This is a genomic window from Paenalcaligenes niemegkensis, assembly GCF_022230885.1.
In the GTDB taxonomy this organism is placed as follows: domain Bacteria; phylum Pseudomonadota; class Gammaproteobacteria; order Burkholderiales; family Burkholderiaceae_B; genus Paenalcaligenes; species Paenalcaligenes niemegkensis.
Genome location: NZ_JAKGCT010000004.1, coordinates 515762 through 571021, shown reverse-complemented (window position 1 = coordinate 571021; position 55260 = coordinate 515762). Strand labels below are relative to the sequence as shown.

The window sequence follows — 55260 nt, the reverse complement described above, 5'->3', positions numbered from 1 at the left end:
GTGCTTTCGGGGGTAAGAGAATTCCCGGCGCGCGTAAAATGTGCATCACTGGCTTGGCACACATTGCACAATGCAATCAACCAAGCTCAAGAAGTGGCTAAAACCGAATAGAGGCATTAAAGTGAGTTATCACGATCGTGAAGATGTGGTCGTCAGTCGAGACTGTCCAGCTGTGACAATCCCTTACGGATCACCCGTAACCATTGAAGCCGGTTGCATGGCAACTATCACCCAGCGGCTGGGCGGCAGTTTTACTGTGTTGGTCGAAGGTAATCTTTATCGCATCGAAGGCACTGATGCAGATGCCTTGGGCCAGGAAGCAGCCGAGGAAGAAATATTTGTACCCGAGTTGCCGCTCAGTGAGAAAACCATAGAAGAGGCTGCCTGGACGGTTCTGGCTGACGTCTTCGACCCTGAGATACCGGTTGATATTGTTAATCTGGGGCTGGTTTATAAATGTGCCGTGTCCCAAAAAGACAAGGAAAGCTATCATATCCGCATGGACATGACGCTGACGGCGCCCGGCTGCGGTATGGGCACGATGATTGCCGACGAAGCCAGACTGAAGCTACTTTCTATTCAGGGAGTCGATGAGGTCGAGGTAGATCTGGTCTGGGATCCACCCTGGAGCCGTGAAATGATGAGCGAGTCGGCACGTCTGCAATTAGGCATGCTCTAATACCAGGCAGACTGACCGCGAAAAAGCAGCGATGTTAACCAGCCCTAAACTGAGCAGTTAACAGTTCGAGCTTGCAGGCCTGAGTGCGGTGCAATACCGGACTCAGGCCTTTTGTTTTAATCATCTTCCTGGCCCGGATCCATGCCTAGCTGGGCCCCACGCGATAAGGCCGCAAATACTGCCTCGTTTCGATTGTGCACATCAAGACGCTGGTAAAGGGTTTCGGTATGAGCTTTGGCTGTTGCCGCTGATATTTTTAATTCTTTACCAATAGCCTTCAAGGGCAGGCCTCGTGCCAAAAGAACCAGGACTTCATACTGCCGTGGAGTCAGGCCCAGCATTAAGGCTTCGTTTTGAGGCTCCTCTTTGGCTAATCGATGGGTCAGTGTTGTCGCGACGCGAGCAACACTAGCTGCCGATCGGCCGGGGACACTATCGAAGACGCCATAGCTGCGTTGTGGTTGGGACAGCGTAGGCGAACGTAAAGGAAAACAGCTGCCACCTGCAAGCACGAGTCTAAATGAGGCTTGCAGAATATCCAGGGAAGCGTCCTTACTGAGATGCCCGACTACATTGCCCGGTAACGACGTAGAGCCCAGGTTCATAGGAGGGTGATCGGACAGCAGCAATATCGCGGCTGGGGCGTAGCGGGCTATTGCTGCTTCAACGACTGCGGAAGCTTCTGGCGAGTCGGGTACGGCGAGCAATAATAGATCGCATTGTTGCAATTGAGCTTCGGTACCCCGAAAATCACTGTAATCCGAACTGCGTAATCGTATACCCGGGCCGATTTCGGCAAGGACTTGTAGCAATCCTAGACGTAACAAAGGATGGGGTTCAACGACAAGAATGGTCGTCATAGAGTTTCCTGTCTAACGTTCTGTTTTACCCTTGGTTTAATTATGTTACTAGTTAGGGCAACTAAAGGTGTAGAGCATTTCTTTGCCTTCGGTATTTTCAAAAACCAACTGAATGTTGCAAGATGCATCATCAGTTGAATGTATAGTCATTTCTGTAATGGCCCGCGGCTCGTTAGCGTGCAGCTGTATATCGCCACCTTGTCTAATCGTGGAAGTTCCTGCTGCTGACGATTGTGTCGTGGTCAATTCATATCGCAACTTTGTGTTGGTAGGACTTTGAACATAAGGGATGACAATACCGGGCTTTAGAGTGCCTGCAGCGGCCAGCCACACCTGCAAATCTACGTCTGTATTCATTGTTATCCGGCTCCATTTGGCAGAAGGGAGGGGAATTTCCCCTCTTTTGTCAACGGCGATTGAATTACGTTAGTGAGTAATTCATGAGATTTAGCTTAGTGCTGAGTGACTGAGGCCACGTTGCGCACGCCACTTTGCATGACTTGTGCTGATTGGCCATTGTTTCGCTGTACAACAGTAGCGACGTTTTTATTGCCGTATTGGGTCACGCTTGCTTGCTGATTGTTACCCAATTGGTTGATAGAAGCATAGTGGTTTTTGCCAGCTTGCAAAATGGTGGCGTCCAGGTTTTTACCTTTTTGGGTTGTGTGGCCACGTTGCTCATTACCATATTGCGTGATGTCTGCATTCACGTTTGAGCCTTCTTGCGTGGCGGTGGCTTTATTGTTCCAGTTATGTTGCTTGATAGCCGCTACCAGCAAGTCAGAGCCACCACGTTTGCCGCTGCTACCGGTTTGCTCGATAGTGGCGTCATTGGAGGAGCCGAACTGCTCGATTTGTGCGTTGGAGTTTGCGGTGTTGTCCTGAGTGATGACCGAGGTTTGTCGGTAACCGGCCACTTGAATGGATGCGGTGGTGTTTGACACATTGTTTTGAGCAATGCTGGCGTCAGCGTGTGAAGAGCCTCCAAACAGGGCAATATTCGCTTTCGAATTGTTAGCGCGATTTTGCTCGACTACCGATTCATTTTTCCAGCCGCCATCGGTGATGCTGGCGACAGCGTTTTTGGAATTGCTTTGCTCGATAGTCGCATCAGATTTGCCACTGTCACCCCATTGCTGAATGGTTGCCTGTGAGTTCTGATTCTTGCTTTGGGTGATGACAGACTGATTATTATTGCCGTAGTCATGAAGCACGGCTGTGGTGTTCGAGTTGCCTGACTGACGGGCAAAGGCATCGCCAGAACGTCCGTGCTGCTGTATTTCGACCGATCCTCCGCGGTTGTTGAGTTGCTCTGAAACGGCTTCGTTATTGGCGTTGCTGGCATTGATTGAGCTTTGGGTTCCCGAGGAGTTCCGGCTCTGGTAAATATAGCCGTCGTTGTGTTTACCGCTCTGGATGATTTCGGCAGAGGCGTTACCATTGTAATATTGGCCCACCATGGCTTTATTGAAAGAGCCCGACTGATCCACTGTCGCTGTATCTGCCGAAGCAATGGCAGGAACAGCAGCAAATGCGACCGATAAGGCGGCGGTAACGAAAGATAGCTTAAGTTTCATGATTCAGTTCCTAGTACAAAGAAGAGACCATTGTTAAATGTTGCCCGATGGTCTCCAGCGTCGGGCAATTCGTAGGCGTTACTGCACGACAGCTGAGGTTGTTGCGCTGTCGCTGACAAACCCGGCTTCTGCAAACAATGCATTTTGTGTGGCGGCGTAGCTTTCATAGCTCATCAGGTTGCGGGCCAGGTTTCTATAGCGTTCCAGCACGGGATTATTAAGATCTGCCGCATTCTGTAGCTGCCAGTTGCCGTCTTCCAGCCCCTGCACAATAAGGTGAACGAGGGCCGATTCAATGGCCTCCTTCACACTGATCTGTGCCGGTTCGTTGCTGGTGACACCCGCCTCAATTTCCAGCAAGTCTTTGAAATTCACGAATTTGTAGACGCTGGGGTGCACCTCGTATGAATAAATGGTCTTGGTGGTGGATACACTTTGCAGAATATGACCGGTACGTATATCAATACTGCGCAGATTGACCGTCACCTGATCCATCCGATATTGCGACGAGGCACCAATGCCCAGATAACGGGCAGCGGCACCCCTGTACGTACGTTGCTTTCGTAGGAGATAATGCCGCCATCCATCATGATTTCAGCGGGTACCAGCGCAGGTATTTCAATGCTGGAAGTCTGATTGTCGCTAGAGCCGTCCAGCGCCCTGACGATGCGTCGTTCGGTTAACAGCTCTTGCAGGCTTTCACGTTCTACAGGGGTATACCATCGCGAATCCTTCAGAGCCTTGACCAGCATAGAAGTGGCCCCCTGCGTGACAGAGGTGGAGAATGAACTCTCCGGGTAGGGCTTGTATTGGCCGGTCTGATCCCTGAATCCGTATACCGCCACCGCCAGCCGGGCTTTAGGCAAAGGCAGTTGCATCAAGTCCTGGGTGGAAGGCGTCGCCGGCGTCAGCACGGCCGCAGCATTCACATTGGCAGGAGGGTGAGGGATCTGGGCGCAGGCAGTCAATCCCAGCATCATGGCGATGGAAATCAGCGATTTCACAGGGCGAACACGACCGCTGCTGGCTGCTGTGCTTGCAGGTGCTTGATTGAGGATCATGGCTGGTTAACTCTAAAAGTAGTTGTTGCACCGGTGACCTTGTCGCGTGTGGTGATGGATAGCATTCCGCCCCCAGATCCAGGACATCCACGACAAAGTTTCCGGTTTCAAACGAGCCGGGCACAAACCGGCCATTGGCATCAATGAATTGAGAGCTTGCTGCTGATGCCAGTCGGCTAAGCACGGCCCGCTCCAGCTGGTCATTAAAATCCTCGAAGGGGAGCGTTCCTGATAGCCGAAACGGTCATCCAGATCGGGATCTTTGTGTTTGTTCGTCAACTGCGCTGAATTCAATAACCAGTTTCCATTGAGTGGATCGCCACCAAAGGAGGGGTTAACGGGGGTGTAGACGAGTGGACTTGCCATGGCGGTGGCCGAGGCTAATGCCAGGCTCAGCGTAAGTGCGGTGACGGCGCATCGGGTGGTCTGAACGTTCAAGTTATTCTCCTTGCTGGCTTAGAATTCTTCGGGGGCTAAATCGGGGTTATGGGTAAGTAATCGCTCTTGCTCACTGTCCATAAGATTTTCAAACACTAAGTTGACGGCGTATTCACTGATTGGCCGGGTTTGCGAGCGGGCCGGCGGCAAGAAGGTGTGAAACATTTCCTGTCGGCGGTACTCCACCCAGATCTCGCTTCCCCACCGGGCAGAGGGGCGTTCATAAATAGCAATGGTGTAATGGGTATCCAGGCCCTTTGCCCGCCATGAAGTGGCAAAAAGCGGTAGAAGTCATTTCCCTGAACAGTGACAGTCCTGTTGATGACAATGCCGGCCAAGGGATCAGTGAACAATTGCTTTTGCTGCGTTTCAATAACCGCCCGAGTGCCTTCTATCTGGTTTTGGAGACTGGGCTGGTCTTTCACTTCGCTTTGAGGCTGCGTGGCTCCTGGTAACGCATACAAGGCGGCGATCAGGCAAACATAACGTGTACGATTCCTCAAATAACGCATTGCATGCTCCGGTCATCGGCCTTGATTAAGTCGTTTGCGTCGTCGGGGTGGGTCAGACATTCACCTATGGATACAAACGTTGACATAACGAATCTTAGGAGTCGCAGGGAGTAAACATATGGGCTTGCTGGCCTAGGCCTTTCCGGCGCGAAGGCCTAGGCTGTTTAACCGGCCCGAAAGAGGGTGCTAAAGGGGCTCTGCAGAATGCTGGCGAGGCCTTGTCGGACGCATAAGAGACGAAAAAACCACCCGGAGCATTCAGGATGGTTCTGCAATGAAACTGGATTGAGCTTAGCTTGCTGTTTCTACACGGGTGATTTGGCCGGTGGCATTATGATGAATCACGCTATAGCGGTTTTGACGTAGTTCATTCTGCCGGAGAGGATCAATGCCGTAGAGAGACACGCATGGGTGTGGACTGGGAAGCGAAGGTCGGTAGGCTGATTTTTGAGGGCTGCTAAAAAGTTTGCCGAAGCGGCGATGACTTTGAGCCCAGAGTGCGAGCAGTCCGGTATTGATAGCGGCGACCATTGCGTAAGCACTCAGTGTGCTGAGAGCAGGCAAGACGGGATTAATATTTAAGAAGGAAGTGGTGGGTGAGTCAATAAGCAGCGAGACGATTCCGTTGGTGATCAGCCAGGCAAAGGCTATCCAGCCCAAGCTCGTCAGTACGAGATCGATAGAATGAAAGACAGGGTGCCTGCGCGTTCTGATGATCATGATTTTTCCTCTATGCCACGGTCAGGAGAAACCCAACGTGCTCGGCCGCGGCTCCTGAGCATCGCGATGGGAAAGCTTCGTAAGCAGGTCAGGCAGTTAATTAGCCAAAACACAAACGGATACCAGATGATCCAGTAGAGTGCGCGGCTTATCGACGGTTCATAGCGTCTGTCAATGAGCAGACTGGTTAAAAATTGAAATAGGCAAACGCAGCCCAGAAGCAGGCCGGTGAACGCTGGAGGCAATGATGCCGTCGTCTCGGAAAAACTCAGGCGCGAACTAGATTCCAGCAGCCAGAACAGGCTGGTGATGGCCAGTGAAAAACTCCATAGTACCGACAGGTAATAATCAGTCAATAAGCCCCATAGCTTATGATGTTTAAGGGCTCCTACCTTTGGCAGGTACTTAAGAAAAGTTTCGGCTCCGCCTTGAGCCCAGCGTTGGCGCTGTTTCCACAGGCCATTAAGCGTTTCAGGCATTAACACCCAGCAAAGCGCTCGTGGCTCATAAAAGATATTCCAGCCACGTAACTGAAGTTTCCAGGTGATATCGATGTCTTCGGTGGCCATGTTCAGGCTCCAGTAGCCGCATTCTTCCAAGGCTTCACGTCGAAAAGCACAAATAACACCTGATACGGTAAAAAGACGTCCAAATACGCGTTGTGTCCGTTTAATCAGCCCGATAATGGATGAGAACTCGCCTACCTGAATTCGGCCAATTAGCGTAGAACGCGTGCGAATACGTGGATTACCGGTAATCGCACCCACTTGAGGATGGTGAATCATCGGCGCTACAAGGTAGTTCACCGCATCCGGATCCAACAGGGCATCTCCGTCTATGCACACTAGATAAGGACTTCGGGCGGCCATGGCGCCCATGGTCAGGGCCATGGCCTTGCCCTGATTGGCAGCAAGATGAACAATGCGCAAACGCGGGTCGGCCTGGCTTAGATCGTCGAGAATAAGACGGGTCAGGTCGCTGGAGCCGTCGTTGATGGCAATAACTTCGATGTTGCTGTGTATCTGTCCCAGCGCCGCTGCAATCGTCTCAGTACAGTGTGCAGCTTCGTTATAGCAGGGGATCAGAATGCTCACCAGGGGATTGCCCGGCAGAGCCGGAGGCTTAGCCGGACGCCAGCTCCATTGACGCTCCCACTGAAACCAGAAGTACAAGCCGCCGCTTATCCAGATGCAACCCATGAACAAGGGATAGAAGAAGATAAAGAGCATCAATACAAACTGATGCCCGCTGGTATACAAGTAAAGGGGCAGCGCGATGACGCTGATTAAGGCGAGAAGGCCAACGATGCGCTCAGTCATTTTTTGAAAGGAAACCATTCGTTAGAGATTGCAGGGCGAATTTGCTCTAAATTCGGTTTGTCTTGCAAGAAGTCGTCGGGGTAGTAGCCGAAGTGCCTTGCCCCAGCCCGTTGTAAGACTTGTATCCAATGAACGATCTGTTTAGCGTCGATGTGGTTGTCCGGGGAGTCCAGACTCCAGTCACGTGATTGCAGCTCGAACAGGGTTTTCTTCAAACCGTCGGGGCGCTTGGCCACCTCGGCGACAATGTCCCGTATCCACTGATCTTCATCCCTGGCTGAAACGCCTTCCATCCTTGGCATGACCATCGGAACTGCGTAGTCGTAAATTGCCAGAAAGTCGTCAAGGTTTTGCGCGAACCAGGCTTCACTTTCCGGGTTCGTAATAAGAGGGGCGAACATATTGCGTGCAGTGTGGATCTGGGGGCCGGCGATGCCCTTAACGACATCCGCCAGTTCAAGCGTGAAGTCATTGAGAACTTTGCTTTTGTAGCGCGTCCATTCTTCCTGAGCGGCTTTGTCATCATGAAGGCTCTGTACATCGGTCTTAAGCCCCAGCGCCTCATATTGACGTATGGCATCGGGGCTGAAATCCTCGAAGTCCGAGAGCAGGGCGTCGTCATGAAAAATCAAGCCGCCAAACAGGGTGTAGCTGGCCAGATCAGCATAGATCTCTTTGATGCGCTCGCGGCCTTGCTGATCAAAGGGCGAGATACGAACGTACTGGCTCTCACTTAGTGCGATCTGGCCGCTGAGCGGATCCATCGCTTTGACACGTGCGATATTGGCATCCAGATCAAATCCCAATACCGGCATCCATGCATAAACCCGCACACCTGCCCGACTGCTTAACTGCCATGCCGCACGATTGAATAAATCGGCACGCATGGGAAGTACCCGGTTAGGGAAATACAGCGATTTAACCAAACCGTCACCGGCCGGGTCCGCAAAAGCTTGTAGGGCGACCGTATTGACCTTCAAGTCCGCAATACGCTGAACCAGGCGGTTCAGGTTGAGCTCGGTCTGCACCGGGTCAGGATCGTACACATAGTCGAGGTCGACGTGGACCAGATGCCGGCTTTGCGTAGACTCCATCGATATCAGGTAGCTGGCGAACTCGTCGGTAGAGGGATCCATATCAATGAGCAGCCGTGGCGTATTGAGTAAGGTGTCGGTGGTGGCAACACCATCTTCAAGAGTCATGGCTATTTGATAGCCTGCCTTTTCTATTTCCTTTAAGGTCAGGCCATTGGCACGGCCGTATGGCCATACCCAGACCCGTGGTGACTTGCCTGTAACCTGGGTGATTTTTTGAGTGATTTTTTCACATCGTCAGCCACTCTCGCCGTGAAGGATTCCTGACTTTCGTACTGTTTTGTTTTGGGGTCGTAGCGCCTTGAGGCAGCCGCAGGCTGGACATTTCCCTGGGGGTTGGCCGGTAGGCCATAGTGCAGGTTATAGGTATGGGCGCCGATCTCCACCAGACCGGACGCAGCCATTTCCTCAATTTGATCCCAGTGAAGAAAGCGTTCACGAGCGACCGGCTCGCCGCCAAAGTCTACGGTGCCGCCATCAGGAGCATCAACCCAGGTGCCGACCGGGGCCAATATGGCAGGCCACTGATAAGCCATCAGCAAGGGGTAGACGCGGTCGTAAAAACTGGAGTAGCCGTCGTCAAAGGTTAATACCACGGCGCGATCCGGCAATGGAGGTCCACCCGCTCTGGCCTCCAGGATCTGGTCTACCGATACAGGCGTATAGCCAGATGTTTTGAGCCAGCTGAATTGCTGTTGCAGGTGTGCCGTACTGACGCTTAGGTACTTTTGGCTCGGATCGCTGTCTTCTACGTCGTGCCAAGCCAGAACCAGAAACGAGTTCTGTACCCAAGGGCGCTGGTTTGCATGCCGTTCCCGGTTTTCGGGGGCAACAAAAGGCTCGGCGTAATGTGAGCAGGCTAGCATTAGCAACACGAAAGAGGTCACTAGCAGCTTAAAGAAAGAGTGCAAGAACGTGAACATTAAAACCGCCAATTAAGTTCGAGGAATAGGTTCAGGTTGTTTTCTTTTTTGCCGTCATAAGGGCGGCGAGTGGCCTCTACGCCCAGACCTGCACTGAGACGGTCAGAGAAAGAGATGTCATTTCTATACCGTGCTGAAATAACGAGATCAGAGCCGTAGCTTTTTTGATAATAGGTACCTGCACCGACTTCCAGACGATGAGACCAGCGTTGGTCATAGCGTTGGTACAAGAGTTGTTCGACCCCGACCTTGGGCAGCAGTAAATAGTCACGCTTGGGATTGAAGTAAGCGGTGCGGTCCTGGGTGCTTGTATTGCCCAGACTATTACTGGAGAACGAAGCTTCGAGCATGCCGTCTATCAGAACGTGATCCCTGGTCATCAGGCGGGTTTGCCCGCCCAGCACCACTTCTCGCCGGTTATTCCCGTCGCTGAAGCGGGAGGGAGAGAAAGTGACCCTCCATTGATTCTGATTGGTGGATTGCCACTGCAGATAGAGGTCAGCGCGTTTGCCATGCACGCCGGTATTAAGTCCTCGAAGCGGGGTAAGCAGGCTGTGAGTGGCTAGTTGTACGCCCGTCAGCCAATGGTCTCCGATATTGTGCTCCCACCAGAAACGAGTGCCTATCTTGTCTTTGCCCCGATAATGCTGGTTATTCACTTCAACTTCAGCGAGGTTATCGCGACTTTGCCATTGCACCCCGGCCAGCACAGTGTTCACGTTGATGCTTTGCTCATCAAACTTGCCGCTATTCAGTTGGTAGCCAACAAATGGCCGCCACGAATCGGCGATGGGCGGAGAATACAGCTTGGTGTTGATCCAGGTTCCATGGTCACCACCCACTGTGCTCGTAGGGCCAAAGCCACGGCCGCCACTGACCTGAAGCTCTCTGAGTTGGTAAGTTTCCCAACGCCTGTTCAACTGCTGCACGGAGATATCTTCAGGGTGTTCCTGATTCAGGTAGGTAACGAGGCTGCGGGCCTGTCGCCACTCGCTCAGATCCAGCGCCGTGTGGCCTTGGGTAAGCAGCAGCGACTTCTCTAAAGGCTCTGTGGTCTCGATTATCTTTAACTGTCCTTCCGCCTCACGGCTTAGTCCTTGTGCTCGCAGCGCATCGGCGTAATTCACGCGCAAGGTAGAGTTGGCAGGCGCCTGGTCCAGCATTTCTTTAAGCTGCAGGCTGGCCAGTTCGGCGTTGCCGCTGTAGAGATTACGCAAGGCAATCGCCACCTGGGTATCCGTAAAGCGCATATTAGGCTGGGCATCGACTTTACCCTTGATATGCAGCCATGTGGGCGTCTCGCTACTGGCCTCCGCCAGCACCTGATCGGCTTTCTTGTACTGGTCGCTTTCCTGATAGATATAGTTTTGGTTAAGCTGACGTAGCCACTTGGCTTCGGGCGTCAATCTGGCCGCAGCAGTGCTGCTTTCATACAGTTGCGCTGCACGTTCGGGCTTACGTTCGCTTAAATACGAGGACGCTACTATATCCAGCACATAATCCGGAGCGGTTGCTCCCTCGGCGATCAGCGTTTCATAGCCGGACACCACCTGCCTGGATTCACCCGCGGCGTGCAAGGCGAGCAAGCGGTCGAAGGCGAGCCGATGCCGGGCCGGACGGTCTGCTGATAGCTGTGAACTCCACTTGGAGTCAAGCTGCTCATACTCACGCAGCGCTTCCAATGCGGCCAGATGGCGCTCAGTGTCATTTCGTGCCCTAAAGACCGACTGCCGGGTCAGTTCAGCAGTAGCATCGATCTCCAGGCCCAGCTGCTCTTCTGTTGACAAATGCACCCCATGCCGCTGAACATAGTCCAGCGTGAGACGAGGAGAGCCACTACGGTGCAGGATTTCCGCATAGTTTATTTTCCATGCGGGTTCAGAAGGTTCCAATTGCACTGCCCGGCTGGCTGCCTTCAGTGCATCGTGAGGCAAATTAGTCCGCATAAAAAGGTGACTTAGCTGCACATATTCGTTTGCCGTGGTGGCCGCGCCCATGGCTCGATTACGGGTCCTTCTTAACGCGTCCATCTGGTTCATCTGCGTCAGGGCCAGCAATTCAATTACTAACCACTCCGTCGAAGGTTCTTGGGCAGGCTGTTTCTTGGTGGCGAGTACCAATGCCTTTGGGGCCTGCTGATTTGCCAGGTAGGCGTTTGCTGCGGCCAGCCTGACGTACAAGGGGTCATTTTCCAGCGCAGTCAGCGTGCGATTTTCGTATGATTGAATGGCTTTCTGGTATTGGCCTGCCCACTGTTGCACGACAATAAGGTCACGATGAACCTGATCGTTGCGAGGGTCTCGCACGGCTTCACCTTTTAAATATGACAGCGCTTGTTCATAGCGGCCTTGACGTGCGTTTTCAATAGCTTGCTGATACAGGAAGGTACGTTCGGCGGGCAGAGCCTGAGCCCATGCGCCAGCCTGAATCGTAACCAGTGCCATACCTGCTGCCCTCAGGCTTACGCGGGAGCGAAACGTCATGATCGTCCCTCTTTAAAGGGAACATGTTGTTTGGCTATGGTGAACTGCATTATGGTCGACTCCTTGCAAGCATGATGACTACCTTGATGGGGCTTAGGGAAAGGTTTGTCATGGTCTGGACACCGGCTGTCACGATGAATGCTTGAATCCTAGGCTTAGCTTGTCGACAGCGAGATGGGCCGCAAGGCCTAGGCTGTAATAGCGAAATGGCCTAGGCCTGGTGGGATAGGTTTATTGAAGTGCGCAGGCCTAACAAAGTTGACACGAAGCAAAACATAGTGGTATAGTTTTGTTCTTTCGGGGCGTAGCGCAGCCTGGTAGCGCACTTGCATGGGGTGCAAGGGGTCGAAGGTTCAAATCCTTCCGTTCCGACCAGAATTTAGTATGCAAATTAAGGACTTACAGTGTTAATCGCTGTGAGTCCTTTTTGTTGTGCGTGACTTTTGCGTGACAAGTCATGCGGACTTTCTTTTTAGAATGGTTAACGTCGGCGTTTGCGAACCAAAGAGAGACACTCTATTTGCATACTCAATAAGCTTGCCTAGCTCTGCGGCGAAGTAATGTGAGCTTACGTTGCCGTTTGTGTGCCCTAGCAATGCTTTACGGTCCTCTTGCTGTACGTCCGTTGCGCCCCGTACGGTATTGGCGATTCATGGTGTTCTGTATATCAACCCTCTAGGCACGACACTCCATGCTGTCGGGGAACAGCACTCATGTGAGGGAGAGGAGTGTCGTGGCTAGAGGGCCCAGGCAGGGCCAGGTGTGTAGCTACTGCAGTGCCGATATAACGGCTAAAGCATGAATTAATTTAGGTAGGGCTTACTGGGAAAGGGCGGTCTGGGCTAATTCGATCATCGCTCGCTCCGGCCGGTCATCGTGTCAACGATGTTTATAGGAGCGTCGAACTCAGTGATGGCCTGTAGCGCCTCTCGCAAGGCTTGGTATTTGTCAGTGATTGTTGTCTTCCTTGCTACTGCGGTGTTGATTAATGAGGTGGCGCACCCAGCAGGGTTCCTTTCACGCTTTTTGACGTTGCTAGGCATGGTTCTGGTTACATCTTCCAGCGACTGGTGACATACCAGCCCATCTGGCGTCATCCATTTGTGACTAATCAGGCCGTTGCTACAATGCCTAAACCAAGCAAAGGAGTAACTATGCATAGAATAGGAATTGTCGCGGCTGTCGCGCTAATGGGGGTGTGCGGCATCAGTCTCGGATAAGAGTGTTGGCATGCCGAATCCCGCTTCCGCTTACTGTATTGAGCTTGGCGGGACGGTCACTATTGTGGACCAGCCAGAAGGACAAGTCGGCTTTTGTAAGCTGGCCGACGGGACCCAGATTGAGGAATGGGAGCTTTATAGGCGGGATCACCCGCCGGGGTAGCGGCGGCTGTGGCATCCAGTGCGAAAATGCCGCCCTTGTGAACGTGACATATTCATTGGGTAAGCTGTCCAATATCCAAAAAGCTAAGGGACAACGGCGCCTCTTTCGGAGCGGTCGCTATCGGCCACCATCGTTTGCTGTTATGGTTATTTGTCATGCTCACGTTCATGGAGAAAACATGCCTATACATGTAAAAGCACGACACTTATTAGCCTCGGCGGTGGTGACAGGGATCTTTGCCATGCCCGCTTATGCGCAATACTCGGGGCCCTCAGAAATCGGCCAAACCACTGTTGCTGAAATTCTCCAAAATCCAGTGGACGATCAAGATGTGCAGATTCAAGGGCACATACTCCGGCAAACCGCACGCAAGAAATACATTTTCTCTGACGATACCGGAGAAATTGTCGCGAAAATAAAAGAGAGACACTTTGCTGGTCAGCCAGTGGATGAGAAGACGAAGGTTGAGATCATCGGTGAGGTGGATACAAGCCGTAAACACCCGCCTAAGATAAAAGTCGACTCTGTCAGGATGCTTGAGTAGGGCAGGCAGTGGCGGGCGGGGAGAGTTAAGTGGCAATGATGTGGGCGACCATGCCTGAAGATTTGCGCTTTAGTTGTGTGAATGAATGCGTGGACTGTATCCGAGGGAATGGAAAGGTGATTTTCCAGACGATGAGGCGATTGAGGCAAACCGCGATAATTACAGCAAGCCAAATTAGGTCTATAGCATTTGAAACGAACCCGCCCAAGAGATTGAGCGGGTTTTTTGGGTTTTTACTCCCATGCACGCGCTAAGCGTCCTTGCCAAGGAGGGACTGCAAACGTTTTTGATTCGGGTGCTCTTTTATGTCTATGCGTATAGCATCTACTAAAACAACGAATATTTTTTCGGAATCCATCCCGTGCTGATCGGCAATGTCGCCGATTCTCTCTGCACGCAGGTGGTAGTGTGTAGAGTCAAGGCCTTCGACTCCGTTCAGTTGGTCGAGTATTTGTAAGGCAAATGCGTAATCTTCTTCCATCGGACATCCATCAGTAAGGTGCGGTAAAACCCGACAACATACCACGACGCTAACTTTGCAGCACTAGGTGCTTAAGCAGTCCTCTCACTGGATGGGGGGAATAGAGCATGTTGGAAAGCGATTTAGTCTAGTCTCATTGCCAGAGCGTCTAGACTGAATCATACTAAAACCCATAGGCGGCCAGGTTGTCAGCCGGTTTTATGAGCCTCGCAATGTGCGGCGCTTTTTTGCATTTAAACGCATGGTGACTACGAGCAGCCTGGAGCGGTACTGCCACTAGGCACGCTTGCGCCAAGCCTCTGCTGATTAGCTTCAGCCCAGGGGGAGGTTGCGCTGTATGAAAAACGAGGGTCGTGCCTAGAAGGCCGAAGAGTGTTTTTTTGTAACTGTTCTGGTAAAGTGCGGCCTTAGCCCACATACTTCTTTCGGGGTAATTTTTCCCTTATATCTAGGATCTACATTGAAAACAGAAATTGGCATCGTGAAATGGTTTAACAACGAAAAAGGATTCGGCTTTATCGCGCCTGAGTCCGGCGGCAAAGACCTTTTCGCACATCACAGCGACATCCAGGCTGAGGGTTATAAAAGCCTCGAAGAAAACCAGCGCGTGTCGTATGTGGCAACAGAAGGGCAGAAAGGCCCACAAGCAACCATGATTCAAGCGATTTAATCTCTCCGCTTACCGAAATTGGTAAGCACACAGAGCGATTGGATAACTGGCCGGGCCCCTTAAGTATTGGGTCCGGCCTTTTTTGTTCTGGAAGGGCATACCTTAAGCTATTACAGTATTGGTGGTACAGCACAAGGATCACTGCCTACGAGATTGTAGGCAGTAGTGCGTGAGCCAGAAAGAATCGCATCATTTCAGCGCTGGCATCTGGCCCCTTAGCGTCCGCGTACGAAGCACTTTCGTCTCCACTCGCCCAGGCATGCCCGTTCCGAGTGAAAAGTCTACTGCATCCTGTGTACAGTCATGCAGCATTATTATCAGAGTTAGCGGTGTACTGCCGTATCCCTTCGACACTCATAGTGTGTCTGAGTCCTAAGGTAGCAAGCGTCGTGACGGGGCGCCAATAGGAAAGCTTTGCTAGCCCTAGCTATTCGGTGACCGGTGAGTCGACTGAGCAGTTCCCAATAGTCGTGAATTTTCAATTAGGACATATCAGGGTATTAGCGTATATTGCTTATATAGTGAATTATTAGGAACAACTGAATTTCAGTTGTTTTGCTTACATTTGCAGATGGTAAAAACCGTCGACGATTAATAAAAAATTAAACTCCATTAATTATCAACGAATTGAAATATCAGTAAAAAATAAATACAAAAATAAACCTAACTGAGAATAAAAAATCTAAATGTTGTTTTTAGATTGAGAGTAACTTCTAATCATTTAAAAAACGATTCTGGTTGCCTGATTTACAATAGATAAGTTGTGAATTTCAGCAACATCATGTTCAGTACAAATATAAGGAGTTTTCATGTCATTAGGGTTAATATTGTTGATCCTGCTGGTTCTGATATTGGCGGGCGCTATGCCTAGGTGGTCTTATAGCCGCTCATGGGGCTACGGTCCTAGTGGAGGGATCGGGCTACTTGTGATCGTGCTAATAGTATTGTTGCTAATGGGGAAAATATAGAATAATTAGCAAAATCGCGTTCTTTGATTTTTTATCGAACGCGATGAAAATTCCTGGAGATAATTTTCATTGGTATTTTGTTTTTTTCTGTCGAGCTGTTTCTATAAACTACCATCACTTAATTTACATGATTATTCTAGATGTGAGGCTAAGAAGCCCCTTAAATATATTAGATTGTACTAACGTAGTAAAACAGCCCCTAAATAAATAAGAAAGTCGGTTGTCTAATCTGCATTTTATAGTTACTTGATTTCTATTTTAATAGTTGTGTACAACACGTCAGTATGTCGGTCAATTAGAGACACCCGTTAAAAATTGATACTCAAGGATAAGGTCCACTTGGCTATACATGTTGGTTTTCTATGCCTGTGTCAAAACTGGTACATCGAGTCAATGGAGAGTGTTCATGAGTGCGATGTCGTCTGAAGTGCCCCCGGCATTAATCGGGGAAAACCATCTTCTGGCTTCGCTACCTAGTGTCGATAGGGAACGGCTTGGCGGCCAGCTAGAGAAAGTTCACCTGCCGTTGGGCTTTGTGCTGTACGAATCGGGCGCTGAAATGCAGTACGTCTACTTTCCCACGACCGCTATAGTGTCATTGTCATATGTCATGGAAAACGGAGCGACGGCTGAAATAGCGGTGGTGGGCAACGATGGCGTGGTTGGCGTGTCTCTCTTCATGGGAGGGGGCACGACACCCAGTCGGGCGGTAGTGCAAAGTGAAGGCTATGCGTTTCGACTGTACAGCAGATCGCTTAAAGAAGAGTTTGAACGCGCTGGACCAACGCAAAGCTTATTGCTACGTTACACGCAAGCATTGCTTACGCAAATGGCACAAACGTCAGCGTGTAGCCGACACCATCTTCTGGACCAACAACTCTGCAGGTGGTTATTGCTGAGCCTGGACAGGCTGTACACCAACGAACTTAATACCACCCAGGAGCTTATTGCCAGTATGCTGGGAGTCAGGCGCGAAGGAGTCAACGAAGCTGCAGGGAGTCTGCAACGAGCCGGTCTCATAAGTTATCGCCGGGGCCACATTACTATGCTTGATCGTGCAGGTCTGGAAAAGCGCACATGTGAATGCTACGCTGTGGTCAAAAAGGAATATGATCGATTGTTGCCGGAAATTTCATTCCGGCAACAATAAAGCAGACTTGGCAAAAATGGCAAGCACGAAACTAGATATTAGCTTCAGACAGGTCTGCTGTACGGTACCGTACCGTAGTAATCATGTATGCTTTTTTCCCACCCGCTGTCAGCCATATCAGGCCACTGATCCTTTTCAAAGCCGGGAGCGTTTTTCAGGCTTTCTTTATTAGCATCAAGAACAAAGCGCTTTTCGGCAGTGTCCAGAGTCAAGGCATCCCATGGTACGGCGAAAAGCTTTGTGCCCATGCCTAAAAAGCCACCAAACTCTAATACAGCGTAGCTTACATGGCCATGGCGCATGTCGAGCATGATCTCTTTGATGTCGCCAAGATCCTCCGCCTGTTTGTTGTATACCTTATTGCCAATCAATGTTTCAGCACCCATGAGGTAAGGGCCGGGGCCATAATCATTATTGACGCTGGAGGGACTGCTGTTGGCTGATTTGTAGATGCCTAAAGTATCGCGATTTTCGTAATTGATAGTATATCTCCAAGAACTGGCGGTCATGTTGCTGAAACGTACCGCAGAGGGGGCTGCTAAGCCCTACACCTCTACGATATCCCTGTCCAGGTTCATTGTCTGTGCGGTAGCGAACATAGGCCACCTCAGGACCTTCAGTCGACACTAAGTCGCTGACTGACGGGGCAACGACGCGCTCACGTTAAATGACGTGGGTCAGCAAGGATAGGCACGGCACTTGCTACAGGTCTGGAAGTGGATCTTAAGTGGAGGCGATTATGCTGGCGTTAGGCCCTATCTTTATTATTGTAGGCGTGATCATCGCGGTGGCCTCTCCACTAGCTGCCTTCTGGTGGGCCCATATCGAGTGCGCCCTGGAAGAGGCAGGGGGGACTGCAGAGACGGAACCATGGCGCTGTTTATTGATGTGATGAGCTCTGCTAACGGCCTCATTGTCTGGGGAGGGGTTATTGTGGGACTGCTGGTGCTTTGGTGGGGAAAAAGTATGCGGGACAGATCCAGCTAACGGGCGTTATACCTGATTGATGCAACAAAGCCCCAATGAAGGGGCTGTAGTATGTTGCACCGTTTATTATTGGTCGTTGCGAGACTCTTTGGACTTGCCTTGTGTCCCCGACATGACATCCTCAGCCTGGAAAGGAGAGGATGGCGACCCTTCAGGGTTCGGTCCACCATCAGCTTGTGTGGCTTTCGGGCGCATTGCCTCTTGGCGGGAGCGGCCATCCTTCGGCTCTTTAGAGGGCGTCTCTAATTCGAGGTCCTCATGAGGATCCAGTCCTCGCTGCGTCTTTGGATCTCTGTGTTTGCGCAATTGCTGGTCGGCATGTCTTGTGTCTGTCTTGGGCTTTGTCATAGCGATCTCCATGTTGGGGACCTGATACCAGCAAGTCATGTTCCTGGACGGCCCAAGCGGGTTCCTCTTTAGTAGGGCAGGCCTGGAAATCTTCGTTTTAGGTTCCGAACGAGGTTCCGGCGTAGTTCTGCTAGCTGCCGGCCTTTAGCCTGGCTGCGGTCCTGTTGGGTATGCTTAGGTTCAAGTAATGGGGATACATGCAGGGGGCTTGTGCCGCCCTGGTTTAATTTTTGGTAAATCATTTTTGATCTCCAACGCATCGTCAATATTGATCGTTGAGAGCTACTGGGAGCGGGTACTGCCAAATACGTAGCGTAGAAACAATTGGACGCGTAGTAAAAGTTTATAGGCGAGCAGGGCGCTGGCCTTTCTTATGATTGTTGTGTGAAAGTGGTCCCACCCTATTGATATGAATCTTGTTAAGGGTGAATCCCACAATAAACATTGTAACAGCTTCAGGGTTGCAGAGTCAAGGCAACTACGATGCGAGATCCCCTTCTTCGCAAGAAAGGTAATAATCCATATCTTTAACTCGATTTTTGTCAAATCGGCAAGACAGCTCTCCATCACCATTGAATAGGCGCTGCCTCCCTCGACGGTAGAGGCGCGTAGGGCGCATGCTGAGTCACGGAATCGTAAATAAAAACTCGCCTGGTTAGTGTGGTTTACCGCGGAATGCGCCGTCTACGTAAGTGGACCGCCTGTTAGCGCTTATTTTCTGCAAAGAATAAGCGGGTCATCTCAGTGAAGGGGGCCAGTACAGGGTTGCTGTTATCGTTTCGGTGGGCTAGGAAAATTTCCGCTTGTTCTGCAATACCGTCAAGTGGAAGAAAAATCACGTTCGACATCTGTAGTACCTGGGCAGAAGCCGGTACTATGGCGCATCCGAGTCCTGCGTTGACCAGACCAATGATTGAGTGAGTTTGCCCCAACTGGTGCAGGTATTTCGGACGTACGCCTTGATTGGCAAACACGCCGGCAATGCGATCATGGAAGTAACGTCCTTCGTTGTAGGCATACATGAGAAAGGGCTGACGATCGAAGTCCGTCGGTCTGAGGCTTTGGTGCTTAGCCAGAGGGTGCGTATATGGCACGGCAGCGACGAAAGGTTCGCGGCTGATAAGGATATAATCGATCTGTGGGCTGGGTAGCGCCTGACGAATGAAACCGATGTCGATCAGTTCGGTCTCCAGCGCATGCACCTGGGCGCCGGAGACTTGTTCGCGCAGTACCAGCTCTACATCGGGCAGGTGTTGGGCGGCATGGGACAGCAGCCGCGGAATCATGCTGTAGGCTCCTACAGCAGTAAAGCCTAGGCTAAGCCGGCCAGCTTCGCCGTGGGCGATACGCCTGGCTGAGTCTCCGGCCTGCTCGGCGATCTGCAGGATGTGGCGGGCGTCTTTGAGGAGAGCTTGTCCTGCAGGAGTCAGCCGAGCCTGGCGGTTATTACGCTCAAGCAGCAAAACCCCGAGGCTATGTTCCAGCAGCTGCAACTGACGGCTTAAAGGCGGTTGCGTCATGTGCAGTCGAATGGCAGCACGGCCAAAGTGCAGCTCTTCAGCGATGGCCACAAAACAGCGTAGCTGATGTAATTCCATGATTCAATTCCTGCATTATTCGATTCATCTTCTATATTAGACTGGTATTGATCGTGGCGCTAGAATCGCTTTGTACTTTCTGTTTTGAATGTGAGCGATATGAATAATAACGTCATTGATGTGCTGCTGACCCAAGCTGTACCAGCGCCCATCGACCAGGCGCTTGAGTGCAATTATCAAGTGCATCGTCTATATCAGAGTCCAGAGCCCGAGCGTCTGTTGGAGGAGGTGGGGGCACGAATTCGCGGGGTAGTGACGGGTGGTGCGAAGGGGCTGTCGAATGCCCTTATGGATCGTCTGCCCGCTCTGGAGATCATTGCTATTAGTGGCATTGGCACCGACGCGGTAGACCTGTATCATGCAGCGCAACGCAAGGTGCATGTCACCACGACCCCCGGGGTTTTAACCGATGATGTGGCCGACATGGCTTTGGGCCTGATCATCAGCACCCTGCGTCGGCTGGGCGAGGGAGAGCGCCTGGTCCGTGATGGCCTTTGGGGGCGTCGCGACTTGCCGTTGGCGCGCAAGGTCAGCGGAATCGATCTGGGTATCGTCGGTCTGGGGCGCGTTGGACAGGCCATCGCTCGCCGAGCCGTAGCCTTCGATATGCGTGTGGCCTACACCGATCGAGGCGAAAAGCCGGAGTGCGGCTATCGTTTTGTTGCAGACTTGGAAGTGCTGGCAGCCGAGGTGGATGTTCTTGTACTCGCGGCCTCGGCCGATGGTGCCAAGGCGATTATCACCCGTGAAGTGCTGGATGCGCTGGGGCCGAATGGCTATCTGGTGAACGTTGCGCGCGGCAAGCTGGTTGATGAAGCTGAGCTGGTGCTCGCTCTGCGGGAGGAGCGCATTGCGGGTGCCGGTCTTGATGTGTTTGTGGATGAGCCCAGCGTTCCAGTGGCACTGTTTGAGCTGCCTCAGGTCACTCTGCAGCCGCATCGTGCCAGCGCTACGCTGCAAACCCGTCTGGAAATGGGTCAAATGGTCCTGCAGAATCTTGAAGCCTGTTTTCGCGGCCAACTGCCGCCGCATCGCGTGTTAGGTTAATTGAACATGCGTCATCGGCTTTTCTACTTACAAAAATAATCGCTTCCATGAGAAGCAAGAGGTCCCCATGAACGTCAAATCTATTAGCACAGCGCCTGCGCTGGGCGTTGCCGTCGGTCGCCATCGTTTCGTCATTCTTGCACTGATCTTTGTTGTCACGGTGATCAATTATGCCGACCGTGCGACGCTTTCTATCGTTGGTACCGAAGTCATCAAAGATCTTGGTCTGGATCCGGTGATGTTGGGTATGGTGTTTTCTGCCTTTGCCTGGGCCTATGCCTTAGGGCAGGTGCCTGGAGGGTGGCTGCTTGATCGCTACGGTGCGCGCAGGGTGTATGGCACCAGTTTGATCCTTTGGTCCTTGTTCACTCTGCTACAAGGTACTGTAGGCTGGATGGGGCTGGCCGGGGCGTCGGCTGCGGCGGCGCTGTTTTCGATGCGTTTCATGCTGGGTCTGGTCGAGTCGCCAGCCTTTCCGGCGAACTCGCGGATCGTCAGCTGCTGGTTTCCCACCCATGAGCGGGGTACTGCCTCAGCACTGTTCAACTCGGCACAGTATATGGCAGTGGTGGTGTTTGCCCCGCTCATGGCGTGGATGGCCCACACCATAAGTTGGCAGTCGGTATTCATCTGGATGGGTGTGCTTGGGCTATTGCTGAGTGTGGTTTGGTTCCGTGTTTACCACGAACCGCATAGTGCGCCTGGATTGTCACGCAGCGAACTGGATTACATGCGCGAAGGAGGGGCGCTGGTTGATCTGGAGAAAAAGGAAAAGGGAGAGAAACGCAAGCCCACCCGGGCCGAGGTGCTGCAATTGTTTAATAACCGCAATTTGTGGGCAATCTACCTGGGCCAATACTGCATTACTGCATTGACCTACTTTTTCATTACCTGGTTCCCGATCTACCTGATCAAGGGGCGCGGCATGACTATTATGGAAGCTGGCTGGGTGGCCGCACTGCCGGCAATCTGCGGTTTTAGTGGCGGCATACTTGGGGGCTTCATCTCAGATCTGCTGATCAGGCGTGGGGCCCATCCCTCAATCGCACGCAAAACCCCTTACGTGCTGGGTATGCTGCTGTCCACTACGCTGGTGCTGGCCAACTTTGCCGACAGCAATGCAGTGGTAATTATGCTGATGGCTTTAGCATTCTTTGGCAAGGGGCTGGCGGCGGTGGGCTGGGCGGTATTATCTGACGTAGCTCCTAAAAAAATGATTGGCCTTTGTGGCGGAGTGTTCAACGGCATTGGTAATATCGCCGGTATTGTTACGCCGCTGGTGATTGGTTATGTTTTGGCTGTTACCGATTCGTTTGATCTGGCGCTCTGGTTTGTCGCGGCCCATGGAGTGCTTGGTGTTCTTTGCTATCTCCTGTTGGCGCGGCGCTTCGAGCGGATTGGCTCATAAAAGCCCTCGTCCGCTAATTTAAACTCGCCTTTATGGTGCTACCGTACTCTTTTGCCGCTGCTGAACTTTAGAGCATTTAGTTTTCGGGCCTGATTCCAGCCCTTGGGGAAGTTTGGGTTTTTTCTGCAGGCAATGTTTTTTTGGCGGGCGAGCTATTTATCGTTTGGAAGTAATCGTCTGCGCTGCCTGGCCAGAGCTTGAAACCTTGGCAGCATTGCCATTTATCAAATTGATGCAACCAGCTTGTTTGGCATACAGAACACTGGTATAGCGATTGAAACCCCAGCTTACCGTCTGGATCGTCTTTGGCGAGAATACGCAAATGAATATGCCTAACAGTATTTGTTTTTGAAGGCTCTATGGCGCGGCACATCAAACACATGACAGCTGAATCTAGCGTACCCATTGGACTACTCTCCTTTGGTTAATGTATCTAAATTATGCGATCTAAATACATATTGACAGAATTAAGGCGAAGCCGCAATGAGCCAAATAGGTGCGTTCTGTTTTCTTGCATCCGTTTTTAATGCAACTGGCGATCCAAGTCCGCCGGCTGGGCTAGCCGTGAGCGCAGATCATCAGGAAAGCCTTAGCTTCGAAGGAGTGGGGAGTGGCGACGAAGAATATGCGGTACTGCATCGAATGGTGACCTCTGAGCACACCTGCCCATGGGGACTCAAGTCGCTCGACCGGTTGAAGCGCTCGCCTGTGTCCTGATGATGGCAGGGGCACTGATTTCGGGAGTCTACTCGTGCTTCATCTCTGTCTATGAGGACAAAGCACGCTGCTTGTAAGGGGTTGTGCTTAGTTGCTTGCGGCTTCGAGTTTGCTCATCCACGCCTCGGGTATGTCGACGCTCACCGCAGTCAGTAGCTCATCAAGCTGTTCGATACTGGTTGCGCTGACGATGGGCGGCAGCTTGTCGTCCGTTTCCCCTTCGCGTGCGAGCTTAGCGTTGAGCGGTGCTACGCACTTCCCTTGATCCAGACAGAAAGCAGGCGTTCGCGAACTTGCGCTGCGCGCTTCGAACAGCGCTCACTTTTTTCCTGCTTTCTGCCTGGATCGCGGCGCTCCACGAATGCGCTCGCACGCGAAGGGGAAACGGACTTAGGGGATGTAATTCGCTTTACATCCTTGGCCTCTTGCTCGTTTGCTCTTTGGCTGTCAAAGCATTGGGGCGCGAGAGCTAGGCCCGAGAGCAGGGTGGGGCGCATGTTACTCAATTAGCTGTCATTAATTATGTGGCTAAAGCTCACTGCCTAAGCTCACTGCCTATTTAGATGCTTCGCTGATTGACCCGCTTGGATAGTGCCTCGCCGCTTTCTCGGCGTTCGCTGTACCGGTCCACGAGATAGTCAGCACAATCACGCGTGAGCAGGGTGAACTTGAGCAGCTCCTCCATCACATCAACCACGCGCTCATAATACGAAGAGGGCTTCATACGGCCAGCTTCATCAAACTCCAAATAGGCCTTAGCCACGGACGATTGGTTCGGAATGGTGATCATACGCATCCATCGACCCAGCACACGCATTTGATTCAGGGCATTAAAGGACTGCGAGCCTCCAGAGACTTGCATTATGGCAAGAGTCTTGCCTTGTGTTGGCCGAACGGCACCCACAGACAAGGGAATCCAGTCAATCTGCGCTTTCAGAATGCTGGCCATCGCACCGTGGCGCTCAGGGGAAGTCCATACCATGCCTTCTGCCCACTGAGCCAACTCACGCAACTCGTTAACTTTGGGATGATCGTCGGGGGCGCTATCAGGTAGTGGCAAATCGTGTGGATCGAAGACTCTTGCCTCTGCGCCCATCTTTTGGAGTAGCCGTGCCGCCTCTGCGGTCAGGAGACGGCTGTAGGAGCGCTCTCGGACAGACCCATAAAGAAGCAAGATGCGAGGAGCATGTAATGCGCGCTCCGTAGGCAGCAATCCGCTCAGGTTTGGGCTTTCAAATGCCTGTTCGTCAAGGTTGGGCAAATCAGTGTTTAGCAATTTGGTGTCCTTTGGTATCAATCGTGATGTTATTCATAGCTCTTGACTCCTATGCAAGAAAATCAGGGCGCCACGCTCAGCCGTAAGACGAGCGCTGCGAGTGTGATGAGCAGCACGGGCATAGTCAGCACTGTACCCACTCTGAAGTAGTAGCCCCAGCCAATCGTCGTACCTTTTTTGGCCAGGACGTGCAGCCAAAGCAGGGTGGCAAGACTGCCTATAGGTGTGATCTTAGGCCCCAAATCGCTACCGATCACATTCGCGTAAATCATGGCTTCCTTGACAGCACCGCTAGCATTGGATGCGTCTATCGACAACGCGCCTATCAGCACAGTGGGCATGTTGTTCATTATGGAAGACAGCAGTGCAGAAAGAAGGCCCGTACCCATTGCTGCACCCCAGATGCCTCCTTCTGCAAATCGGTTCAGTAGCGAAGCGAGGTGGTCAGTCAGGCCTGCATTGCGCAGACCGTAAACCACCAGATACATGCCCAAAGAGAACACCACGATCTGCCACGGCGCACCATGCAAAACCCTCTTGGTGCTGATGGCAGAGCTACGTGCAGCAACAGCCAGCAGTATTCCGGCACCTGCAGCTGCTACAGTGCTCACGGGAACACCTAATGGTTCCAGCGCGAAAAAACCAAGCAGAAGCAAGACCAACACCACCCAACCTGCGCGGAAGGTAGCCGAGTCCTTGATTGCAGCCGAGGGCTGTTTGAGCTTTTCAAGGTCGTAAGTGGCCGGAATATCGTGCCTAAAGAACAGTATCAATACGCAGAGACTGACCAGAACCGATGCGATATTGACCGGTACCATCACTGATGCATAGTCGTTGAAACTTATGTTGAAAAAGTCTGCCGAAACGATGTTCACCAGATTTGACACGACAAAAGGCAAGCTCGCGGTATCCGCGATGAAACCTGCGGCCATGACAAATGCCAGTGTTGCAGCGGGAGAAAAGCCCAGGGCGACCAGCATGGCCATCACGATGGGAGTCAGTATCAGTGCTGCACCATCGTTGGCAAACAGTGCAGAGACGGCAGCACCAAGCAGAACGATGAACGCAAACAGCTTGAGCCCACTGCCCGCACCCCACCGGGCAAAATGCAACGCAGTCCATTCAAAGAACCCGGCTTCATCCAGCAAAAGGCTAATGATGATGACTGCCACAAAGGTTGCAGTGGCATTCCAGACTATATGCCAGACCACTGGAATATCAGACAAATGCACGACCCCCAGCGCCAATGCGAGTGCGGCACCAATGGAAGCGCTCCACCCAATGCCAAGGTCTCGCGGTTGCGAGATGACCAGGATCAGCGTGAAAATAAAAATCAGGATAGCTGTCAACATAAGGAAGCGATTCCAGCAACGGCCACTATCAGCATTGGTACGTTGTCACCGCTTCAGAAGTGCAGGCTGTACCTTGGCAGCAGTTTTCGGTGAGGTAGGCCAGCAGCTCATTCATTACGGGAAACGCGGCGCGATACAACACATTGCGTCCTTGCCGCTCGTGACTTACCAACTCAGCATGGAAGAGTTCCTTAAGATGAAATGACAGTGCATTGGGAGCGATGCTCAGTTGCTCGGCCAATGCACTTGGTGTCAAGCCCTCAGGCCCAGCAACCACCAATGCACGAAATACGCGCAAACGGGCGTCATGAGCGAGGGCGGAGAGCGAGCGGACAACGTTGCTTTCTTTCATAAGGCAATAATACATCACTTGTTGAATTGTTGAAATAATTTCAAAATGCAAATTATTGGACCAGAGCGGTAATAGCATGGTGCTAACGGCCCCTTTTGTAAATTAACACAATAGCGACAGCGAGTAGGCTCAGGTGTTGCGCTTTCATTTCGCGCTCGGCTGCTTTAACATGGGCTTCATTAGAGTGAACCGCTTTACCGTGCTATATGCAGGCTCCGGAAAATTGATATTGCTTGCCAGCATAGTTAGTTTCTGCCTGAATCGCGGCGCTCCCCGAGTGCGCCCGCACGCGAAGGGGGAAACGGACTTAGGGTGCGCGAAGTCATGGATGAGCAAACAAAAAAGTCGGATGATACCAGTAATCGACTTGACGAAATATTCAAGAGGGTAGCTTGAAGCTCTTTCCTTGAGTTTAGTGCTTATGGGGTAGTCTAGGATTTGGGGAGAAACCTTTGATAACTCAGAGGTATAGAGCAGGTCAGGGGCGGCTGGATAAAATCAGGAATGGTTTTTAATCATTGCACTATCTGTGCAATCCCAGTTTGGCTCCACCGAATATTGACTTTCTGACTGGGAATGAGAGCCGATGACTGCTTCTGGCCGAGGCTGTTTGAAAACCCTTCTTTGGTAGTCAGATCCCAATTAAAATAAGCCAACCCGTTTAAGCGAGGTGGCCGATGAAACGACTTATCGAAGGCGAGGACCCTTATAAACATTTTTCTTAAGTCTTTATTTGTCAACGACAGCGAGTAATGCTTTTGGGTTTGTATTGGCAATCGCGAGTAGGGTGCGGGCTGCACCGCTTGGCTGTTTCGGTAATGACAATGAAGCCTTACGGTACTCTTTTCAAGGGTATGCTGATCGGAGCAGTATCGTCTGCATTTTTAATTACTATATATGTTTATAAGGCTCATTTACGCTTCAGACCTTAGGCTCCCAAAGTAAAGAATATTTGGTTGATATCCTTAACCTTTAGGCCGCTGGGATTAGGCAGTGGTGCGTAGTCGATCATAAAGTTGATGTCATCACCTTACAAGATGGTTTATTGCATATCCCGCAAGACTATCGCAGTGCTCCCAGATGCGCTCGCACGGAGTAGGGCAAGGAGCCTCCCTAATCAGCCAGCAAGGCTTCTAGGCTATCAGCACTTAAAATGTGTTCGGTTCAGATATCCAATTGCTCGGCGTTGGCTACATCGAGTTTGGCGTATGCCCAGTCTGGAATGGCACCAAATTTCAAGTGCATTTGCTTTAGCAACACCTGACGTTCGTCTTTAAGTACTTTACGAGCCTCGCCAATGGCGATTCCACTATCTTCGAACCCTTGCAACCATTGTTCCAAATTCTGTGCCAGCATGGTGTTTATCTCTTCCAAATCATGCGGTTCAGGAATAGCATCATTACGAATACGGGCGCGCAGCAGGCGGCAGGCTTAGGGAATGAGCTGCTCGGTGCGCAGGTGTTCGAAAAGGTCGAAGAACGATGCATCCGTTGCCTGGTAAGCGGTGAAGCTAGGTCAGCACTCTCGCCAGCGTGGTTTTGCCTACGCCAGGCTCGCCGGCTATGATCAGTGCTCCGCGCCGCTCAAGAATCTGTTCTGCCTAGCCGATGCTTTCATTGTGCACGAATCGTGGGATGAGCTGTTTGATCACGTCCAATTCAGCTTCGGCCCGGTTGTAGATCCCACTGTGTACGATGCGTTCGAGCGTATGCGTGTCGGTCAACCATAGCTTGAAATGTTGTCGCAAGATTTGGGGGCCTCGCCAGCAGATTATTAAAATCCTCCTGCCCTAGTACATCTTCACGCGTGAGCGGGGCATTGGGCACTGCTGCTATGAGTTTGTCCTTGAGCATCGGCCTCATTGCCGATGAGGTCGGCAAAATATAGCGCTCAGGTTTGAGTTTGGCCACTTTTGCATTTTCTGCCTTGACCGCATTCAGTAGCGCAGAGAGGGCTTACAGCGTAGTGTTTGACCTGCACTACGGTCGTTCGCCCGCCTCGAGCAAACCGAAAATCAATACCACCATCCTTGCCGAGTCCAAAGCTTTCGAGACAAAACTGTAATTCAATTTGCAATAGATCACGGACTAAATTTTCAAAATCGAGAGGCGATAGTTGTCTGAAATCATGCATAGCAGGGTAAAGCCGTCCTCTAAATCGGGCAGTCTCGCGCGGCGGTTTCAGAGTATCCAGAGTACCGGGTTAAGTGGTGCAAGTGTTAGCCTGCTTTAAGGTAAGACTTGGCATTACCGGATCGGACTCATAATCGCGAAGCGCAATAGAAATAAATAATGTGATGAAAATACTTTGATGACATCTTATGGTCGATTGTAATCAAAGTCAGATGGCCGAACTCGACCTGAAGCGGCCATATAGAGCTTTTGCTAATAATTAAAGTTGTTACACAATGCCGTGCTAATGGGCTATTTCCCTCTCCTTTAGGACCGCGTTCCTAGTAGCTCATGATTTCAATGAGAGCTTTTTCGCTTCATATAAAACGCCCATAGGCTACCTAGCCAAACGGTATCAGCGTACAGATCATACGGGTCCAAGGTCAAAACTCTTTGCAGGCACAATTTGCGCACCTGACTGGTCTATTAGACAAGTAAAATGGTGCCGATCAGTTGGCTGTACCTGCCGGGAATAGAAGCGAAAAAGCTCGTTTGGTAGAGCCATACTTAGGTCAAAGGTGATCGACTGTATTCGATGGCGCGTGGCGAGCAGCTCCAGCCGATTGCTCAATTCTGACGACTCGCGCGCCTTGTTCAAGTCCTGGGGTTTAGTGTCAAAATACTTGATCAGCACTTTTTCTAAAATCAGACCTTCATCTTCAACCGTGACCTCATCCGTCATCGCGTTGGCGACGACAAAGTTGAACATGGCCCTGGGATTCACACCGACGGAAAGGACCTTGAAAAGATTGTAGAAGATAAAGTAGTCATAATCCTCATCACCCCGAGAGGTCCAGTGCAACATGTCACCGAACCCTCGATGATCCCTATTAAGTGGCCGTTCGGCGGGATTCTTGGTGTAGCCAACGTATTGAACTTCCGAATTAACTCCAGTCTCAATTCCGCAAAAACTCAGGAAGTCGTAGATCGACATGGTGGTCTTGTCACCTGCCTCGTTGTAGATCGTTATGTACCGATCCGTGATCTCTATCTCGGGATGAATCATTTTCCCGGTTTTTTGGTCGCGAAGCTCAACAGTACATTTCCTCTGAGTACGCTGACGGCCAATCTCGATATGGAAAATAAGTTTTTTATTCAGATAGCCATACCGTGGCTTCTTCCGTATGTTGAATCGCACTTTGACGCGGGACACTAGATAATAAACGAAGTGCTTGTCGAGGCTATTTCTCACGCCTTTCCTCAGCTCTTTAAGATACTGTCGCGTCATACCCGCTACATCGAATCCCTCAACTGGATCAATAATCGCGTCAAACCATGTGTAGGTACAGCTCAGCAGTTCTACATACCAGTCTTTCTTTGACTCGGCATAAGCTGGAGTAGTATTAATGAAATTAAAAAAACCGCGCGACAATTGATATTTCCTTGTTGATGAAGTGAGGGTCTAAATTTCGCCTTTTTAGAAAGTCTGCCTCTGACCGAAAGCAGAAGTTGCGTAAGTATCCGCCAGCAACAGCGAGCAAAGCTTTTAGGTTTGTCTTAGCAATCTCGAGTAAGCCCCGTTTCCCTGCATACCTCGATCACTGGCGATAAAGCGACCCGCACCTGCCCCGCTTTCATCTGCTGCACAGCTTCAAGCAACTCAGCAGCAAGATCTCGATCCGTCTCCAAAGCGGCAAGTTCTTTGTCTGTAAGGGGCTTATTTTTCGAGGACATGACGAGCTTCCTTTACTTTGACGGTATTCCAGATAGATAAAGAGACATCTACTTTATGGTCTGAGATGAGGTAGGTCAATGCCTACCACCCACTAACCATCAACCCCTGCCGCTTCAACAACCCAAGCAACTTTCCTACAATTTTATCCGCAGTCGCATCCAAATTTCGTTGCCCCTTCAACGATTTCCCATCCGTGTTAGGCACAATCCCACGATTAAGCGCATCATGCAGCAGTGTAGCGAGTTCTTTACGGCTGCTATTACCGTCTATATGCCTTAATACGAATGCCTCGGCTTCTTTTAACTGGATATTGGCGCTGTCGTGCCATAAATTAAATAAACCAATACCAAAGTTGGGGTCTTGGCGTTGTTGGTAAAGGTGTGACACGCCAGGTAGCAGTGTGGCTTGATTTTGCTGAGTGTTGTCTTGCTGATCGTAGGGGCAGGCTTCAAGGCTGTAGCGCAACATGTTTAAGCGAAATAGCGTTTGTAGGGCGCTTAGTAAGACTGCACGTGCTGCAGTCTCATCTTCAGCATCAGGCAGGCTAGGACGCACATGCTCAAGCAGAGTGTCAAAACTTAGGCTGGCAGGCCATGCTTGGCTTAAGGCACGTAGCATGCTAATAACCGTTTTATCGCTGCTGTGTAGTGGACGGTTTTTATGGTTGCGGAAGGACAACCTGCCTTTAGGCGCGTTTTCTTCGGCTTCGACTTCAGTAAAGTGCCCGGCCCAGCGCAAATCAGCCAGGCGATCCAGGTCGGGGCTGATTAAAACGTGTTCGGCGCGATCGCTATGAATAACCACGCTTTTACGAAAGTTACGGCCTACCGCAAAATCCAAGTACTGCTGGCGCATTTCGCGGGGCTGTCCCAAGGCAATTAAGCTATGGTTTAGCTGCACATTTTGCCCATAGGTGGCGGATAGCTCCACATGAGGCTCACTATCGCCCACATGCGTTAAACCATACTGGGCCGACATACTGACGAACTCCAGCAGGTAGCAGGGGTTGTTAAAAATCTCGAGGTATTCGTGGGCTCTTAAGTGGCCACGAAATTGTTGCTTTAAGGTGCTACGTTGAGTGTTTAAGCTTATGGATTTGGCTCAGGTAGGTGAACTTTCTTTTCTGCTCTCTCTTTAAGATCAAGTAGAAAGGTTTCGCGGGCAACTTTTCCGACGTAACGAGTAAGCGCGTAGTTTGCGCCACCACCAATGATAACTCCTACACCGAACGGGATAGCTTTAAGAGTAGCTTTCTTAGTAAATTCAATTCCAATTCTCTTAAATAGCTCTTTAATTGTGGTTAGGGTAGCGCCCGTAAGGTATTTGTTAATCATTCTCACGCCAGCTTTGGTCGCTAATTTTGTTGCTCCTGCAGAACCCATTTGCTCTAGCGAACCGTATAAAGCGATGATGTACGACATATGTTTTGCATCTTCATTAGATAGCCCATCGTTTATTGCAATGGCTAAACACATCGTCATATCCACTTGTAGCTTCATGCAGATAGACACGTCAACAGCGCCACCGCCGATCATTCCTACAGCGGTACCAATGCCAGGTACGGCGCCGGGTATTGCTGTTGTTGCGCCGCTGGTGGCTGCTAATTTGGAATAGCGCTGTATGATTTTATCAGCAACAAGTTTTTGTATTGCTTCGTCAGTAATAGATGGCGATGATTTGCGTGCTTGAGCTTTGTATTGATCAACAACGACGCGAGCATCTTCAGGAGCGATGGCAATGGCCTCAACCATTTTCATTAATGAGGAACTGTTTTCTGTTTTATCTGTCATTGTCTGAGCCATGATTAAGGTTAAGTCACGTGGTTTCATCGGATTGATTAAAGAGTAGGCCTCATAAAGAGGCCTATTCTTAGAGCAGAGCTACTTGCTTATTAACGCAACAGCGACAATACAGTTTGTGGTACTTGGTTAGCCTGAGCCAATACCGATGTACCAGCCTGCTGAAGAATCTGCGCACGTGTCATGTTGGACACTTCAACAGCATAGTCAGCATCTTCGATGCGTGAACGAGCTGAAGACAGGTTTGTCACGGTGTTGTTCAGGTTAGCGATGGTGGATTCGAAACGGTTTTGAATTGCACCTAAGTCTGAACGTAGTGAGTCGACTTGTTGAAGAGCAGCATCAATAGCATCTAAAGGTGAAGCCTGAACACTATCTATCGTGGCAGGGTCAACAACTTCAGCTCCGACGGTAAAAGTGACTTCTCCATTGACAGCCGTATCACCACCTTCTGCAGCATAATATGTAGTTTCACCCGCGTTGTTTGAACTACGGATGTAATGTGCTCCGTCCAATTCAATAAGAGCGTTTGTATCACCGCTCGCGCCGGCAAAGTCAATTTTTACTTTTGCTGAACCTGCCTCTGTAGTCACATCTACTGGAGTGGCTAATGTATAGGTGCCTGGGGTTACTGTGTTGGTACCACCACCAGCCGGTGTGCCTGTAGCTGCAGCTGCAGTCCAAGTTACTTCACCCCCAGTACCTTCTGTTGCTGTGGCTGCGTAGTAATCGCTACCATCGAAAATGAAATAAGCATCAGCAGTATCTTGAACTAAAGAGCCACCAGCAACAGGATCGCCATTACTATCGTTCAGAACAAAGGATGTTGCCGTCGTTTGTGTAGTAGTGCCCCCTGCCACCTCAATTGAATCACCTTGATTGATGGTTTTGGCCATGCTGTTTACATTAAGGGTCTCCAATCCAAGCGACCCTTTATCGATTTGCTGCAGATTAACCGAAATTGTTTCGGAATCATTTGCACCCACCTGAATGCTCAAGGACTGGTTTGATGCCAGTACCTTCACACCGTTAAATTGAGTTTGTGTGGATACGCGATCAATCTCGCCCATACGCTGATCGATCTCAGCTTGGATGGAGTCCAAGTCTGTTTTCGAGTTCGAACCGTTAGCCGCCTGAACTGTCAACTCACGAACACGCTGCAAGTTGTTGTTGATCTCGTTCAACGCACCTTCAGTGGTTTGGGCGACGGAGATACCATCGTTAGCGTTACGACCGGCTTGCGTTAAACCTTTAATGTTTGCAGTAAAGCGGTTGGCAATGGCCTGACCAGCAGCGTCGTCTTTAGCGCTGTTGATGCGCATGCCGGAAGATAGACGCTCAATGGCGCTACCTAAAGCGGATTGGGATTTAGCTAGATTATTCTGAGATGTCAGAGCTAATACGTTAGTGTTAATGACAGACATGGATGACTCCAATTGATAATGAATTTGGCGAAGTAGGCTTCTACCCGTGGTGCCAGGAAGAATTACACTTGTGACCACAGGTCCGCGTGAGGCTTAACCTATAGGCCAAACCGTTTCTTCCCTGTTCACAAGGTCATTAACGGTGGGGGTCTAAAAAACTTTAGGGGAGAGAGTTGAATTTTGTTGGTGGGGGGCTGGTCGTGACCAGCGGTACAAAGGGATTAGTGATGCTGTTGCTCTGGATAGTAGTCGGCGACCGTCCGGTGCACGCCAGTGCTCAGACTTTTTACCGCCTGTGAGTACGCTTGCGGTTTTAAGCTGCAAGCCTAATGCTTCGATTAAGTCACGATAGAACGCTAAAGTTTCGCGTGCTTGCATGACCTTATACCGTTAACTGAACACCAGTTACTGATAAAAAATCAACGATAGCTGACACTGTATGTCTAATTCGGTATGCGGCAAATAATGTCAGCGATTCCAAAGTAAACTTTTCAATAATGCAGTGGTTTTTGCCGATTCACTATACACACCCGTGCCATAATCAAAACATCTGGCATGTAAAACTGGAGAAAGTATGTCTGATTCCGATAACGTTAAAAGCGCAATAGATGCTGTGACCGGTTTAGTGAAAGAAGTCCCTGTCTATCAAGATTTACTACAGCCTTCCATTCGAGAAATCGGAAAAGGACTACATACCTTAACGAAGGCGGTAAGCATTGCTTTATCTCCTGTTAGCATTTTGGTTTGGGGTTATGAAGAAATCAGCAATTTCGTCACTACTAAAGTTGCTGAAAAGCTGAAACACACACCAATTGAAAATATAATACCGCCTAGACCAAATATTGGTGGACCGGCATTAGAAGCTCTTCGATATATAGGCCATGAAGTTGTGTTGACTGACCTTTATGCAAACTTGCTGGCAACCGCTATGGATAAGACTACGGCACGAAATTCGCATCCATCATTCGTTGAGCTGATTCGCCAGATGACGGCAGATGAAGCGAAAATCATGAAATTGTTTCTGAATCGAAATGCATATCCAGTTGTTTCAGTCCGTGCGGAAATTAAAGGGAGTAGCGTTGGATATGACCACACCATCCTAATTAATGACCTTGGTGATGATGCTAATTGCGAACTACCCGATATGAGTCCTTATTATCTAGATAATCTGCGACGCCTAGGACTTCTAGATATTCTTGCTGTATATGGCCTGCACGACGAGATTGAATACAGTAAGCTTGAAGAGAGTGAGGAAACAAAAAAAACAATCTCTGACATGTCACTAAATACAGAGTTTGAACCGAGAATTATTCGAGGTGGAGTCAAGATATCTCCTTTGGGAAGCTTGTTTTTGGAGGCGTGTGTCAAGCTGAAAGTTTAATTAAATTAAAGACCTAAGAGCGATGCTGATTCTGGCCAGCATTTACGCACGGATGTTCGAAAATGAAGACGGTACTCACAATCTGATTTGGGCACGAGCTTGCGGTAATTAACTACGTAATTCCCGCGCTCGGCTTGCTAGGCGTATTATCTCTCGACTCAACCCAAGCAATGATGTACAAATAATGAGGCATAGGCTTCGCGTTTGAAATGTCAGCTTCGGCCATCAACGGATATGCGAGGAACACAAGAATTGAACAGAGCCGTGAAGTGGCATCGGCTTGAATGAATTGTTAGGCACTTAGACATGTTGTCTATAGATCTGTGCTTTTCCTTCCACGGTATCGGTGAATGGCATCAGATAAGTGTTGGAAAATTCAGTACGTGATAGCAGGTCCTCAAGAACTTTTACTCTATTGTTGTTTGAGGAATACATACCCAACTCCGCAGGAGTGCAGACGTAGGGCGCAATTGAGGCGGGATACGGATATGTCACGGACAGTTGTGCCATCTGAGCGGGTGCGCACTTTATTAGAGAATTTCCGGTAACCATGCTAGTAGTCTGGACAGGATCTAGACAGTAGATAATCATTGACACTGGATGCATGGTATGCCGTGTGGAGTTCGGATCCCGGTAGGCTCCATACCCTCCGGGATCGTAACCTGCATGTAAAGAACCATTAATTTCGTCAATGGCGACTGAGTCGCGGGCTAGATCGTTTGCATCGACCTTGTCAGCAGCAAGACGTGCTGCGGTACTCTTGCCATACCCCAAAATCACACACGCTTTACCGTTGATTCGGAAAAGGTCGGCATAGTAGATCCGGTCAAGCCGAGGGCTCTTAATAAAGGTCAGCATAGATTCTCCTGGGTAATTAACGGTGGCACGCGAAGCTGGTACGGCTTAAATTACTTGTTAGGCTATATGTCGTTATTGATTATTTTCCCTCAATCTCCATCTGCTTTGTGACAACCTTGGTATTGTTTTCATACCAAGTAGCGTTCATCTTGGTTTGATTGTCATTCCAGTTTCTTTGTACTTCCGATGTCTGCGAAAAATATGCAATGTCAAATTTTGTTTTCTGTTCGATGAGTGCTATGTATGCCTTCACAAGTTCAGTATTGTCTGGAAGCTCTTGCATTCTCTGCTCAAGAAAGTGTTTGCACTGATAAAAAGCATTGTCGTTCATAGAAGTTGTTCCTGTTGTGTTTTTTACGTAACGATAAATAGATTACTCATTTCGTTCTTGATGAAATTTTCCAAACCAACTGAGTCTTGTATTTCTCATTAATTAACACCTTATTTTGTGCATTTAGATAAGCTTAGAAATCACCAAAACAGTTAAGTGTTCACTTCTAACTGATTTTTATCTTTTAATGTATTTATTTTAAAAACTACAGCAGTGTTAACTACTGTGCTTCGCACTTAAAAAATATTAGACCTCAGTTCTATTCATTGGAATAAATTGTTTACGGCAGGACTTAAAGAAACTTAAGGCCTGAGCTTGAGGGGATGGAAGATGAGGACTACAGTAATCATATTTGAAGGATTCAATCTACGTTGAAAGGTTGATATGTACATCAATTTTTTTAAAACCGAATCATTTTTATATACACCTACATATACACATCCATCTAACTCGACATTGCCCCCACGATCCATTTTAATTAACTACAGAACTTTACTGCTCCCGTTCCACCACACTTAACATGGCACTGCGTCTTTTCGACATCGGTCCAAAAATTTCTTTGTGATCTGTTCCATGCTTTCAGCCGCCGTAAATGCATCCCAAATGTCTGCCCAATTTTGCATAAAGATTCGACGAGAGCTGATATATCTGGTGTGGTCATAGGGCGCGCGTGAGGAGTCGCTTTTTTTGATGTGTGCTAACTGCAGATCCACGCAATTTTCGGGATAACTCAGCAAACTCAGGACCGTTGTAGCCGTGGACCGAAAGCCATGTGTGGAAAATGGCCCTTTGTACCCCAACGCTTCGATAGCATGGTTCAGGGTGGTTGATCCCATGGGTAAATCAGGGTAACGGAGGGTTATGACGCACCGGTGGGCGCTTAACCAAACCCTTCTGCATAGAGGCAGGATCAACATCGCAAAGCCCTTGCTGTGCGTCATAATTAAACGTCTGACTAATCCATTGTCGAACCGTCATGACAATGGAGGCTCCAAGCTCGGCGATGTTAGTAATCAACACATGTAAATTGCTCACTTTAATCGTCGAAATGGGCAGTTTTCCAATAGCGGGAAAAACATCTCCCTCCATATAAGACACGACTTGAGCATTGTAGGATTGGCTCTAGGTTTTATTGGAAGCCATCCATTCCACTGCATCAGAGCATCATGTTGCCTTCGATGTTTCATATTCAGAACGGCTGATCAGGACTTGCCCACGGCTCGTTCAAATCAAACACCACTTTGTCACCGATATCGACGCTTAGCGCTTAATCTACTGTCAGGTTTTTTGCCGTGATCTTGAGTGAGGTGTTAGGGGAGGGCAGGCGAACAGGCGTTACACACGAGTGCCCGTGTGTAACGCCTAATTGATCAGTGCTCAGAAAAATAGTTGGGTACAGCATATGGGGCTTGTCTCATTCTGACTTGTTTTGAAATATTTAGTTGGATGCGTTAAAGTTGGGGTTTAGGCTTCTGCTTACGGGGCGGATGATCGCACCGGCCATCCTTCGGTAGCGTGCACTCTACGTTTTCACCAGATTCAGCGAATAGGGAGGTCAATGAAATTGACGATGCCAAAATCACATGCAAGCACGCCTTGGCTGATGAAGCACTCGGCGCTGTCCTATGCCAACCAATGGTTCATGACAGACCGCAAATTCATGAAAGAGCTGAGAAAAAACGGCTCCCAGGAAATTGACGCCCGCGTTCTGGGAACTCTCGCGGCAAAATACATGGTAGCCCGTGGGTTCAAGACTGAAAGGGGCGATCCGCTCTCGAGCAGCCAACGATGGGGAACGGCGGCAGTGCACTTAACGGCCGCCGTTCAAAGCCCAGAGCAAGCCGAAGTCAAGGTAGATACTCTCGCAATTGAACTGGGCAAGATCGCGCCAGTAAAGAGAGTTCCTAGTAAGCTGCTTTCGGCAGCCACGAAATTCTTATGGTTTGCTGGCGAGCACGACGTGCGAATACTGGACAAGCGAGCAGTTGATGCACTCGGCCGTTTCAGGGGCGCTCGAGGTACATTGGGTGCCAACTACAAGCAGTATGCGACAGTCTGGAAAGAGCAGTTTGATGCCCACGAGAAAGTTCTGGAAGAAGCGCTTTTCGACCTGCCACGCCAGCTCGTGTGGACGTGCATCCCGTCCGACGTGCATGCCGAGGCAAAGGCGGTTTTCAAAGAGCTTTGGTTCGCTGATCGCATTTTCGACAAATACCTCTGGACACTCGGAGTCGGCGTGGATGGCGGGGCTACGTCGTTTGTCTAGGTTGACGCGCAACTACTGGACGTGTACGCGCCCTGAGGGGCAGCTCTTCGGTGCTCATTCGTGCATAGCAGATTCCCACTTTGGGTCGATAGCAGGTATACACAACAAGCTAAAGGCTGATCAGTCAGACTAATCACCTCTGCCAGATAAGACAAAAGCCACCTCTCTAGGCCTAATCTTATTTGCTCTAACTTATTAACAAACTGCTGGCGGTTTATGGCTTATCTTATCCGCTATATATCACTCAGAAGAGGTACTTGGTGTCTGAAGATAATAAACTATTAATGAGATCACTAGAGTAGGTCGTCGACATAGACCCACCAGCCATCATTGCATCAGTTGCAGCAGACCGTCGCAATCGACCGGGTGCCTCTAAAAGCAACTAGCAGAATCTGCTTTCGCGCGCGCTCGCTGGAAAGCTACAACAACAGGGGTAGCCGCTGGGTTACCAGCGAATCCATGGCTTGCGGTGCCAGCAGCCACCTTCGATGTGGCCACTACGCTAAAAGTTGAAGTTCTCGCAACTGTACGAGTCTGTTATTTTCGATGAGAGTTTTTTTGATGATGAAAATGCTGCATGGGAATTATTAATTCCAATTTTTGGGATAAATGTAGGCAGCCATTTTTTTACACAGGCTGGCATACGAGGCGGCATGGGGGCAACAAGAGTTACCATCAAGAAGTACCTGACTAAAGAAACGCTCAAACATTTTCAAAGGCTCATGCTCAAGTACTTCGGCATAAAAGTTACCAAAAAGGGGTGATAACAAAAACCCTGCCGATTGTTGGTGGCTTGATTGGTGGAACATGGAATTATTTTGAAGTTGGTGCTGTAAAAAAGCGAACCATCAATTACTTTACAGATAAGAAAATATAATTTCTTTTTCCAAACTGATCAGCCAGACTAGCGGCAACCAAGCTCTCACACCTAAGCCCTCTCAACGAGGGGTTTTTTGCGTCTGTAGCCTTTGCTCCTTAGGCCGTTTTTTTATGGGCTGCTCTATTTCTAGGTAGACCTTATAATGTCTACAATCGGCCAGAAGCAGACGCTCACTCGACGGCGTCCTGCAAGGATACTCGAGTGGGCCTTGTTCCCTTTCCCCACGCTGTATAGACTGTAAGAATGATGTTTATGTCCACACTCTTCCCGCTAATCTGAACGGCCTGAATCGTTCCAGCGCGTATACGCCAATCAAAACAAATTGGCTCTGCTGACGCAGTGACCGATCGGAGAATGTGTAATGCCTAAAACCGATCAAACCAGCCTGACGTCCTGCCAGGTCCAGAGCTTCATTGACGACGGTTTCGTCAGAATCGAAAATGCCTTCAGCACCGACCTTGCAAGACAATGCAGGGATGCGCTATGGATAGAGATGGGTCTGTCACCAGACGAACCCCAAAACTGGACTCAACCAGTTCTCCGAATGGGGTGGAAGTGCTCAACGCCCTTCATTGGCGCTGCCAACACGCCACAGCTGCACCAAGCCTACGATCAGCTCGCCGGGAAGAGTCGCTGGCTTGCACCCAAAGGCCTAGGAACCTTTCCGATCCGCTTTCCCTCATCTGAGTCCGCTGGCGACGATGGTTGGCATGTGGACATGAGTTTTGGCGAGGCTAGCCCGGATTTCATGGAATGGCGTGCCAATGTGAAAAGCAAAGGACGCGCATTGCTGATGCTCTTTCTGTTATCGGATGTTGGACCCGATGATGCGCCCACAAAGATTCGGAAAGGCTCGCATGCCTTCATTGCGCGGGAGTTACTGCCCTATGGCGATGCGGGTGCAACGCTTAGGCAGCTCTCTGCCAATGGTTACGCTTCTACACAAGGTTGCGAGATCGAACTAGCCACGGGCGCGGCGGGCACCGTCTATCTCTGCCACCCGTTTCTTGTTCATGCCGCGCAACCTCATCGAGGGGAACGACCACGCTTCATGGCACAACCACCGTTGCTGCCACGAGGCGAATTCGAACCGGCGTTGTCGCCATCACCGACGCAACTCGCCATCCGCCAGGCTTGTGAGCTAGGGTTCTAGATTGGACAGCACCTGCGTGCCGCTTGGCAGGCCCTACGCCAACGATGGCCAAATCCGCAATGGCTCGGGGTAAAACATTTGGGACAAACGTCATTCGACATTCGGCCAAAAGCAGGAGTATGCTTGTGGTTCACTTATCATTCTTACTTCATCGCCGTGAATCAAGTTTCTATCCGACCAATGACCATTGCCGACTATCACAGTGTCATCGCAATGATGAAAAAACTGATGGGGTTACTTTTCGCGATGCGGATTCACTGGAGGCTACTCAACGCTACTTATTGCGCAATCCTGGCTTGAGCTTCGTTGCTATCGAACGCGACACTATTGTTGGATGTATCATGTCAGGCCATGATGGTCGTCGCGGCTACCTGCAGCACCTTGTGGTCTTGCCTACACACCGTAAACGTGGCATTGCCTCCCGCTTAGTCGAGAATTGCTTGGCTGGGCTCGAACGACTCGGCATTCAAAAGAGTCATATCGACGTTCTCCAAGAAAACCACTCTGCCCACCGCTATTGGGAAGGTAGGGGATGGAAGTTGAGAACGGACATTCGTCGATATTCTTTCCTGCGCTCGGGCAGCGTCAACGCCTAGGGACAGCTAGCAGCCATATACTGACGGCTGCTTTGAAACAAAGGCTGTATGAAAAGAGAAGTTGTCGATGACTGTTTCGACCGAGATCAGTGGTAGTCGGATTTCCATTGATGCCTGACAGCCGAAATGGTTACGAAGTTATCAGGCTCTATTTCAAACAGCACAACATAACCTGTTGAGCTAAACGGAATAATAAGTTCCCTTAAGTACGGGTTGCCTGGCGTTGCTTTACGACAGCTATATGGAAATTGTCCCAGCAATTCGAGAGAACGAGTGGTGCCGTTCAGAGCCTGTTCCGCAATGCGAGTAGTGTGTGGATCTTGCTCCAGCAGATAATCATAAAGTCGAAGCAGGTCAGACTGCGCCTCTTCTGTGAAGGGGACAGAATAGCTCACTGTAGGCCGCGCTTCACCAGGGCCTTTTACAAGTTTGAATGTAGTTGATCCACTACCGCTTCGGACTGCACATAGCACCCTGTTTTATACGCGCTTTCATGGTCCCGCAGGTTCTGCTCGCTATGAGCATCACTATCTTCGGTTCAACGGCCTTTTTTACCTCCATTACCTACATCGCTCCAATGACGATGGAGGAAGCAGGGTTCTCTGACGCGGGTATTGCAGGGCTTATAATTCTCTTCGGCCTTGGACTTCACATTTACAACTTCACCACGATCTTCCCCACCTTAGCCAACACCGCTTTGCGCGCGTTGCTGTTTATCCCGTCATTCGTGTAATACGCGGCCACCAATATGGGTTGTCGTCCTGGTGGTGTGATAAGAGCAATATCGTTATTGGTATTGTTCGCGGCACCGGTTTTGTCGCCGATGAGCCAGTCCGATGACAACCCCGCTTTTAAAGTCTGAGAGCCCGTCTGGTTCATTGCGAACCAGTTGATAAGCCGTGTTCTAGATTCTTCGGAGAGTGTTTTGCCGAGCATGATCTTTTGCATATTTTCCAGCATTGACTGAGGGGTGGTCGTATCTTCGTCACCCTGTTGACTACCATCGAGCGGCTCAATATGATCCAGTCGTGTTTTAGTATCGCCCAGACTTCGGGCGTACGCGGTAACGGCAGCTGGCCCACCGAGTGTTTCCAACAACAGGTTGGCGGCGGTATTGTCGCTCATGATCATCGTCGCTTCGCAGAGCTCCTGAATACTCATGCCGGGTGATCCAACATTCAGCCCAGTGACCGGCGCCCAAGCAAGGATCAACGATCTATCGAAGGTGATTCGTCGGTCGAGCTGCTCCTCGTTGTTATCCACACGCTTCAAAACTGCGGCCGTCAATAGCAACTTGAAGGTGCTGCAAATTAAGAATCGTTCGTTGCCGCGGTATGCAGAACGCATCCCCGTCGCTGTATCAAGAGTAGCTACGCCCAGTCTTCCACCGTGCCTGTGTTCGAGTGCGGCTATCAGGGCGACCGTGTCTCCTGTTGTCTGCGCAAAGGACGATCCTGGGCGGGCCAAAAGAGCTCCAGTACTGTACAACAAGGTTTTCAACAAATATCGGCGGTTCATTTGGGCTCCATAGCAAATCGCTTGGGGAAATTATCTGCGTCGCTTATGCATGATAAGCCCTGTGAGGACTGTCCGCTACGGGTCGGCTGCAGCCACTACGCGTCATTACCGAATCTTATTTTCAACGGGCAGTTGAGAAACACTAATAGCGCGGTATGCCATTTAAGCTTCCACTTACCCGCCTGTGCAGGTTTCCTAATTAAGGGATTAAGCGCTGTGACTTTGCGGCACCAGCGATTGAAACCCGAAATCCACGTCGAGTGAGGTTTTCGAACGCTTTCGTCAGATTGACCCTGCTGAAAAATGGTAAGTTCTGCTTGAGCGTAGCACTGTCCTCTCCCAAGATCAGAAAAACAATCTCGTAGTCTGCGCTCCTGATAGTGTTTAAAGGTACGAGATCATGTGCGGCCGGATTAACTCTACGCAGCACAGTTCGTGCCTTCTTGCGGAACTCTTTATCGCCTAGCATGATTTCCGCAGCCACACCTCCCTGGGCAAAGAGATGGCTAAGTCCAGCCGATCCACCCTTGCGATGCTTTACGTGCACCAACTGCTTAGCAGGGGTCAGTAGGTCGCAGAGTTCTATGGGTGATGTGGTACGGTTGGTTTTGACAAGCTGCTTGTCAAGCAGGAAATACCCATGCGCCGATCTCCGGCAGTGTAACCATGATTCCAGGATCGCGCGCGGAGATGGCTTGAACCAACCGCATATTCAGCGCATCAATCGAGACATCGTCCTTGACCTTGCGAACATTATCGACCCATGAGAAAGACGCCTTGTAGTCTTCATTGGCATAGTAACCTTTGACGCGACGGCACAACATGGGAAAATCTTCGGCTTCCATTTCGACGCTAAAGGAGAACGCAGCATCTCCACCTGCAATCTGCATGAGATTAACTTCCCTCTTGGGAACACCAGTCACGGCGCGAAGGATATCCCGAAGGATGTCGATTCCAAATACGCTTACCTCCGAATCGCGAGCCGCCTGAGATTTTTTCTGAACAGGTTGGTCTTCAAGAGTATGTAAGTCAACGCTTCGTAATGATTTTTCGTCGAGTGTGTTGAGCGCTGTTCGAAGACCAAAGTCCTGTACGAACAGCGACTGCTCAAGCAAATAACGATCGTAACCAAAGGTAAAAGCAAAAATGTCGCCATCTACTCGAAGCAACAGTGCTGCAGAACTCGATCGATTGGCCAGATTCGGTACTACGAGACCCGCAACCTCGTCGAGCACAGGGCCCCAGCGAGGTCTTTTTTCGGTGCTTTGCTTTACGTAAAGACCCCCTCTCATTGAAGTTGGTGGCTGCTGTTTGATACGTATCATTTCTTTTGTTTCAATATGTTAAGTGAAAAACATCCAAATATCACGTTTCAAAGTTTTAAACCGGAAGTTATTGGGACAGCAGTGGTCGGTTCTTGCTTTTGGATCAAAACTAAATTGTTCAAATGTCAACGCTAGCTGTCATCGGAACTCCGTGTATCTGGCCAGTTGGTCACTGTCATTTTGAAGAGAGGGTCAGGGCTGACTCAGCGTGATCACGCCGATTGCAGGTGCAATTCGATACAGGCTGGACGATTAATCAGCTCGCGGCACTATTCGAGTGGAATTTGTATCGCAAGCGCTGCACACCCACGACAAAGACCAATCTTCTCATCTGAGATTCTGCAGGCATGATGCATCTCTCACAGTCAACGATCGGTGACGGGTGATAATTTGTTGCTTCATAATGAAAGACTGGTTTCGCTTAAAACTGCCAATAAGAAATCACAGATGAGTTTCCGCTTTGGGTCGTCTGCTTACCGAGTGTTTTTCCCTCCAAATTATCAATCTAGTTATATTGCCCTTCAAAACCAGATATCTGTCTACTTTCAACACAAAAACTTTAGCTTTACAGCTACAGAATCACAGGAGTTTTTATAAAAGTAGGGATTTGGCTATGTTTGATTAAGGTTATCTGTATTGCCTGCAGAGATGGATGGCATGCCTCCCTTGGGTATAAGTAGTTTGCAAGACGCTAAAGTTTTTTAAAACGTTACCGTTACCTAAGGAAGATTAAGTCACCCTTAACCTTTGTTCTGGCTTATGCAAACTATTTACACCAATCTGTCATCCGTGAAGGCGTTACAGAACCTTCAGCGTAATAATTCAGCATTGACCGTTGCCAGTGAACGCTTGGCGTCCGGCATGCGTGTTAATGGTGCTAAAGACGATGCTGCCGGGTTATCTATTGGAAATCGCCTGACTAGCCAAATCACGGGGCAGGCGATGGCGCGGCGCAATAGTAATGATGGCGTCTCGCTGACCGCCACTGCAGAAAGTGCCCTGGCCGGTATGTATTAGACAGGCTGCAGCGTGTTCGCCAACTAACGGTGCAAGGTGTGTCGGGTGGGCTTAATCAAATCGACCGTGACACGATTCAGGCCGAGATCAATTTGAATTTAAAGGAAATTGATCGTATTGTGCAGCAGGCTGAATTCAACGGGGTTCGTTTGCTGGATGGTACGGGTGGCATGGTTAACTTGCAGGTTGGTGCTTACGACAATCAGGTGCTGGGCGTTGATTTAAACCCTCCTGGTTTTGATGTGGAAAGCTCTATCCCTCGCAGGGTTGATGGATTGAATTATTGTATTATGTAACAATCTAAGTTTAATTGAAGATTAAAATAATATTCTAGAAATTTATATTAGAATTGTTTTATAAATTTCATAGTATTTAGATTTAATTACTCGTCAATTTATATGTATATTCTTGGTTTGATAGCTACGGTTAACAGACTTGAGTCTTACCTGAGGTCTAAAGTGTTGATCTGCGGAGCTTAAATTCATGAATGATTCCGTCAGGAGTCTCCATCGTGGAGGCAGGTCACTTCCGCGTGTTTGTGCGTGTAAAACTACCGTAGATTTGGCTGTAATTTAATATTATTGTTTCGAACAAGAGTCAGTCCTTATAAGCTGTGCTTTGGCGCAGGTAGAGGCAGCTAAATACGAAGTAGGTCTAAAAATTTAATAGGAAGAACTAACTATTGAGCGATGTCCTATGGTTCATCTAGCCACGCATAAGCGAAGCAGCGGCTGCCTCTTCCGCCCCGTAAACCGCTCCATCCAACAATCGTTCGTATAAATCCATGGCTCGACTTCGGAGTGAATCTGTCGACCTTTGGAGCGAAATGGCAATAGCCACGAAGCTCTCGCCGTGTGGTATCCCAAGGGATGATTCACCCTTTGCGAACATAAGATCTGCACAGCGCTCCGTCAATTCGAGGACTAGCTCTTCAAAACCTGGGTAGAGAAGCAAGGCCTGCAAGATATGTGTGAAATTTCGGCCAAAGCAAGCGCTCAGCACTGCGGGATTGCCAGCAATAGCGCCGAACATTTCTTTGGTAAGGGAATCTCCTATCGGTGCCTCTTGGTATGGCACGATACAAGCAATGGCCGAGGCATCGTGTCCACTAGCCTGTTGTACAAAACGCATTAATATACGATGCGCAGCGTGCCGCAACGTGGGAGCGTCTTCGCGCCAGGCCGTAGACGCGGTGAACAAGATGCCCAAACGTTCCGGGCTGGCTGAGCCAGCTAGAACTTGTTCTAGCTGTAAGGCTGCCGCTTTGTTCTCGGGGTTAAGGAGAACCGTTGCCATCAGCAATTCTCCAGCAGCCTGCCGGCTCTCTGACTTGTCACTGGCTAACCACCAATCCCGTATCGCTTTCATCATCTCATCAGCGACGAGCTCGCGGTTGCTCCATAGGAAGTCCCCGATGTATTCGTTCGAGAACGCATCCGGGAACCTTTCCCAGACCGTTTGTAAAAGTCGCGTCGTGCGCGGGCGGTTCGCCCAGTACAACGGTTGGCCGCGAAACATCAGCAACGCGGTCCAAATCGCAGGGTCTTCAGCTCGATCCACATGCCGTTCTAAGGCGGACAGCCAACCATCCCAATCCGGTTCTTTGCGACTTAACAGTCCTGCCGCCATCGCTGAAAGCAACGAGAAGTTGTCCTGCGGAAGCACACGCATGCCTCCCGGATTTTGGCCAAATACAATCGCCTTGGTCTGAGTGCTGCGTGCGCTGCTTGCTTTGCGATTGTGCTTCTCCAAACTAATTCTCTGCGCAATTTGTGTCTCAATGCATTTTGAGTCGTTAACGATCCAAGTCTCCAGTAAAGCGAGGTCTTCGTCGATTAAGCCTGCACCGCGTTTTGCCAGATGCTGCAGAGCCCAAGCCGTGTCTCTTCTCCATATTTTGCTAGCAAATCCTTCGCGATGCCATTTCCATATGAGTGCACGTATGTGCTGTGTATTCACACTAGGATTATCGGCAAGAGCACGCAGTAACTCGCCTGCTGCGTTCTCATGTCGATTGGGCTGAAAGTGATGCTCCGCGATGCACAGAGCACGCTCAGGGTGAATTTTGGCGAATGCCGCAAACGCACGAGCTAACTCCACGATGCCGCCGTCGAGATGCAATCGACGGCTCCTCGGTCGGCGATCGGTAGTGTCAGCAACTTCATCAATCAATTTGAATATGTCCTTGTCAGAAGCACGGGTCATCTGTTGCACGGACATCGGTGATCCGACAAAGGACGCCATCATCTTGCCTCGGTCTCGTCTCAGAATCGGCTGCTTAGATAGCCACTCCTGGACTTGTCGGTATCGGCGTGGTTCCAAAACTCCGGTAGGCAGCAATGCCAACAGTGAAAGCCGCCGCTCCTGTGCCCAAAGTCGGTACTGGAGTCGCATCGGTGCATCAGTCTCTCCCAGAGCCTCAACCATGTATGGCTCCCATGATTCGATACTCAACCGTAGACGTTCTAATTGCTTCGCGTCAACCTGCGGAACGATAGCTCTTAGAAGCGTCTCTGTGGACCACCCTGTAACCAGCTGACTCACACCGTGAGCGTCCTGAACAAAAGCCATACCGAGTTGTAGTCGACGCGGATCCGCCAATAAGTATTCAACACCTTCGTTTGCCAGCGCTGTATTTCCAGCCGCAAAACCTTCAGCAATCAAGGCCTGAACCTCGTCGACCTCGGTATCCAAGAACGGGGAGATTAGAGATAGGAAATGGCGTGGATGCTCTTTGGCGCAGGCGAGAACAACAGACCTGGCGACTTCAAAGATGCCATCCTCAGACACCGCGTAATCCCATGATGAGGGCAGGCTTGTTGAGCATGGATAGGCATTCCGATGGCCTTGTGATTCATCCTTTTTCTGACCAGCCACGCGCACGAACCATGGGAGGAGAGTGCTGGCGAAAGTTTTTGATGAACGCTCTATGAGCTTATCTAAACCGTAGAGTTGCAGTTGATCGTTATCATTGATATCTAACCCTTCAAGATAGATTTTTAGCAGATCGGCAGCATGATTGTCACTTAATGCTTGTGCATATTTAACGATCGCGTAATCACCGCTCTTCTGCCGTGAAAAGATGAGTTGGAGGCGTTCGACAGATGCTGGAGACCATTGACTTGAATTGGAAAACACATAAAACACATCAAGATCACGGTCAGGGGAATCCCAAATCGCTGAGATTGATTTGACTACGAAGTCAGCATCGAATGGAGCTTCCGTAATTAACATCTGAATCGCACTCCATCGCAGATCCGGGTTACCCATGATGACAGTCGTTAACGGGCGTAGATACTCACGCCAGTCTACCCAATGAGCCGTAGCTCTAGTGAGGGCTCGTCGTGCCAATGGCGCATCGCTATGCACTAGCTGTTGTAGCCAAGTTCTCTCACGCTCGGAGGGTTGCCGCTGTCCGGCGACCATATCTACGACGAGGTGGCGAAGGTGTCGCCGCGTTCTGGCGTCTCCCAGCAAGGCATCGATCGCTGAAGTATAGGCAGGTAGATCGAAGGTACGGAGGCGCTGCAATGCACGCAACACGGTAGCCCGTGCGAAGAGGCCGCCTTGCCTTTGCCAGGCATAGTTAGCAAGCGATTGGCCGCTAGTGAAATTCTTGACTTGGAAGTCATCCAACCAAGCTTGATGACTGAAGCCCACCAAGCCATTCTGCCTCACGGCAATTCCGGACGCCACTGCAACTTGGACAGCCTGGGGATCCTGAGTTTCATAGGTATCGACTGGCCGCCACAGCGATTCGGTCTGGGTCATGTCAACGGCCAACGTTTCTAGAAACGTAAGCACTGTCTGGCGCATCGCGGAGTCACCGAGGTTGGCGGATATTAACCAGGTATTCAAAAGCTGTGAGGCCACCAACTCGGAGCCAGGAACACCACATCGGAGAATATCAACGAAGATACGCAGTGCAAAAGGCCGTCTCAGCGTCTCGCTTAATGTTGCAGGAATTTCCTTCTGCGGGATGTGCAGACGGTGAAGCAGTGCTTGGACTTGTTCGTGACTCGGTAATGCGAGCTGGATGGTCTCAGCGTAAAGCGACTGAAAACGGGCGTCATAGTCCGCTTCGAAGGGTCTCGAAGAGACGAGAATATGCACGGGTGGCTCAGTCTGTTTCTTATCTTGAAAATGATGGGCGATCTGTAGCATTAGCCGCATCCGTTCCGATGATCGATCCATGACCTCACTGACAGCGTCCAACTGGTCGATTAGCACGACAACTGGAGCGGTCCGCGCCAAGGCCTCAATCTCGCTGAGCAGATGTCCGTGAAGTCCCAGTGCTGCTGACACATCGTCTAGTGTTTTCACATGCGTGGGAAGGAGATCTGCCTTGATGGCGAAAACGACCATTCCTTGTTTCTGGAGGCGTGAAGTTAGCTCGGCGAACAATGCAGACTTTCCCGAGCCAGACTCGCCGATGACCAGCGTGCAGGCATAAGGATGTTCGCGAATACGTTGCTGAAGTACTTCAAGCTCGGGTCGATCGATGCGCTCGCCGCCAATTGTTTGAGTCCAAGATTTGAGCGCTTCGGAAGCTACCTTTGCATCGGCTCGGGCAACGTCGATATCAACCGTATTGAACACGGAGGTTGGAGCTAATTGCTTTTCGATGCGAAGAACCGTGGATCGGATTTCTTCAAGAGCTTGATCGCGAATCGGCTCCCGCCAATGCTTAGATGCGTAGAGGGCTGGACGCAGGCGAGTCAGAAACAGAGAAAAGGCAATCTCCAAGGCGGGGCGCTGCGTACGGAACAACTGCGATAAGGTTTTCTCTAGTGAGCGTCCTCGCAGAAAAGGCTCTACGAATCGCTCGATGTAACCTTGAACGATTTCCCCATCGGGCTTATCAGTAGTCGGATCACGAAGAAATTGCAAAACCGCCGGCGCGACGACGTGATGGATGAACGTCTCCGAGCGAAAGTCTTCCGCTAAGACAGGTACGGCAGCTACAGCATTCTCCATAGCATCTTCGATGATTGCAATCAGCTCTACCTTTGCCCCAGTTTCGCACCATTGGCTCCTGAAAGCATCCGCTGCCACGTTGCCCATCCGGCCCACTGCCCAGCCGATGGCTCCCTCGATAACTACTGACAATATTGGCAAATTGTCTCCGTACTGTTGATCATGTATTTCGCTCAGTCTCGGGAAGTCTTCAAGATTGACGCACGCAGTCGAACTTCTCCAATAGTTGCTCCTGGCCGGCATCAGGCATCAGCCTGTTTACTGTAACAAAATAAAATGTTCTGAACTAGCTACTTAATCGTGCACTTAGCCAGGGCTACTAAGGCCGCTACTTTAATTGCTCTATCGTTAACTTTCAAAAGAGCTTGAGTTTTGTGCTCCTCGCACGTGTATGAATGAACCATGGCACGAGATACTTCTCGCGCTTCATATTCCGTTGTCAGGCTACAAACTATGCCGCTGACAATATGTAGTCAGTTTCATTGCTTCTGTGTGTACAGAACTGTCCTGAACCATCAGACGCAGATACCGATAAATTGAGTCAGTTTGAGTTCAAATAATTGAAGCGGGTAGGGCGGCCAACCAGGATGCTTCTGTCATAGATACACTCAGGTTTAGCGGTCTTTTACTGCTATTGTAGATACCCTGATTGTTACTGCTATGTGCGAATCTATACCGATGACTGATCAGTAAATCCAAATTTTTATTAGTCCTGATAAAAAATCAACTATCGAGGAATACTCGATAGTTCACCAAGAGGGTAAACGGCATGTTCGTGATCGATCAAGCATTACAATTTAGATGTCTTTGTTTCGGTTGGCGATCGTGTCAGATTGCAGCAGGCTAAAAAATTGGCGTGTTTTTCTTGTTGAGTGGACGTCAATGACGTATATTAAAATAATGAAAGTAAAGCCCATCACCGTCGTTGAGCTTTCCGTATTTCTCAATTTAGCGAAAGCAATCTGGACAGACGAAGAACGGGCAGAGTTGATTGATTATGTGGCGCGTAACCCCGAAGGCGGAGATGTCATACCCGGAACGGGTGGCGTTCGAAAATTGCGATGGAGTAGATCCGGTATCGGCAAGCGTGGTGGCGCACGTGTGATTTACTTCTACTACCATACGGACGCCCCGATTTATATGTTGCTGACCTATGCTATGGCCACGAGCACTGACTTGACGCCGGGTCAGAAGCAACAGGTGACAAAACTGACCCTACTGCTGAAAGAGCGGCATAGTGGGAAAGGAGATTGAAATGGGAACGACTTTTGGCGACGATTTGATTGAGAGTTTGAATCAAGCGGTAGCTCACACGAATGGACAATCAAAAGCGGCGCGGGTGCATGTGGTAGAGGTACCCGATGTACGTAGCCTGCGCAAACGGCTCAAGATGTCGCAGCAAGCTTTTTCTTCAGCCTACCGTATTCCTCTGGCAACGCTCAAGGGCTGGGAACAAGGGCGGCGTCAACCTGACGCAACCGCAGCGGCGTATTTGAGCGTCATCGAAAAATTGTCAGCAGAGACGCGGGCCGCACTTGAAAGCTAAGTTGACGCCGAAACAGTAGAAATGGAGTGAATTATGGAAATCTATTCAATCCGTACCGAAGCAGACTATAAAAAGGCGCTCAAAGTGGTTTCTCGCCTAATGGAGTCCGATCCTGATATTGGCACTCCTGAAGGCGACCACCTGGATGTGCTTACAACACTAATACAAGTCTATGAGGCCAAGGCTTTTCCTATTGATCTGCCTTATCCCCATTGAAGTTGGGTGGCCAGCCAGATTTGATCAACACGGATCACGTAAACAGTTCCCGTGTCCGCTGCGCCAGGGCGTTGTGCTCGCTGACTGGCCAGCGTACCTTCATGCTCAGCACCTGATTCGCCAACTCAAGCTCAATCGTTGAGCCAGTCCCGTCTCGTTCAGGCGTTGGCGCGACTGGTGTCGGTGCCTCGGCTTTGCAATCGTCGGTCACTTGCAGGGGCTTGAGGGCAAACCAGTTCGCCGGTGCCATGTCAAGGGTTTGACGCGCCGGAACCTTACGTAAATTCTCACCATAAGCAGGAACGAAGCATCAGAACGAACGAAAGAAAGCGCCTCAAGGGCGCTTTTTTTGCCGTTTGAGAGAGGGCTGCTGCTTTTAAGCGTGGGAAACGGATTGCGGTTGCAGCTTGATGCCTAACGCGTGCATTACTTTTAGGATAGTCCCGAAGCTTGGGTTACCTTCACCGGACAGCGCTTTATAAAGGCTTTCTCTGCCCAGGCCGGTGTCCTTGGCGAGTTGTGTCATGCCTTTAGCGCGGGCAACATCACCTAACGCAGCAGCGATGAATGCCGCGTCATCGCCAGCTTCGTCCATGCAGGCCTGTAGATACAGAACTACATCCTCTTCAGTCTTGAGGTGTTCGGCTGCATCCCATTTACGTAGTTTGATTTTTTCCATGACGGTCTCTCTTACAGTTTCCGCGCTATTTCAAGCGCGGTTTTGATGTCTTTCTTTTGGGTGGATTTATCGCCGCCATTCATAAACAACGCAGCCCTCACGAGCATAGTAAACGCGATAACCTAGAGGATGCGGTTAAGTACCCTTGGCAATTTCCTGAGAGAGGGGCATTTCCGGAAGAGATGCATTTACGTGACATGCCTGCAAGCAAGTGAAACCGGACAGCTTGCCATTCTATTGGTACCGATCTTAATTATTTATTCCTTTGGTTTTAGCGATTTAACTAATCCTTGAATTTCGTCAGTAATACTTATTAATTCTTTTAATAATTGAGGGTTAATATCCATATGCCCCTCGTACTCGGCAAGGTTACGTGCATTATGGCACTTATCCAAAATACGCCATTTGGCCTTATCTAATCCCAACGTATGCTGTAAACACTGAAATACCAAATAGCGACTATCTGAGCGATAACCATGCCAACGTAGCGCAGCTAAAGAAAAGCTATAGGCAGCACCGTAGGCCAACATAAATCGGCTATCCTCACTTAATCCTGAAATCGCTACATCTTTTAATTTATTATCACCGGCTCGCAGCATGCCTGCAAACTCGTTAGCATTAAAAGGTTTGCTTTTAATTGATTAATTTTGACTAAATTTTCTAATGCATCCATAGAGTTTCCTTCAGATCTTAATCCCGCAACAAGTCTAACCTTTCTTGTTCCATCACCTTAGTCAAAAAGCTTTGCCCTTGCTCAAAGCGTTCGGCGAACTCCTGAGGTGTATAAATCGTTGGATTAACGGTGCGCTGTAAGGCTTGCTCAGCACTTTCGAGCAAACTCATGACTTCGCTATAGCTGATGTCATCGCCCACCAACATCAAATCCACATCGCTGCCTGCGTGCGCCTCCCCCTTGGCGATTGAACCATAGACAAAAGCTTGTTTTAACTGTGGGAAAAGCGGTGCTAACGTTGTTTTTAACACCTCGGCCACACCAAAGGTTTTTCTAACCAGAGAGACTAGCTCTGCTGAAATCGGTGAAGCCGGATTCACTTGGTAATGGGTTTGATTACCTTGCTTATGCATTACGAGTAAACCTGCATCTGTTAGCTTGCTGACTTCACGGCTAATCGCGCCTCTTCCCATGTTAGCTAAGCGTACCAGTTCATTCAAATAGAAACTTTTATCCGGCTGACCAAACAGCACAGCCAGCACTTTCTGCTGTGTTTTGGTAAAAAGAGCATCACCGACACTTGTCTTTGCCATACCTACACCAAATAAGACTCAATTTGGGTATCATAAGACCCAAATTGGGTCTTGTCGAGTGTTCCTCGCAGGTGCGGGGATGAGTCACGCACGAGACACTTCTTGCGCTTCATCTCCAACTGTTGGCGTTGCTCGCTTCGGAACCTTGTAAGGTGCGAAGGCCTTGTGCAAGCATGACGCCCAGACCCTATGCTCTATTAATTATGCCCACTGAGGTAGAAGACGCAGCGATCAACGCTGGTATTGCTGCAGACCCAGATACTGATGAGTTAAGCCTAGCCGAGTTCAAACAATTGAAGTGGGTAGGGCGGCCAGCCAGGATGCTTCTGTCATAGATGCACTCAGGCTAAGCGGTCTTTTGTTGCTATTGTAGATACGTTGAATGTTACTGCTATGTGCGAATCTATACCGATGACTGATCAGCAAATCCAAATTTTTATTAGTTCTGATGTAAACCCAATCGCTACAAACGATTTGTCAGAGCACTGAAATGAACGCAAACGATTTCACTATCACCGAAGGCGGTGATACGGCACTAGAAAGATTTTTTTAACAATCAAATTTACTACGCCATTGGCGTATCATATCAATGATGGTATTTATTGAAACCCCTACATTCACTAAACAAATAACCACGTTGTTAGCAGATGATGAGTATCGTTCATTGCTAAATGAACTTGTAGAAAACTCAAGTAAGGGTCCGATTATTTCTGGGGGTGGAGGAATCAGGAAGTTGAGTTTTGCTCGGTCAGGGACAGAAAAAAGCGGGGGAGTTCGAGTGATTTATTACTGGGTTGCCGCAGATCACCAAATTTACATGCTGGTTGCTTATCCTAAATCTAAAAAAGATACGCTGACTAAAGTGGAACTTGCTGTATTACACGATCTGGTTAAGGAATTATAGCCATGGATAAAAATCTATTTGTTGAACTGAAACAAAGCTTGATAGAGGCTAAGGCCATTCGCCACGGAAAATTGCAACCGTCACGCCAGTTTGAGGTTGAATCAATTGACGTCAAAGCTGTTCGTGAGCGCACTAAATTGTCACAAGAAGAGTTTGCGACCGCTATTCATGTGAGTGTACGAACGTTGCAAAATTGGGAACAACATCGTCGTACGCCTACAGGCCCGGCAGCCGCACTGTTGAAAATCGTGAATACTGCGCCCGAAGTGGCAATCAAAGCCTTGCATGCGCCATTCGATACAATATAAATAAGTGCGAACGCAACCGTTCCCGACGATTTGATTGAGAGTTTGAATCAAGCGGTAGCTCACGCGAAGGGGCAATCAAAAGCAGCGCGGGTGCATGTGGTAGAGGTACCTGACGTGCCTAGCCTGCGCAAACGGCTCAAGATGCCGCAGCAAGCTTTTTCTTCATCCTACCGTATTCCGCTGGCAACGCTCAAGGGCTGGGAACAAGGGCGGCGTCAACCTGACGCAACCGCAGCGGCGTATTTGAGCGTCATCGAAAAATTGTCAGCAGAGACGCGGGCTGCGCTTGAAAGCTAAATTGACGTCGAAACAGTAGAAATGGAGTGAATCATGGAAATTCATCCAATCCGTACCGAAGCAGACTATAAAAAGGCGCTTAAAGTGGTTTCTCGCTTAATGGAGTCCGATCCTGATATCGGTACTCCTGAGGGAGACTACTTGGATGTGCTTACAACGCTAATACAAGTCTATGAAGCCAAGGCTTTTCCTATTGACCTGCCTGACCCCATTGAAGCCATTAAGTTTTGAATGGAGCAAGCTGGGCTTACTGCTAAAGATTTAGAGCCAATGATTGGCCGTCGCAATCGCGTATACGAAATCTTGAATCGTAAGTGATCTCTTGCGCTGCCGATGATTTGGAAGCTGCATACAGAACTTGGAATAGCTGCTGAAAACCTGATTCAACCGCCTGCTGAGTTTATCCACGTTTAAAGTAGTCGGTTCCAGGCAAACACAGTCACCTTGGCCTTCGAGTTATATCGGAAAAACAATTAAAACTGGATCTGTATCTTGGTGCGTCGTCAATGGTGATAGACGGCATCAAGTGTTTTGCCCACGCTCATTCAAATCTAACGCCACTTTGTCACTGACATAAACGCCCAGCGTTTGGCGTATAGCTTCAACGAGATCAATAACTTATTAAGGCAAGCACCGATGCCTAATGAACTGCCAAGCTTTTATTGTGGTTCTTGAGTTGAGTGTTAGGGGAGGGGAGCTACTCACCCACCGACAATCTCCCGCCAA

The 55260-nt window shown here is 49.8% G+C and carries 63 protein-coding genes, 1 tRNA gene and 4 pseudogenes (1 of these 68 running past the window's edge); 29 read left to right on the top strand and 39 right to left on the bottom strand.

The window, feature by feature from the left end:
- Positions 1 to 111: the 3' end of a Fe-S cluster assembly sulfur transfer protein SufU gene (gene sufU, locus L1889_RS06760; protein ID WP_238664492.1), read on the top strand. Its footprint begins 345 nt before the window's first position; the window shows 111 of its 456 coding nt (coding positions 346–456); its start codon lies off the left edge, out of view; the stop codon is at positions 109 to 111.
- Positions 112 to 121: 10 nt separating this feature from the next.
- Positions 122 to 679 (top strand): putative Fe-S cluster assembly protein SufT, encoded by a 558-nt coding sequence (gene sufT, locus L1889_RS06755; protein WP_238664491.1) that lies wholly within the window; start codon positions 122 to 124, stop codon positions 677 to 679.
- 116 nt (positions 680 to 795) lie between these two features.
- Here sufT and L1889_RS06750 read toward each other — a convergent pair whose 3' ends face one another.
- From L1889_RS06750 to L1889_RS06725, 6 genes and pseudogenes are all read right to left on the bottom strand, one after another.
- Entirely contained in the window at positions 796 to 1539 is a 744-nt protein-coding gene (locus L1889_RS06750) for a response regulator transcription factor (protein ID WP_238664490.1), read from the bottom strand.
- A gap of 48 nt (positions 1540 to 1587) precedes the next feature.
- Positions 1588 to 1896 carry a curli-like amyloid fiber formation chaperone CsgH gene (gene csgH / locus L1889_RS06745; RefSeq protein ID WP_238664489.1) on the bottom strand — a complete coding sequence of 103 codons (309 nt, stop codon included), beginning with the start codon at positions 1894 to 1896 and terminating at the stop codon, positions 1588 to 1590.
- Between the two features lie 95 nt (positions 1897 to 1991).
- Entirely contained in the window at positions 1992 to 3116 is a 1125-nt protein-coding gene (locus L1889_RS06740; RefSeq protein WP_238664488.1) for a hypothetical protein, read from the bottom strand.
- Positions 3117 to 3194: 78 nt separating this feature from the next.
- Positions 3195 to 3994, bottom strand: a pseudogene (locus tag L1889_RS06735) (CsgG/HfaB family protein).
- A gap of 195 nt (positions 3995 to 4189) precedes the next feature.
- Entirely contained in the window at positions 4190 to 4615 is a 426-nt protein-coding gene (locus L1889_RS06730; protein ID WP_238664487.1) for a curli assembly protein CsgF, read from the bottom strand.
- Positions 4616 to 4633: 18 nt separating this feature from the next.
- Positions 4634 to 4843, bottom strand: coding sequence for a CsgE family curli-type amyloid fiber assembly protein (locus L1889_RS06725; RefSeq protein WP_238665875.1), 210 nt, complete (start codon positions 4841 to 4843; stop codon positions 4634 to 4636).
- A 38-nt stretch (positions 4844 to 4881) separates the two neighbouring features.
- On the opposite strand from L1889_RS06725, the gene L1889_RS06720 reads away from it, so the two are divergent.
- Positions 4882 to 5070 carry a hypothetical protein gene (locus L1889_RS06720; RefSeq protein ID WP_238664486.1) on the top strand — a complete coding sequence of 63 codons (189 nt, stop codon included), beginning with the start codon at positions 4882 to 4884 and terminating at the stop codon, positions 5068 to 5070.
- A 348-nt stretch (positions 5071 to 5418) separates the two neighbouring features.
- Here the strand turns inward: L1889_RS06720 and pgaD are convergent, their stop codons facing one another.
- From pgaD to pgaA, 5 genes are read right to left on the bottom strand one after another with little or no spacing between them, the layout of a single operon-like run.
- Positions 5419 to 5847 (bottom strand): poly-beta-1,6-N-acetyl-D-glucosamine biosynthesis protein PgaD, encoded by a 429-nt coding sequence (pgaD, locus tag L1889_RS06715; RefSeq protein WP_238664485.1) that lies wholly within the window; start codon positions 5845 to 5847, stop codon positions 5419 to 5421.
- Positions 5844 to 7166 (bottom strand): poly-beta-1,6-N-acetyl-D-glucosamine synthase, encoded by a 1323-nt coding sequence (gene pgaC / locus L1889_RS06710; protein ID WP_238664484.1) that lies wholly within the window; start codon positions 7164 to 7166, stop codon positions 5844 to 5846. The genes pgaD and pgaC overlap by 4 nt, the downstream gene beginning before the upstream one ends.
- Positions 7163 to 8473: a poly-beta-1,6-N-acetyl-D-glucosamine N-deacetylase PgaB gene (gene pgaB, locus L1889_RS18400; protein ID WP_308217666.1), complete on the bottom strand. Its 1311-nt coding sequence runs from the start codon at positions 8471 to 8473 to the stop codon at positions 7163 to 7165. Before pgaB ends, pgaC begins: the two co-directional genes overlap by 4 nt.
- A complete protein-coding gene (locus tag L1889_RS18395; RefSeq protein ID WP_308217606.1) occupies positions 8407 to 9183 on the bottom strand; it encodes a polysaccharide deacetylase family protein in 777 nt (258 codons plus the stop codon). The genes pgaB and L1889_RS18395 overlap by 67 nt, the downstream gene beginning before the upstream one ends.
- Positions 9183 to 11666, bottom strand: coding sequence for a poly-beta-1,6 N-acetyl-D-glucosamine export porin PgaA (gene pgaA / locus L1889_RS06700; RefSeq protein WP_238664483.1), 2484 nt, complete (start codon positions 11664 to 11666; stop codon positions 9183 to 9185). Before pgaA ends, L1889_RS18395 begins: the two co-directional genes overlap by 1 nt.
- A 298-nt stretch (positions 11667 to 11964) precedes the next feature.
- On the opposite strand from pgaA, the gene L1889_RS06695 reads away from it, so the two are divergent.
- From L1889_RS06695 to L1889_RS06685, 3 genes are all read left to right on the top strand, one after another.
- Positions 11965 to 12041, top strand: a tRNA-Pro gene (locus L1889_RS06695).
- An 855-nt stretch (positions 12042 to 12896) separates the two neighbouring features.
- Positions 12897 to 13049, top strand: coding sequence for a putative hemolysin (locus tag L1889_RS06690; protein WP_308217605.1), 153 nt, complete (start codon positions 12897 to 12899; stop codon positions 13047 to 13049).
- Positions 13050 to 13227: 178 nt separating this feature from the next.
- Entirely contained in the window at positions 13228 to 13593 is a 366-nt protein-coding gene (locus tag L1889_RS06685; protein WP_238664482.1) for a YgiW/YdeI family stress tolerance OB fold protein, read from the top strand.
- A 250-nt stretch (positions 13594 to 13843) separates the two neighbouring features.
- Here the strand turns inward: L1889_RS06685 and L1889_RS06680 are convergent, their stop codons facing one another.
- Positions 13844 to 14074 (bottom strand): hypothetical protein, encoded by a 231-nt coding sequence (locus L1889_RS06680; protein WP_238664481.1) that lies wholly within the window; start codon positions 14072 to 14074, stop codon positions 13844 to 13846.
- Positions 14075 to 14534: 460 nt separating this feature from the next.
- Here L1889_RS06680 and L1889_RS06675 point away from each other — a divergent pair, with 460 nt between their 5' ends.
- The gene (locus L1889_RS06675) at positions 14535 to 14744 is read left to right on the top strand and encodes a cold-shock protein (protein ID WP_238664480.1); all 210 of its coding nucleotides are present in this window, start codon (positions 14535 to 14537) and stop codon (positions 14742 to 14744) included.
- Between the two features lie 145 nt (positions 14745 to 14889).
- Here L1889_RS06675 and L1889_RS06670 read toward each other — a convergent pair.
- Positions 14890 to 15009, bottom strand: a pseudogene (locus L1889_RS06670) (extracellular catalytic domain type 1 short-chain-length polyhydroxyalkanoate depolymerase); the annotation flags it as partial.
- A 544-nt stretch (positions 15010 to 15553) separates the two neighbouring features.
- Between L1889_RS06670 and L1889_RS06665 the strand changes: the two are divergent.
- Positions 15554 to 15712 (top strand): DUF3309 family protein, encoded by a 159-nt coding sequence (locus L1889_RS06665; RefSeq protein ID WP_238664479.1) that lies wholly within the window; start codon positions 15554 to 15556, stop codon positions 15710 to 15712.
- A gap of 406 nt (positions 15713 to 16118) precedes the next feature.
- The gene (locus L1889_RS06660; protein WP_372871276.1) at positions 16119 to 16862 is read left to right on the top strand and encodes a Crp/Fnr family transcriptional regulator; all 744 of its coding nucleotides are present in this window, start codon (positions 16119 to 16121) and stop codon (positions 16860 to 16862) included.
- A gap of 44 nt (positions 16863 to 16906) precedes the next feature.
- Here L1889_RS06660 and L1889_RS06655 read toward each other — a convergent pair whose 3' ends face one another.
- Positions 16907 to 17371 carry a PRC-barrel domain-containing protein gene (locus L1889_RS06655; protein WP_238664478.1) on the bottom strand — a complete coding sequence of 155 codons (465 nt, stop codon included), beginning with the start codon at positions 17369 to 17371 and terminating at the stop codon, positions 16907 to 16909.
- 230 nt (positions 17372 to 17601) lie between these two features.
- Between L1889_RS06655 and L1889_RS06650 the strand changes: the two genes are divergently transcribed.
- Positions 17602 to 17754, top strand: coding sequence for a hypothetical protein (locus L1889_RS06650; RefSeq protein WP_238664477.1), 153 nt, complete (start codon positions 17602 to 17604; stop codon positions 17752 to 17754).
- Between the two features lie 161 nt (positions 17755 to 17915).
- On the opposite strand, the gene L1889_RS06645 is transcribed toward L1889_RS06650, so the two are convergent.
- Together L1889_RS06645 and L1889_RS06640 are read right to left on the bottom strand one after the other, a co-directional pair.
- On the bottom strand, positions 17916 to 18197 hold the full coding sequence (locus tag L1889_RS06645; RefSeq protein ID WP_238664476.1) for a hypothetical protein: 282 nt from the start codon (positions 18195 to 18197) through the stop codon (positions 17916 to 17918).
- A 704-nt stretch (positions 18198 to 18901) separates the two neighbouring features.
- Entirely contained in the window at positions 18902 to 19798 is an 897-nt protein-coding gene (locus L1889_RS06640) for a LysR family transcriptional regulator (protein ID WP_372871729.1), read from the bottom strand.
- A gap of 96 nt (positions 19799 to 19894) precedes the next feature.
- On the opposite strand from L1889_RS06640, the gene L1889_RS06635 reads away from it, so the two are divergent.
- From L1889_RS06635 to L1889_RS06625, 3 genes are all read left to right on the top strand, one after another.
- Positions 19895 to 20842 (top strand): 2-hydroxyacid dehydrogenase, encoded by a 948-nt coding sequence (locus L1889_RS06635; RefSeq protein WP_238664474.1) that lies wholly within the window; start codon positions 19895 to 19897, stop codon positions 20840 to 20842.
- Between the two features lie 67 nt (positions 20843 to 20909).
- Complete coding sequence (locus L1889_RS06630) at positions 20910 to 22250, top strand: MFS transporter (RefSeq protein ID WP_238664473.1); 1341 nt, start codon at positions 20910 to 20912, stop codon at positions 22248 to 22250.
- 483 nt (positions 22251 to 22733) lie between these two features.
- Entirely contained in the window at positions 22734 to 22967 is a 234-nt protein-coding gene (locus L1889_RS06625; protein ID WP_238664472.1) for a hypothetical protein, read from the top strand.
- Between the two features lie 559 nt (positions 22968 to 23526).
- On the opposite strand, the gene arsH is transcribed toward L1889_RS06625, so the two are convergent.
- The 4 genes from arsH to L1889_RS06605 form a co-directional block, all read right to left on the bottom strand.
- Positions 23527 to 24243: an arsenical resistance protein ArsH gene (gene arsH / locus L1889_RS06620; RefSeq protein WP_257793863.1), complete on the bottom strand. Its 717-nt coding sequence runs from the start codon at positions 24241 to 24243 to the stop codon at positions 23527 to 23529.
- A 62-nt stretch (positions 24244 to 24305) separates the two neighbouring features.
- Positions 24306 to 25595 (bottom strand): arsenic transporter, encoded by a 1290-nt coding sequence (locus tag L1889_RS06615; RefSeq protein WP_238664471.1) that lies wholly within the window; start codon positions 25593 to 25595, stop codon positions 24306 to 24308.
- A gap of 28 nt (positions 25596 to 25623) precedes the next feature.
- Complete coding sequence (locus L1889_RS06610; protein WP_238664470.1) at positions 25624 to 25947, bottom strand: ArsR/SmtB family transcription factor; 324 nt, start codon at positions 25945 to 25947, stop codon at positions 25624 to 25626.
- 1164 nt (positions 25948 to 27111) lie between these two features.
- Complete coding sequence (locus tag L1889_RS06605) at positions 27112 to 27303, bottom strand: hypothetical protein (protein WP_238664469.1); 192 nt, start codon at positions 27301 to 27303, stop codon at positions 27112 to 27114.
- Positions 27304 to 27451: 148 nt separating this feature from the next.
- On the opposite strand from L1889_RS06605, the gene L1889_RS19355 reads away from it, so the two are divergent.
- Positions 27452 to 27676, top strand: coding sequence for a hypothetical protein (locus L1889_RS19355; protein ID WP_238664468.1), 225 nt, complete (start codon positions 27452 to 27454; stop codon positions 27674 to 27676).
- A gap of 161 nt (positions 27677 to 27837) precedes the next feature.
- On the opposite strand, the gene L1889_RS19130 is transcribed toward L1889_RS19355, so the two are convergent.
- The 7 genes from L1889_RS19130 to L1889_RS06570 form a co-directional block, all read right to left on the bottom strand.
- On the bottom strand, positions 27838 to 28080 hold the full coding sequence (locus L1889_RS19130; protein WP_372871271.1) for a restriction endonuclease: 243 nt from the start codon (positions 28078 to 28080) through the stop codon (positions 27838 to 27840).
- Between the two features lie 405 nt (positions 28081 to 28485).
- Positions 28486 to 29490, bottom strand: coding sequence for a hypothetical protein (locus L1889_RS06595; RefSeq protein ID WP_238664467.1), 1005 nt, complete (start codon positions 29488 to 29490; stop codon positions 28486 to 28488).
- Between the two features lie 125 nt (positions 29491 to 29615).
- Entirely contained in the window at positions 29616 to 29792 is a 177-nt protein-coding gene (locus L1889_RS06590) for a hypothetical protein (RefSeq protein ID WP_238664466.1), read from the bottom strand.
- An 82-nt stretch (positions 29793 to 29874) separates the two neighbouring features.
- Positions 29875 to 30885: a methyltransferase regulatory domain-containing protein gene (locus L1889_RS06585; RefSeq protein ID WP_308217665.1), complete on the bottom strand. Its 1011-nt coding sequence runs from the start codon at positions 30883 to 30885 to the stop codon at positions 29875 to 29877.
- Entirely contained in the window at positions 30882 to 31583 is a 702-nt protein-coding gene (locus L1889_RS06580; RefSeq protein WP_238664464.1) for an EcsC family protein, read from the bottom strand. The genes L1889_RS06585 and L1889_RS06580 overlap by 4 nt, the downstream gene beginning before the upstream one ends.
- A 101-nt stretch (positions 31584 to 31684) precedes the next feature.
- Positions 31685 to 33016, bottom strand: a complete 1332-nt coding sequence (locus tag L1889_RS06575; RefSeq protein ID WP_238664463.1) for a FliC/FljB family flagellin — start codon at positions 33014 to 33016, stop codon at positions 31685 to 31687.
- Positions 33017 to 33166: 150 nt separating this feature from the next.
- Positions 33167 to 33394 (bottom strand): DUF945 domain-containing protein, encoded by a 228-nt coding sequence (locus L1889_RS06570; RefSeq protein ID WP_238664462.1) that lies wholly within the window; start codon positions 33392 to 33394, stop codon positions 33167 to 33169.
- Between the two features lie 196 nt (positions 33395 to 33590).
- On the opposite strand from L1889_RS06570, the gene L1889_RS06565 reads away from it, so the two are divergent.
- Complete coding sequence (locus L1889_RS06565) at positions 33591 to 34397, top strand: DUF4393 domain-containing protein (protein WP_238664461.1); 807 nt, start codon at positions 33591 to 33593, stop codon at positions 34395 to 34397.
- Positions 34398 to 34697: 300 nt separating this feature from the next.
- Here the strand turns inward: L1889_RS06565 and L1889_RS06560 are convergent, their stop codons facing one another.
- The 3 genes and pseudogenes from L1889_RS06560 to L1889_RS06550 all read right to left on the bottom strand — a co-directional run.
- Positions 34698 to 35255 (bottom strand): hypothetical protein, encoded by a 558-nt coding sequence (locus L1889_RS06560; RefSeq protein ID WP_238664460.1) that lies wholly within the window; start codon positions 35253 to 35255, stop codon positions 34698 to 34700.
- Positions 35256 to 35334: 79 nt separating this feature from the next.
- Positions 35335 to 35586 carry a hypothetical protein gene (locus tag L1889_RS06555; RefSeq protein WP_238664459.1) on the bottom strand — a complete coding sequence of 84 codons (252 nt, stop codon included), beginning with the start codon at positions 35584 to 35586 and terminating at the stop codon, positions 35335 to 35337.
- 843 nt (positions 35587 to 36429) lie between these two features.
- Positions 36430 to 36693, bottom strand: a pseudogene (locus tag L1889_RS06550) (phage integrase central domain-containing protein); the annotation flags it as partial.
- A gap of 463 nt (positions 36694 to 37156) precedes the next feature.
- Between L1889_RS06550 and L1889_RS06545 the strand changes: the two are divergent.
- From L1889_RS06545 to L1889_RS06530, 4 genes are all read left to right on the top strand, one after another.
- The gene (locus tag L1889_RS06545; protein WP_238664457.1) at positions 37157 to 37852 is read left to right on the top strand and encodes an 8-oxoguanine DNA glycosylase OGG fold protein; all 696 of its coding nucleotides are present in this window, start codon (positions 37157 to 37159) and stop codon (positions 37850 to 37852) included.
- 509 nt (positions 37853 to 38361) lie between these two features.
- On the top strand, positions 38362 to 38616 hold the full coding sequence (locus L1889_RS06540) for a hypothetical protein (protein ID WP_238664456.1): 255 nt from the start codon (positions 38362 to 38364) through the stop codon (positions 38614 to 38616).
- A 477-nt stretch (positions 38617 to 39093) separates the two neighbouring features.
- A complete protein-coding gene (locus L1889_RS06535) occupies positions 39094 to 39885 on the top strand; it encodes a phytanoyl-CoA dioxygenase family protein (protein WP_238664455.1) in 792 nt (263 codons plus the stop codon).
- 125 nt (positions 39886 to 40010) lie between these two features.
- The gene (locus L1889_RS06530) at positions 40011 to 40481 is read left to right on the top strand and encodes a GNAT family N-acetyltransferase (RefSeq protein WP_238664454.1); all 471 of its coding nucleotides are present in this window, start codon (positions 40011 to 40013) and stop codon (positions 40479 to 40481) included.
- An 86-nt stretch (positions 40482 to 40567) separates the two neighbouring features.
- Here the strand turns inward: L1889_RS06530 and L1889_RS06525 are convergent, their stop codons facing one another.
- The 4 genes from L1889_RS06525 to L1889_RS06515 form a co-directional block, all read right to left on the bottom strand.
- The gene (locus tag L1889_RS06525) at positions 40568 to 40876 is read right to left on the bottom strand and encodes a type II toxin-antitoxin system RelE/ParE family toxin (RefSeq protein ID WP_238664453.1); all 309 of its coding nucleotides are present in this window, start codon (positions 40874 to 40876) and stop codon (positions 40568 to 40570) included.
- A 259-nt stretch (positions 40877 to 41135) separates the two neighbouring features.
- Positions 41136 to 41999: a class A beta-lactamase gene (bla, locus tag L1889_RS06520; protein ID WP_238664452.1), complete on the bottom strand. Its 864-nt coding sequence runs from the start codon at positions 41997 to 41999 to the stop codon at positions 41136 to 41138.
- A gap of 199 nt (positions 42000 to 42198) precedes the next feature.
- Positions 42199 to 42630, bottom strand: a complete 432-nt coding sequence (locus L1889_RS19125; protein ID WP_372871725.1) for a TIGR04141 family sporadically distributed protein — start codon at positions 42628 to 42630, stop codon at positions 42199 to 42201.
- The gene (locus L1889_RS06515; protein WP_257793947.1) at positions 42623 to 43291 is read right to left on the bottom strand and encodes a TIGR04141 family sporadically distributed protein; all 669 of its coding nucleotides are present in this window, start codon (positions 43289 to 43291) and stop codon (positions 42623 to 42625) included. Before L1889_RS06515 ends, L1889_RS19125 begins: the two co-directional genes overlap by 8 nt.
- A 792-nt stretch (positions 43292 to 44083) precedes the next feature.
- Between L1889_RS06515 and L1889_RS06510 the strand changes: the two genes are divergently transcribed.
- Together L1889_RS06510 and L1889_RS06505 are read left to right on the top strand one after the other, a co-directional pair.
- Positions 44084 to 44341 (top strand): flagellin N-terminal helical domain-containing protein, encoded by a 258-nt coding sequence (locus L1889_RS06510; RefSeq protein WP_238664450.1) that lies wholly within the window; start codon positions 44084 to 44086, stop codon positions 44339 to 44341.
- Between the two features lie 38 nt (positions 44342 to 44379).
- Positions 44380 to 44637, top strand: coding sequence for a flagellin N-terminal helical domain-containing protein (locus tag L1889_RS06505; protein ID WP_238664449.1), 258 nt, complete (start codon positions 44380 to 44382; stop codon positions 44635 to 44637).
- A gap of 409 nt (positions 44638 to 45046) precedes the next feature.
- Here the strand turns inward: L1889_RS06505 and L1889_RS06500 are convergent, their stop codons facing one another.
- A complete protein-coding gene (locus L1889_RS06500; RefSeq protein WP_238664448.1) occupies positions 45047 to 49459 on the bottom strand; it encodes an AAA family ATPase in 4413 nt (1470 codons plus the stop codon).
- 741 nt (positions 49460 to 50200) lie between these two features.
- Here L1889_RS06500 and L1889_RS06495 point away from each other — a divergent pair.
- From L1889_RS06495 to L1889_RS06485, 3 genes are read left to right on the top strand one after another with little or no spacing between them, the layout of a single operon-like run.
- A complete protein-coding gene (locus L1889_RS06495; protein ID WP_238664447.1) occupies positions 50201 to 50572 on the top strand; it encodes a type II toxin-antitoxin system RelE/ParE family toxin in 372 nt (123 codons plus the stop codon).
- A gap of 1 nt (position 50573) precedes the next feature.
- Positions 50574 to 50864 (top strand): NadS family protein, encoded by a 291-nt coding sequence (gene nadS / locus L1889_RS06490; protein ID WP_238664446.1) that lies wholly within the window; start codon positions 50574 to 50576, stop codon positions 50862 to 50864.
- A 33-nt stretch (positions 50865 to 50897) separates the two neighbouring features.
- Entirely contained in the window at positions 50898 to 51080 is a 183-nt protein-coding gene (locus tag L1889_RS06485; protein ID WP_238664445.1) for a hypothetical protein, read from the top strand.
- Between the two features lie 34 nt (positions 51081 to 51114).
- Here L1889_RS06485 and L1889_RS06480 read toward each other — a convergent pair whose 3' ends face one another.
- The 4 genes from L1889_RS06480 to L1889_RS06465 form a co-directional block, all read right to left on the bottom strand.
- Positions 51115 to 51330 carry a hypothetical protein gene (locus L1889_RS06480; protein ID WP_238664444.1) on the bottom strand — a complete coding sequence of 72 codons (216 nt, stop codon included), beginning with the start codon at positions 51328 to 51330 and terminating at the stop codon, positions 51115 to 51117.
- Between the two features lie 126 nt (positions 51331 to 51456).
- Positions 51457 to 51759 carry an addiction module antidote protein gene (locus L1889_RS06475; protein WP_238664443.1) on the bottom strand — a complete coding sequence of 101 codons (303 nt, stop codon included), beginning with the start codon at positions 51757 to 51759 and terminating at the stop codon, positions 51457 to 51459.
- A 257-nt stretch (positions 51760 to 52016) separates the two neighbouring features.
- Positions 52017 to 52358 carry a hypothetical protein gene (locus L1889_RS06470; protein ID WP_238664442.1) on the bottom strand — a complete coding sequence of 114 codons (342 nt, stop codon included), beginning with the start codon at positions 52356 to 52358 and terminating at the stop codon, positions 52017 to 52019.
- Positions 52359 to 52449: 91 nt separating this feature from the next.
- Positions 52450 to 53025: a nucleotidyltransferase domain-containing protein gene (locus L1889_RS06465; protein WP_238664441.1), complete on the bottom strand. Its 576-nt coding sequence runs from the start codon at positions 53023 to 53025 to the stop codon at positions 52450 to 52452.
- 173 nt (positions 53026 to 53198) lie between these two features.
- Between L1889_RS06465 and L1889_RS06460 the strand changes: the two genes are divergently transcribed.
- The 5 genes and pseudogenes from L1889_RS06460 to L1889_RS06440 all read left to right on the top strand — a co-directional run bounded on the left by L1889_RS06460 (position 53199) and on the right by L1889_RS06440 (position 54948).
- Complete coding sequence (locus L1889_RS06460) at positions 53199 to 53360, top strand: hypothetical protein (protein ID WP_238664440.1); 162 nt, start codon at positions 53199 to 53201, stop codon at positions 53358 to 53360.
- Positions 53361 to 53614: 254 nt separating this feature from the next.
- Positions 53615 to 53929 carry a type II toxin-antitoxin system RelE/ParE family toxin gene (locus L1889_RS06455; protein WP_238664439.1) on the top strand — a complete coding sequence of 105 codons (315 nt, stop codon included), beginning with the start codon at positions 53615 to 53617 and terminating at the stop codon, positions 53927 to 53929.
- Between the two features lie 2 nt (positions 53930 to 53931).
- Positions 53932 to 54237, top strand: coding sequence for a NadS family protein (gene nadS, locus L1889_RS06450; RefSeq protein WP_238664438.1), 306 nt, complete (start codon positions 53932 to 53934; stop codon positions 54235 to 54237).
- Positions 54238 to 54279: 42 nt separating this feature from the next.
- Positions 54280 to 54534 (top strand): helix-turn-helix domain-containing protein, encoded by a 255-nt coding sequence (locus tag L1889_RS06445; protein ID WP_238664437.1) that lies wholly within the window; start codon positions 54280 to 54282, stop codon positions 54532 to 54534.
- 33 nt (positions 54535 to 54567) lie between these two features.
- A pseudogene (locus L1889_RS06440) lies at positions 54568 to 54948 on the top strand (helix-turn-helix domain-containing protein).
- Positions 54949 to 55260: the final 312 nt, after the last annotated feature.

Bases quoted from the DNA above. Each gene is read 5' to 3' on its own strand.
- L1889_RS06575 (WP_238664463.1), bottom strand. From the start codon at position 33,016: ATGTCTGTCATTAACACTAACGTATTAGCTCTGACATCTCAGAATAAT.
- pgaC (WP_238664484.1), bottom strand. From the start codon at position 7,166: ATGACTGAGCGCATCGTTGGCCTTCTCGCCTTAATCAGCGTCATCGCG.
- L1889_RS06535 (WP_238664455.1), top strand. From the start codon at position 39,094: ATGCCTAAAACCGATCAAACCAGCCTGACGTCCTGCCAGGTCCAGAGC.
- L1889_RS06590 (WP_238664466.1), bottom strand. From the start codon at position 29,792: ATGTCCTCGAAAAATAAGCCCCTTACAGACAAAGAACTTGCCGCTTTG.
- pgaD (WP_238664485.1), bottom strand. From the start codon at position 5,847: ATGATCATCAGAACGCGCAGGCACCCTGTCTTTCATTCTATCGATCTC.
- csgH (WP_238664489.1), bottom strand. From the start codon at position 1,896: ATGAATACAGACGTAGATTTGCAGGTGTGGCTGGCCGCTGCAGGCACT.
- L1889_RS06635 (WP_238664474.1), top strand. From the start codon at position 19,895: ATGAATAATAACGTCATTGATGTGCTGCTGACCCAAGCTGTACCAGCG.
- L1889_RS19130 (WP_372871271.1), bottom strand. From the start codon at position 28,080: ATGCATGATTTCAGACAACTATCGCCTCTCGATTTTGAAAATTTAGTC.
- L1889_RS06610 (WP_238664470.1), bottom strand. From the start codon at position 25,947: ATGAAAGAAAGCAACGTTGTCCGCTCGCTCTCCGCCCTCGCTCATGAC.
- L1889_RS06680 (WP_238664481.1), bottom strand. From the start codon at position 14,074: ATGGAAGAAGATTACGCATTTGCCTTACAAATACTCGACCAACTGAAC.
- L1889_RS18395 (WP_308217606.1), bottom strand. From the start codon at position 9,183: ATGTTCACGTTCTTGCACTCTTTCTTTAAGCTGCTAGTGACCTCTTTC.
- L1889_RS06515 (WP_257793947.1), bottom strand. From the start codon at position 43,291: ATGAGAGGGGGTCTTTACGTAAAGCAAAGCACCGAAAAAAGACCTCGC.
- L1889_RS06660 (WP_372871276.1), top strand. From the start codon at position 16,119: ATGAGTGCGATGTCGTCTGAAGTGCCCCCGGCATTAATCGGGGAAAAC.
- L1889_RS06740 (WP_238664488.1), bottom strand. From the start codon at position 3,116: ATGAAACTTAAGCTATCTTTCGTTACCGCCGCCTTATCGGTCGCATTT.
- nadS (WP_238664438.1), top strand. From the start codon at position 53,932: ATGGATAAAAATCTATTTGTTGAACTGAAACAAAGCTTGATAGAGGCT.
- L1889_RS06470 (WP_238664442.1), bottom strand. From the start codon at position 52,358: ATGCTGCGAGCCGGTGATAATAAATTAAAAGATGTAGCGATTTCAGGA.
- L1889_RS06630 (WP_238664473.1), top strand. From the start codon at position 20,910: ATGAACGTCAAATCTATTAGCACAGCGCCTGCGCTGGGCGTTGCCGTC.
- L1889_RS06655 (WP_238664478.1), bottom strand. From the start codon at position 17,371: ATGACCGCCAGTTCTTGGAGATATACTATCAATTACGAAAATCGCGAT.
- L1889_RS06555 (WP_238664459.1), bottom strand. From the start codon at position 35,586: ATGAACGACAATGCTTTTTATCAGTGCAAACACTTTCTTGAGCAGAGA.
- L1889_RS06690 (WP_308217605.1), top strand. From the start codon at position 12,897: ATGCCGAATCCCGCTTCCGCTTACTGTATTGAGCTTGGCGGGACGGTC.
- L1889_RS06465 (WP_238664441.1), bottom strand. From the start codon at position 53,025: ATGGCAAAGACAAGTGTCGGTGATGCTCTTTTTACCAAAACACAGCAG.
- L1889_RS06580 (WP_238664464.1), bottom strand. From the start codon at position 31,583: ATGACAGATAAAACAGAAAACAGTTCCTCATTAATGAAAATGGTTGAG.
- L1889_RS06625 (WP_238664472.1), top strand. From the start codon at position 22,734: ATGAGCCAAATAGGTGCGTTCTGTTTTCTTGCATCCGTTTTTAATGCA.
- L1889_RS06650 (WP_238664477.1), top strand. From the start codon at position 17,602: ATGCTGGCGTTAGGCCCTATCTTTATTATTGTAGGCGTGATCATCGCG.
- L1889_RS06605 (WP_238664469.1), bottom strand. From the start codon at position 27,303: ATGCTGGCACAGAATTTGGAACAATGGTTGCAAGGGTTCGAAGATAGT.
- L1889_RS06750 (WP_238664490.1), bottom strand. From the start codon at position 1,539: ATGACGACCATTCTTGTCGTTGAACCCCATCCTTTGTTACGTCTAGGA.
- L1889_RS06570 (WP_238664462.1), bottom strand. From the start codon at position 33,394: ATGCAAGCACGCGAAACTTTAGCGTTCTATCGTGACTTAATCGAAGCA.
- L1889_RS06495 (WP_238664447.1), top strand. From the start codon at position 50,201: ATGACGTATATTAAAATAATGAAAGTAAAGCCCATCACCGTCGTTGAG.
- L1889_RS06475 (WP_238664443.1), bottom strand. From the start codon at position 51,759: ATGGAAAAAATCAAACTACGTAAATGGGATGCAGCCGAACACCTCAAG.
- L1889_RS06545 (WP_238664457.1), top strand. From the start codon at position 37,157: ATGCCAAAATCACATGCAAGCACGCCTTGGCTGATGAAGCACTCGGCG.
- L1889_RS06720 (WP_238664486.1), top strand. From the start codon at position 4,882: ATGAAGTGGCAAAAAGCGGTAGAAGTCATTTCCCTGAACAGTGACAGT.
- L1889_RS06460 (WP_238664440.1), top strand. From the start codon at position 53,199: ATGACGCCCAGACCCTATGCTCTATTAATTATGCCCACTGAGGTAGAA.
- L1889_RS06455 (WP_238664439.1), top strand. From the start codon at position 53,615: ATGATGGTATTTATTGAAACCCCTACATTCACTAAACAAATAACCACG.
- pgaA (WP_238664483.1), bottom strand. From the start codon at position 11,666: ATGACGTTTCGCTCCCGCGTAAGCCTGAGGGCAGCAGGTATGGCACTG.
- nadS (WP_238664446.1), top strand. From the start codon at position 50,574: ATGGGAACGACTTTTGGCGACGATTTGATTGAGAGTTTGAATCAAGCG.
- L1889_RS06645 (WP_238664476.1), bottom strand. From the start codon at position 18,197: ATGACAAAGCCCAAGACAGACACAAGACATGCCGACCAGCAATTGCGC.
- L1889_RS06480 (WP_238664444.1), bottom strand. From the start codon at position 51,330: ATGGCACCGGCGAACTGGTTTGCCCTCAAGCCCCTGCAAGTGACCGAC.
- L1889_RS06485 (WP_238664445.1), top strand. From the start codon at position 50,898: ATGGAAATCTATTCAATCCGTACCGAAGCAGACTATAAAAAGGCGCTC.
- L1889_RS06560 (WP_238664460.1), bottom strand. From the start codon at position 35,255: ATGCTGACCTTTATTAAGAGCCCTCGGCTTGACCGGATCTACTATGCC.
- bla (WP_238664452.1), bottom strand. From the start codon at position 41,999: ATGAACCGCCGATATTTGTTGAAAACCTTGTTGTACAGTACTGGAGCT.
- L1889_RS06565 (WP_238664461.1), top strand. From the start codon at position 33,591: ATGTCTGATTCCGATAACGTTAAAAGCGCAATAGATGCTGTGACCGGT.
- L1889_RS06685 (WP_238664482.1), top strand. From the start codon at position 13,228: ATGCCTATACATGTAAAAGCACGACACTTATTAGCCTCGGCGGTGGTG.
- L1889_RS06510 (WP_238664450.1), top strand. From the start codon at position 44,084: ATGCAAACTATTTACACCAATCTGTCATCCGTGAAGGCGTTACAGAAC.
- L1889_RS06665 (WP_238664479.1), top strand. From the start codon at position 15,554: ATGTCATTAGGGTTAATATTGTTGATCCTGCTGGTTCTGATATTGGCG.
- L1889_RS06615 (WP_238664471.1), bottom strand. From the start codon at position 25,595: ATGTTGACAGCTATCCTGATTTTTATTTTCACGCTGATCCTGGTCATC.